The 57,671-nt window shown below is 45.4% G+C and carries 48 protein-coding genes, 7 tRNA genes, 2 pseudogenes and 1 riboswitch (1 of these 58 running past the window's edge); of the genes and pseudogenes, 14 read left to right on the top strand and 43 right to left on the bottom strand.

Annotated elements, in window-relative coordinates; translation table 11 throughout:
- The 12 genes from WMO75_RS06660 to WMO75_RS06605 all read right to left on the bottom strand — a co-directional run.
- On the bottom strand, positions 1–769 hold the 5' end (the start) of the coding sequence (locus WMO75_RS06660) for a glycosyltransferase family protein (protein WP_349077803.1). It extends 1,295 nt beyond the left edge of the window; 769 of the gene's 2,064 nt are visible here — the first part of the coding sequence; it begins with the start codon at positions 767–769; the stop codon falls past the left edge of the window.
- Between the two features lie 60 nt (positions 770–829).
- Positions 830–3,022, bottom strand: coding sequence for a DNA internalization-related competence protein ComEC/Rec2 (locus tag WMO75_RS06655; RefSeq protein ID WP_303223834.1), 2,193 nt, complete (start codon positions 3,020–3,022; stop codon positions 830–832).
- 66 nt (positions 3,023–3,088) lie between these two features.
- Positions 3,089–4,033 (bottom strand): GerMN domain-containing protein, encoded by a 945-nt coding sequence (locus WMO75_RS06650; protein ID WP_118699143.1) that lies wholly within the window; start codon positions 4,031–4,033, stop codon positions 3,089–3,091.
- Positions 4,034–4,043: 10 nt separating this feature from the next.
- Positions 4,044–5,471 carry a sensor histidine kinase gene (locus WMO75_RS06645; protein WP_022213617.1) on the bottom strand — a complete coding sequence of 476 codons (1,428 nt, stop codon included), beginning with the start codon at positions 5,469–5,471 and terminating at the stop codon, positions 4,044–4,046.
- 3 nt (positions 5,472–5,474) lie between these two features.
- Complete coding sequence (locus tag WMO75_RS06640; RefSeq protein WP_022213616.1) at positions 5,475–6,164, bottom strand: response regulator transcription factor; 690 nt, start codon at positions 6,162–6,164, stop codon at positions 5,475–5,477.
- A gap of 10 nt (positions 6,165–6,174) precedes the next feature.
- Positions 6,175–6,798: a helix-hairpin-helix domain-containing protein gene (locus tag WMO75_RS06635; RefSeq protein WP_227222800.1), complete on the bottom strand. Its 624-nt coding sequence runs from the start codon at positions 6,796–6,798 to the stop codon at positions 6,175–6,177.
- A 153-nt stretch (positions 6,799–6,951) separates the two neighbouring features.
- Positions 6,952–7,386 (bottom strand): DMT family transporter, encoded by a 435-nt coding sequence (locus WMO75_RS06630; RefSeq protein WP_022213614.1) that lies wholly within the window; start codon positions 7,384–7,386, stop codon positions 6,952–6,954.
- 125 nt (positions 7,387–7,511) lie between these two features.
- Positions 7,512–7,661 carry a hypothetical protein gene (locus tag WMO75_RS06625; RefSeq protein WP_022213613.1) on the bottom strand — a complete coding sequence of 50 codons (150 nt, stop codon included), beginning with the start codon at positions 7,659–7,661 and terminating at the stop codon, positions 7,512–7,514.
- A 10-nt stretch (positions 7,662–7,671) separates the two neighbouring features.
- Complete coding sequence (locus WMO75_RS06620) at positions 7,672–7,869, bottom strand: FeoB-associated Cys-rich membrane protein (protein WP_022213612.1); 198 nt, start codon at positions 7,867–7,869, stop codon at positions 7,672–7,674.
- A 98-nt stretch (positions 7,870–7,967) separates the two neighbouring features.
- Positions 7,968–10,148 (bottom strand): ferrous iron transport protein B, encoded by a 2,181-nt coding sequence (feoB, locus tag WMO75_RS06615; protein ID WP_022213611.1) that lies wholly within the window; start codon positions 10,146–10,148, stop codon positions 7,968–7,970.
- Between the two features lie 104 nt (positions 10,149–10,252).
- Positions 10,253–10,471 carry a FeoA family protein gene (locus tag WMO75_RS06610; protein ID WP_022213610.1) on the bottom strand — a complete coding sequence of 73 codons (219 nt, stop codon included), beginning with the start codon at positions 10,469–10,471 and terminating at the stop codon, positions 10,253–10,255.
- A 213-nt stretch (positions 10,472–10,684) separates the two neighbouring features.
- Positions 10,685–10,894: a FeoA family protein gene (locus WMO75_RS06605; RefSeq protein ID WP_118252927.1), complete on the bottom strand. Its 210-nt coding sequence runs from the start codon at positions 10,892–10,894 to the stop codon at positions 10,685–10,687.
- A gap of 457 nt (positions 10,895–11,351) precedes the next feature.
- Between WMO75_RS06605 and WMO75_RS06600 the strand changes: the two genes are divergently transcribed.
- Positions 11,352–11,726 carry a metal-dependent transcriptional regulator gene (locus tag WMO75_RS06600; RefSeq protein WP_022213608.1) on the top strand — a complete coding sequence of 125 codons (375 nt, stop codon included), beginning with the start codon at positions 11,352–11,354 and terminating at the stop codon, positions 11,724–11,726.
- A gap of 58 nt (positions 11,727–11,784) precedes the next feature.
- Here WMO75_RS06600 and WMO75_RS06595 read toward each other — a convergent pair whose 3' ends face one another.
- Genes WMO75_RS06595 through argC form a run of 4 tightly spaced genes read right to left on the bottom strand, consistent with a single transcriptional unit; the run spans position 11,785 to position 16,198 of the window.
- The gene (locus WMO75_RS06595; RefSeq protein WP_118252903.1) at positions 11,785–12,981 is read right to left on the bottom strand and encodes an aspartate aminotransferase family protein; all 1,197 of its coding nucleotides are present in this window, start codon (positions 12,979–12,981) and stop codon (positions 11,785–11,787) included.
- Positions 12,968–13,864 carry an acetylglutamate kinase gene (gene argB / locus WMO75_RS06590; RefSeq protein ID WP_118252904.1) on the bottom strand — a complete coding sequence of 299 codons (897 nt, stop codon included), beginning with the start codon at positions 13,862–13,864 and terminating at the stop codon, positions 12,968–12,970. Before argB ends, WMO75_RS06595 begins: the two co-directional genes overlap by 14 nt.
- 29 nt (positions 13,865–13,893) lie before the next feature.
- Positions 13,894–15,117: a bifunctional glutamate N-acetyltransferase/amino-acid acetyltransferase ArgJ gene (argJ, locus tag WMO75_RS06585; protein WP_022213605.1), complete on the bottom strand. Its 1,224-nt coding sequence runs from the start codon at positions 15,115–15,117 to the stop codon at positions 13,894–13,896.
- 40 nt (positions 15,118–15,157) lie between these two features.
- Positions 15,158–16,198 (bottom strand): N-acetyl-gamma-glutamyl-phosphate reductase, encoded by a 1,041-nt coding sequence (gene argC, locus WMO75_RS06580; protein ID WP_022213604.1) that lies wholly within the window; start codon positions 16,196–16,198, stop codon positions 15,158–15,160.
- Positions 16,199–16,734: 536 nt separating this feature from the next.
- On the opposite strand from argC, the gene WMO75_RS06575 reads away from it, so the two are divergent.
- From WMO75_RS06575 to WMO75_RS06560, 4 genes are all read left to right on the top strand, one after another.
- Positions 16,735–17,967, top strand: coding sequence for an argininosuccinate synthase (locus WMO75_RS06575; protein ID WP_022213603.1), 1,233 nt, complete (start codon positions 16,735–16,737; stop codon positions 17,965–17,967).
- A gap of 143 nt (positions 17,968–18,110) precedes the next feature.
- Positions 18,111–18,206: riboswitch (purine riboswitch) on the top strand.
- A gap of 79 nt (positions 18,207–18,285) precedes the next feature.
- Positions 18,286–19,566: an amidohydrolase family protein gene (locus tag WMO75_RS06570; RefSeq protein WP_302701041.1), complete on the top strand. Its 1,281-nt coding sequence runs from the start codon at positions 18,286–18,288 to the stop codon at positions 19,564–19,566.
- Between the two features lie 36 nt (positions 19,567–19,602).
- Positions 19,603–20,979, top strand: coding sequence for an NCS2 family permease (locus WMO75_RS06565; protein ID WP_022213601.1), 1,377 nt, complete (start codon positions 19,603–19,605; stop codon positions 20,977–20,979).
- A gap of 283 nt (positions 20,980–21,262) precedes the next feature.
- A complete protein-coding gene (locus tag WMO75_RS06560) occupies positions 21,263–22,165 on the top strand; it encodes a DMT family transporter (protein ID WP_118252906.1) in 903 nt (300 codons plus the stop codon).
- Between the two features lie 101 nt (positions 22,166–22,266).
- Here WMO75_RS06560 and WMO75_RS06555 read toward each other — a convergent pair whose 3' ends face one another.
- Both WMO75_RS06555 and WMO75_RS06550 read right to left on the bottom strand, forming a co-directional pair.
- The gene (locus WMO75_RS06555) at positions 22,267–22,641 is read right to left on the bottom strand and encodes a metal-dependent transcriptional regulator (RefSeq protein ID WP_022213599.1); all 375 of its coding nucleotides are present in this window, start codon (positions 22,639–22,641) and stop codon (positions 22,267–22,269) included.
- Between the two features lie 180 nt (positions 22,642–22,821).
- Entirely contained in the window at positions 22,822–23,556 is a 735-nt protein-coding gene (locus WMO75_RS06550; RefSeq protein WP_118699140.1) for an RNA polymerase sigma factor RpoD, read from the bottom strand.
- Positions 23,557–23,864: 308 nt separating this feature from the next.
- On the opposite strand from WMO75_RS06550, the gene WMO75_RS06545 reads away from it, so the two are divergent.
- The 7 genes from WMO75_RS06545 to WMO75_RS06515 all read left to right on the top strand — a co-directional run bounded on the left by WMO75_RS06545 (position 23,865) and on the right by WMO75_RS06515 (position 24,537).
- Positions 23,865–23,939 (top strand) — tRNA-Pro (locus WMO75_RS06545).
- Positions 23,940–23,972: 33 nt separating this feature from the next.
- Positions 23,973–24,043: transfer RNA gene (locus tag WMO75_RS06540), tRNA-Gly, on the top strand.
- A 24-nt stretch (positions 24,044–24,067) separates the two neighbouring features.
- Positions 24,068–24,141: transfer RNA gene (locus WMO75_RS06535), tRNA-Arg, on the top strand.
- A gap of 5 nt (positions 24,142–24,146) precedes the next feature.
- Positions 24,147–24,220, top strand: a tRNA-His gene (locus WMO75_RS06530).
- A gap of 10 nt (positions 24,221–24,230) precedes the next feature.
- Positions 24,231–24,302: transfer RNA gene (locus WMO75_RS06525), tRNA-Gln, on the top strand.
- An 11-nt stretch (positions 24,303–24,313) separates the two neighbouring features.
- Positions 24,314–24,386 (top strand) — tRNA-Lys (locus WMO75_RS06520).
- Positions 24,387–24,455: 69 nt separating this feature from the next.
- Positions 24,456–24,537, top strand: a tRNA-Leu gene (locus WMO75_RS06515).
- A 293-nt stretch (positions 24,538–24,830) separates the two neighbouring features.
- On the opposite strand, the gene WMO75_RS06510 is transcribed toward WMO75_RS06515, so the two are convergent.
- The 8 genes and pseudogenes from WMO75_RS06510 to WMO75_RS06475 all read right to left on the bottom strand — a co-directional run bounded on the left by WMO75_RS06510 (position 24,831) and on the right by WMO75_RS06475 (position 29,936).
- The gene (locus WMO75_RS06510; protein ID WP_118252908.1) at positions 24,831–25,310 is read right to left on the bottom strand and encodes a metallophosphoesterase family protein; all 480 of its coding nucleotides are present in this window, start codon (positions 25,308–25,310) and stop codon (positions 24,831–24,833) included.
- Positions 25,307–25,891, bottom strand: coding sequence for an XTP/dITP diphosphatase (locus WMO75_RS06505; RefSeq protein WP_118252909.1), 585 nt, complete (start codon positions 25,889–25,891; stop codon positions 25,307–25,309). Before WMO75_RS06505 ends, WMO75_RS06510 begins: the two co-directional genes overlap by 4 nt.
- On the bottom strand, positions 25,888–27,042 hold the full coding sequence (locus WMO75_RS06500) for a THUMP domain-containing class I SAM-dependent RNA methyltransferase (protein ID WP_118252910.1): 1,155 nt from the start codon (positions 27,040–27,042) through the stop codon (positions 25,888–25,890). Before WMO75_RS06500 ends, WMO75_RS06505 begins: the two co-directional genes overlap by 4 nt.
- The gene (yfcE, locus tag WMO75_RS06495) at positions 27,039–27,584 is read right to left on the bottom strand and encodes a phosphodiesterase (RefSeq protein ID WP_118252911.1); all 546 of its coding nucleotides are present in this window, start codon (positions 27,582–27,584) and stop codon (positions 27,039–27,041) included. The genes WMO75_RS06500 and yfcE overlap by 4 nt, the downstream gene beginning before the upstream one ends.
- Before the next feature lie 162 nt (positions 27,585–27,746).
- Positions 27,747–28,850 (bottom strand): IS200/IS605 family element RNA-guided endonuclease TnpB, encoded by a 1,104-nt coding sequence (tnpB, locus tag WMO75_RS06490; protein ID WP_022213669.1) that lies wholly within the window; start codon positions 28,848–28,850, stop codon positions 27,747–27,749.
- 18 nt (positions 28,851–28,868) lie between these two features.
- Positions 28,869–29,158: pseudogene (tnpA, locus tag WMO75_RS20100) on the bottom strand (IS200/IS605 family transposase); the annotation flags it as partial.
- A gap of 108 nt (positions 29,159–29,266) precedes the next feature.
- Positions 29,267–29,578 carry a rhodanese-like domain-containing protein gene (locus WMO75_RS06480; RefSeq protein WP_022213667.1) on the bottom strand — a complete coding sequence of 104 codons (312 nt, stop codon included), beginning with the start codon at positions 29,576–29,578 and terminating at the stop codon, positions 29,267–29,269.
- Positions 29,579–29,747: 169 nt separating this feature from the next.
- Positions 29,748–29,936 (bottom strand): hypothetical protein, encoded by a 189-nt coding sequence (locus tag WMO75_RS06475; protein ID WP_118252912.1) that lies wholly within the window; start codon positions 29,934–29,936, stop codon positions 29,748–29,750.
- Between the two features lie 416 nt (positions 29,937–30,352).
- On the opposite strand from WMO75_RS06475, the gene WMO75_RS06470 reads away from it, so the two are divergent.
- On the top strand, positions 30,353–32,761 hold the full coding sequence (locus tag WMO75_RS06470) for a CDP-glycerol glycerophosphotransferase family protein (RefSeq protein WP_118699139.1): 2,409 nt from the start codon (positions 30,353–30,355) through the stop codon (positions 32,759–32,761).
- 42 nt (positions 32,762–32,803) lie between these two features.
- A complete protein-coding gene (locus tag WMO75_RS06465; RefSeq protein WP_022213664.1) occupies positions 32,804–34,936 on the top strand; it encodes a glycogen debranching protein in 2,133 nt (710 codons plus the stop codon).
- An 82-nt stretch (positions 34,937–35,018) separates the two neighbouring features.
- Here the strand turns inward: WMO75_RS06465 and WMO75_RS06460 are convergent, their stop codons facing one another.
- The 17 genes and pseudogenes from WMO75_RS06460 to WMO75_RS06380 all read right to left on the bottom strand — a co-directional run bounded on the left by WMO75_RS06460 (position 35,019) and on the right by WMO75_RS06380 (position 57,420).
- On the bottom strand, positions 35,019–35,714 hold the full coding sequence (locus WMO75_RS06460; RefSeq protein WP_022213663.1) for an L-ribulose-5-phosphate 4-epimerase: 696 nt from the start codon (positions 35,712–35,714) through the stop codon (positions 35,019–35,021).
- Positions 35,715–35,781: 67 nt separating this feature from the next.
- The gene (locus WMO75_RS06455; RefSeq protein ID WP_118699138.1) at positions 35,782–37,380 is read right to left on the bottom strand and encodes a xylulokinase; all 1,599 of its coding nucleotides are present in this window, start codon (positions 37,378–37,380) and stop codon (positions 35,782–35,784) included.
- Positions 37,381–37,419: 39 nt separating this feature from the next.
- On the bottom strand, positions 37,420–38,919 hold the full coding sequence (gene araA, locus WMO75_RS06450; RefSeq protein ID WP_227222843.1) for an L-arabinose isomerase: 1,500 nt from the start codon (positions 38,917–38,919) through the stop codon (positions 37,420–37,422).
- Between the two features lie 48 nt (positions 38,920–38,967).
- The gene (locus tag WMO75_RS06445) at positions 38,968–39,978 is read right to left on the bottom strand and encodes an ABC transporter permease subunit (protein WP_022213660.1); all 1,011 of its coding nucleotides are present in this window, start codon (positions 39,976–39,978) and stop codon (positions 38,968–38,970) included.
- Positions 39,978–41,036, bottom strand: a complete 1,059-nt coding sequence (locus WMO75_RS06440) for an ABC transporter permease (RefSeq protein WP_022213659.1) — start codon at positions 41,034–41,036, stop codon at positions 39,978–39,980. The genes WMO75_RS06445 and WMO75_RS06440 overlap by 1 nt, the downstream gene beginning before the upstream one ends.
- Positions 41,033–42,556 carry a sugar ABC transporter ATP-binding protein gene (locus tag WMO75_RS06435; RefSeq protein WP_022213658.1) on the bottom strand — a complete coding sequence of 508 codons (1,524 nt, stop codon included), beginning with the start codon at positions 42,554–42,556 and terminating at the stop codon, positions 41,033–41,035. Before WMO75_RS06435 ends, WMO75_RS06440 begins: the two co-directional genes overlap by 4 nt.
- Positions 42,557–42,712: 156 nt before the next feature.
- On the bottom strand, positions 42,713–43,756 hold the full coding sequence (locus WMO75_RS06430; protein ID WP_022213657.1) for an ABC transporter substrate-binding protein: 1,044 nt from the start codon (positions 43,754–43,756) through the stop codon (positions 42,713–42,715).
- 149 nt (positions 43,757–43,905) lie between these two features.
- A complete protein-coding gene (locus WMO75_RS06425) occupies positions 43,906–45,333 on the bottom strand; it encodes a sensor histidine kinase (protein WP_118699136.1) in 1,428 nt (475 codons plus the stop codon).
- Entirely contained in the window at positions 45,330–46,973 is a 1,644-nt protein-coding gene (locus tag WMO75_RS06420; protein WP_227222842.1) for a response regulator, read from the bottom strand. Before WMO75_RS06420 ends, WMO75_RS06425 begins: the two co-directional genes overlap by 4 nt.
- Before the next feature lie 164 nt (positions 46,974–47,137).
- Positions 47,138–47,572, bottom strand: coding sequence for a DUF1700 domain-containing protein (locus tag WMO75_RS06415; protein WP_227222841.1), 435 nt, complete (start codon positions 47,570–47,572; stop codon positions 47,138–47,140).
- A gap of 97 nt (positions 47,573–47,669) precedes the next feature.
- Positions 47,670–48,629, bottom strand: a complete 960-nt coding sequence (locus tag WMO75_RS06410) for an ABC transporter permease (RefSeq protein ID WP_022213653.1) — start codon at positions 48,627–48,629, stop codon at positions 47,670–47,672.
- A 12-nt stretch (positions 48,630–48,641) separates the two neighbouring features.
- Complete coding sequence (locus WMO75_RS06405) at positions 48,642–50,138, bottom strand: sugar ABC transporter ATP-binding protein (RefSeq protein WP_118252920.1); 1,497 nt, start codon at positions 50,136–50,138, stop codon at positions 48,642–48,644.
- 10 nt (positions 50,139–50,148) lie between these two features.
- Positions 50,149–51,087, bottom strand: a complete 939-nt coding sequence (locus WMO75_RS06400) for an ABC transporter permease (RefSeq protein ID WP_022213651.1) — start codon at positions 51,085–51,087, stop codon at positions 50,149–50,151.
- Between the two features lie 152 nt (positions 51,088–51,239).
- A complete protein-coding gene (locus WMO75_RS06395) occupies positions 51,240–52,382 on the bottom strand; it encodes a sugar ABC transporter substrate-binding protein (RefSeq protein ID WP_022213650.1) in 1,143 nt (380 codons plus the stop codon).
- Positions 52,383–52,528: 146 nt separating this feature from the next.
- Positions 52,529–54,133 carry a response regulator transcription factor gene (locus WMO75_RS06390; protein WP_243111628.1) on the bottom strand — a complete coding sequence of 535 codons (1,605 nt, stop codon included), beginning with the start codon at positions 54,131–54,133 and terminating at the stop codon, positions 52,529–52,531.
- Positions 54,123–55,961 carry a cache domain-containing sensor histidine kinase gene (locus WMO75_RS06385; protein WP_118252922.1) on the bottom strand — a complete coding sequence of 613 codons (1,839 nt, stop codon included), beginning with the start codon at positions 55,959–55,961 and terminating at the stop codon, positions 54,123–54,125. The genes WMO75_RS06390 and WMO75_RS06385 overlap by 11 nt, the downstream gene beginning before the upstream one ends.
- 208 nt (positions 55,962–56,169) lie before the next feature.
- Positions 56,170–57,420 (bottom strand): annotated as a pseudogene (locus tag WMO75_RS06380) (D-alanyl-D-alanine carboxypeptidase).
- Positions 57,421–57,671: the final 251 nt, after the last annotated feature.

Genomic DNA, 57,671 nt, shown 5'->3' with positions numbered 1-57,671 from the left:
TTATCCGGATTCTCATTCCGACCGCAGTAAAAATCCCCGTACATGCCGCATAGATTATCTGACTTCGTAAATTCACCGCTTTCCACGTCTTCCATCCGAAATAAATTCCCGCACTCAGAAACGGAAGCAGGCATACAGTTGTATAATGCCACGGAATCCATATATAAATAATCGGATCAAAAAGACTCAGAACCGCCACAAGAAATCCCCGATGGATATCCTCAGTTTCACATGCCAGTTTCCACATGAACAGCAGCGCAAGATCAATGCTTACTAGTCCCAGAAGATGAGAAGGCCAGTATAAACCGGATACTCCCAGTTTTCCCGCAGCTTTGAGAACCCAGTACAGCAAAATCGTAACCGGATGATTATGTGGATAACGCTGAAAATACGAATCATAAAAATCCGGTGAAATATGTCCATCCGTCTGCATATACCAGGCTTCATCCAGAACCAGAAGGTTATCATACCCTACCCAGTAACGCACATAATACAGATACAGGAACTGTAATACCAGAATCAGGAGGAAAACAATGGCAGTTGCCTTCATAAGTGTATGTTTTTTCCATGAGCGGCACCAGTCTGCCAATTTCACAAACAACAGCAGCAGAAATATACTTCCTGCCAGGATCAGTGGAAACACCGTTCTGTTTTTCAGTATGTTTTTTGCCTGGGGAATGGTACACAATGCATGAAAAAACACCCACCCAAGACACCCCAAAAGCAGGAATGATGTCAGATACAAAACCGTCTTTCGCATACGCTCCATGTCTTCCACCTCCTTCTGATTTATTTTCCTGTTTATCATACTACAAAACAGCTGTAGATTCTACGCTGTTTTTTCGTTACAAAAAGTTTTCATACGTATAGAATGCCCATCTGTATAAACCGTGATCGCCCCGTTTTTCATCGTATATTCCGTCCGGATCCCGTTCTCTTCAAGACGTGCCGTCGTTTCCGGTGACGGATGCCCATACGTATTGGATTCCGAGCAGGAGATCACCGCAAGTTCCGGCTTTATCTTATCCAGAAATTCCTGGCAGGTAGAATACCGTGACCCATGATGCCCTACTTTAAGAAAATTCACATCATCAAGTTTCGGAAGCAGCTTTTTCTCCGTCTCCGCTCCGATATCACCAGTAAAAAGCCCCCGGAATTTCCCGTACCGTAGTTCCATCACAATCCCTTCTTCATTTACATCCGTCCCCTTCGCACTTGTCTCTGGCGACAGGATTTCCAGAGAGCCATCCCCAAACCGCAGTTTCTGCCCCTGATGAAGCCTCAGCACAGAAATCCCGCACCTCTTCGCCTGCTCCTCCAGTTCATAATAGACCTCCTCCGGTGCCTTCCAGTCCGGGAGGAGCAGATTTTTTATACGCAGTGTTGTGAGATGTTTTTCCTTCAACGTCAGCAGTTCCTGTACGCCACTGATATGATCAAGGTCTGTATGTGAGATCAGCATGGCATCCACCACCGAAATCCCCTGATTTTTCAGATATGGAAGGATCTGATACGACGCAACCTTTTTCTTACTGCTGCTTCCACCATCCACCATGACCGTTTTGCCGCCCGGAAGCTGTATCACGATCCCGTCCCCCTGTCCGATATCCAGACAGGTGATCGAAATCAGATTTTTCTGTCGGAATCCCAGAATAAAAATGCTCACACAGACAACAGCAACACAAATTCCTCTCGACAGGACTCTCCACACACGGTACGCTCCTTTTTCCTTCAGGAACAAAGCGATCTGTATCCCGCCAAACAGAAGGACATAATACACCACGCACTGCCATATCTCCGGCGCGCCGCCGATCCATGTACAAAACGGAACGGCCCCTGCCAGCACGCAAAGTTTCTCGTAAAGCATCAGCAGGATTTTTCCCGGAATCAGACAGATCCCGGCAGCGGAAATACTCATAAATCCAACAGCCACACAACACAACCCGCAGATCAGCACCACACTTACCGTAGGAAGCACGGCCAGATTCAAAACGATTCCCAGAACTGATACCTCACCATACATCCGAAGAAGCACCGGCAGCGTTGTAAGCTGCACGGCAAAGGATGACAGAAGTGTTTTGACCCACGCACGCTCACTGCCCACCAGACGGTTCAGGGCAGGTGCCACGATCCCCAGACCTGTCACTGCCCCGAATGAAAGCAGGAAGCTGCTGCTGTACAGGTACGCCGGTGTATCGAGCAGCAAAAGTATCGCAGACACAGCCAGTGCAGTCAGAAAATCATAGCTTCTCCCCAGAATCCGCGCTCCGACTGCCAGCACAAACATGCAGACAGCGCGCATTGCGGACACACTGCTTCCTGTCAGCATCCCATACTGAAGGATCACACTCAGTGAAAGAAATCCTGCCCATCCATTGCCAAATGAAAGCTTCTTGAGTAACGAAAACAGTCCCATTCCGAGTACGCTGATGTGTAGTCCGGAAATAGCCAGGATATGCACCATCCCCGCCATCTGATACCGCAGCCTCACCTCCTCATCCAGACCGCTTTTTTCTCCCAGCAGCATCGCCTGGTAGATTCCCGCATCCTCTCCCGCTGTTTCCAGCAGGATTTCGCCGATTCGCCCCCGAAGTTCTGTCAGGAACTGTCCATACTTTGAATAATTCCTGCCTTTTTTCTGTATAATTCCATTTTTCAGGAAATAATAAATTCCCTGGCAGGCATAGTACTGCTGCGAATCAAATTCGCCTGGATTTCTGGGTGCAGAAACCCGCTCCAGCTCACCACCGACCTGGATAACCATACCTGTTTTCAAATTTTCTTTTGCATTTTTCTCCAAAAACACTCTTATATTTCTGATGGGAATTCGCTCTGACTGACAGAGCAGAAAGACTTGTTTAAGATAGACAGAAAGAGAATATTCCGTGTCCTGGCACCGCTGTACTTCCCCGCAGATCACAGCCGATGGATGTGACTCTATATATTCCCGGACCTCACGCGGCAGCGGATTCCCTCTTATAACAGGAATCCCTGCCAGGTCCAGAATACACAGACACAACATCAGGAACACGCACGCACAACACACTGGTCTTTTACGCATTCCCTGTCCTTTCTGTATAGAAATGCCTTATGATTCCTCGTCCTCATCCGGAATTACAAGGTCTTTGTTTTTTTCATAAAATTTGTAGAGCGGCAGATTCTTCTGGAAGTTTCCTCCACTGTTTCCTTCAATGGAAATCTGTACCTTATCCGCCTCACAGGAATCCACAATGGAATTCACCACCGAATAAACAGAAATATTTTCTGCCACATCCAATGCTGCATCCTGGAACTCACTGTTCAGGTCAAGATAACAGATTCTGTCTGCCGTAATCACATTGATCGCCATAGTATTCTCTGGAATCGTTGCATAATGTCCGTCCTCCAGAGGTCCCTTGGCAAGCTGTTCCAGAACAACACGCTCTTTTGGGAGCGTCCTTCTGTAATAAACATTTCTTGTTTCTTTCAGAAGTCTCTTACCGCTCTTGTCTGCAAAATACAAGGTAAACGTATCGTATCGATAGTTGTCCTCATTTTTCTTTGATACTTCCACAAATGTACTGTCCGTCATATCCCCGATCTCCTGGTTTCTGGAGTCTTTAAGCGGCTGACCTGCCACTGTAAAACGGATCTTCGCAATATCCGGTATCTGCAGAAATGTCTGGACAATTCCATCTCTGGTAAGAACTTCCCTTACTTTGCTCATTTCTGAATATTCTTTGCTGAAATCTATGATCAGCAGATTATCCTGCAGATCATAAGAACTTACAGAAACATTTTCCGGAAGAAGACTGATTCCGTCTTCCGGTACTTCTCCGTTCCCTAATTTCTGTAACAGAGCTTTTACCATGTATTCTTTTGTTTCTTCTTTTGGCTCATAGGGTTCACTCTTAAGCGCAGTCTCATTTGTATTGAGATAATAAAAATTATATTTACTGTCTTCTTTCTTTGACTGTATGGTTTCTATGCTGCATCCTGCAAACAAGGTACAGACCATCAGCGCCAGAAGAAGCACTTTTGATATTCTCTTCATCCGGCACCTCCTACGGAATATATGACAGTGGGACACGAACGGAAAAAGTAGTTCCTTCCCCTTCTTTGCTGAATACCTTGATCACTCCATGATGCATGCCGATCGTACTTCTCGTGATCGCAAGGCCAAGTCCTGTTCCTCCGATCTCTCTGGAATGAGACTTATCCACCCTGTAAAATCTCTCAAAGATACGGCTCAGAGAATCCTCCGGAATACCCATTCCGGAATCGGCAACTGTCACATAGAAGAACTTGTGATCCGCATCCAGCGACACTCTTACCCATCCGTCGTCTACATTGTACTTGATCGCATTTTCTACCAGGTTACTGATCGCAGATGTAAATTTCAGCTCGTCCACATCTGCCTCCACCGGGCGGAAACTGTCAAGAATCAGATCGATGTTTCTCTTGTCCGCGATCGGACGCAGGCGCTTCAGGATATCCTCCAGCAGCTGGTTGATCGACATATGCTGGATCTGAAGATCTGCGTTTTTCTTATCCATCTTGACCAGCGTCAGAAGGTCAGTGATGATCCTGTTCTCACGGTCGATCTCCGCTGTGATGTCACGCATAAACTCCTGATACAGATCCTCCGGGACACCCTGCTGTCCTACCAGAGAATCTGCGAGGACTTTCATGGAAGTCATCGGAGTCTTGAGTTCATGAGAGACATTTGATACAAACTCCGATCGTGACTCATCCAGAACTTTCATTCTGGCAAGCATCTTGTTAAAGGCATCTGTGATAAGTTCTGTCTCTGTATAGTCCGGCACACTGATCTCGTCCTGCTGATAGCCATCTGTCAGGTCTTCAATTGCCTTGGTAACTCTCGCAAGCGGTTTTACCAGGACAGTCGACAGGATATACGCCAGAAACAGCGATAATACAATAATAATACAGATGATCAGGATTCCTTTCTGCTCCAGATCTCCTGCTATGGCAGCGATCTCACTTCCGGAAATATTCACCAGCATGGCTCCCTGAACCTGAGACACATCTGCACTTTTGACCGGAACTACCAGTTCGATCATCTGTCCGATCTTTTTAAACTCGTCAGAATCACCATTCTTAAAACAGCGTATCACCTTGGACGAAACAAGAGTTCTACCCTCTTCCACATGATAGGTATCTCTGACTATCTTGAAATCTCTGTCAACCACAAGGATTCTGCCGCCATAGACATTAGACAATAACTCCAGCTTGCTGTTGACAGCCTCGGAGCTGGAGTCATTGAGATAATTTTCCTTGATGATCTGGTCGCAGAGAATCGCGCATTCTGTGCGTACTGCACTCACACTTACTTCCACTGCCTGATTTTCGTAATAGTGTATCATCAGTTGTGTCACGATAATTCCCGGCACGATTCCCAGAATAATAAGGATAATAAAGATACGAAAACGCAGACTTTTAAAAAATTTTGTCTTTTTTTTCGTTACCATGGGTTATGCCTGGAAATAGTATCCTACGCCCCATTTGGTGTGTACATACTTCGGCTCACTGGGATTCGCCTCAATTTTTTCACGAAGACGGCGGATATGTACATCGACAGTACGGACATCACCCGGATATTCATATCCCCATACGATATTCAGAAGATTCTCACGGCTGTAAACCTTGTTCGGGTTGAATACCAGAAGTTCCAGCACATCAAATTCCTTCGCTGTCAGATTGATCTCTCTGTCTGCAATAAATACACGACGGCTCTCGCAGTCCAGCTTAAGGTCACCTGCCTGGATTGTCTTTGCTTTTTCTTTCTCTTCATGTTCAGAACGGGCACGACGCATAATGGCTTTGATACGTGCCTTGACCTCAAGGATGTTGAACGGTTTGGTGATATAATCATCTGCACCGTAGTCCAGTCCCAGGATCTTGTCCATGTCTTCGCCTTTGGCAGTAAGCATAACGATCGGCACATTGGAAAATTCCCGGATCTGCTGGCATACTTCCAGCCCGTCCATCTTCGGCAGCATCAGGTCCAGAAGGATAATGTCGTATTTATTCTCCTTCGCCTTCTCCACCGCTTCTTCTCCATCGTAAGCACAGTCCACTTCCATTCCGTCCTGTTCCAGATTAAAGCGGATTCCTTTTACGATCAGTTTTTCGTCATCTACTACTAAAACTTTTCTGCTCATTCCATTCTCCTTATTTTACTGCAATCTTATCCTTTATCATTGAAAAGGTACTTTCTTTGATTCCGGGGACCTGCATGATCTCCTCGATGCTGGAAAAACCTCCGTGTTCCTCCCTGTATGCAAGGATCGCCTGTGCCTTGGAATCTCCAATGCCTGACAGTGTCTTGAGCGTCTCGGCATCTGCTGTATTCAGATTGACAATTCCATCTTCTGTACCCATGCTTTCTCCCGTTCCTGTAGTCTCAGGTACCGCCGGAACAAAACTGCCCTCCTCTGCTTCCTGAACAGTCGGTACATAAACCTGCTGTCCGTCACTGAGTGGCTGTGCCTGATTGACAGAAATTCCGGAAGCCTCTTCCGTCATTCCTCCCGCTGCCTCGATCGCCTGAAAAACACGGCTGTCCGGATCCATCTCATAGACTCCCGGCTGATTCACAGCGCCACAGACATCCACAAAAATTTCCTGCGGTTCAGGTGTCACTGACGGAATTTCGTCAGTCATCTCTCTTTCCTCCTGCTCTGTTTCTTCTACAGTATCAGAAGTATCTTCCTGGCTTTCAAGCAATATCTCATCACTTCTCGCGCCACATCCCGCACAGAAAATCCCTGTAAAAAGCGCGATCGACAAAAGCACTGTACAGTATTTTCTTATTGATTTTGTGATAATACCGGTTCACTCCCTTCTATATTAAGGCAGTCTCCCCCCGGTATATACTTGACCATGTCTTATTTTACCCAATTCCCCTGTGTTTTACAATAGGAAACTTCTATTCTTCCAGGATTACCCTTATTTCTGCCATTTAAAGATCACGATCCCGGCGATCGCGATCAGCATTCCCAGGACTTTTCTCCACTCAAAAGGCTCTTTATCCACGCCAAAAAGCCCCATCAGTTCGATCAGATATGCAACGATCAGCTGCGAGATCACGATCAGCATGGCTGCTTTTGCAGGACCGAGTGCGCCCATGCTCTGGATCACGGTGATCGTGATAAATGCTCCGATCACGCCTCCAAGAAGTGTGTATTTATTCTCCACCTGCCATAACGCAGAAACGCTCTGCCGCCCTGTAAAAAGCCACGCGGCAACGCAGACTGCAAAAGCCGAGAGCTGCACCCAGCCCGTCGATACCCACAGGCTGCTCTGTTTCGTCACTTCCGTATTAAAAACTCCCTGAATACTCATCAATGCACCTGAGATCAGTGCTGCAAGAAATCCCCACATAGTAATATCCCTCCGCAATATGCAATGCAATAAAAAGAGACTGGTTTATCAATTCCAGTCTCTTTATCCTGTTTAATATCAGCATATACGGATCTCGGTATTTTTATACACTTTAATATCTGCTGTTATTTTTCACTGTTTCTGAACTCTTCGTCCTTTTTCTGTGCTCTTTTTTTCTTGATCCACTGAAATCCCTGATAGAGCAGCATTCCTACAATGTAGATAACAATGACTGCACCGAACATATACATCGTGGATCCTGTTGAATTTCCCATACAGCACCTCCTATTTCAGACGTTTTTTAGAAGACTGCGCAGTACTTTTGTTGAAAGCAGCCCCGCTGCATCCGCCGCAGCTTCCACAGTTGCCGCTGCATCCACTGCAGCCCATGTGTTTACCTTCTTTAGCATTTTTTACATTTTTGTAGATTATGTATGCACAATATCCAAGGATCAAAGCCATGATAATAATATTTGCCAGCATTTCACTCATCCTCTCTTTAAATACTGCCAGTCATATAAAGTGAAAACAGAGGCCGGACACATCAACTGCATCCAGCCCCTTTATTATTTCATAATTTCTTATGCCTGTACAGAACGTTTGGAATAAACTTTCTGATCTTTGTATGGATCTGGTCTGAACAGCAGGAACAGCATTGCGATAAGTACTACGAATCCTACTACAGTACCGATACCAAATGCTCCACCAGTTACGAAAGAACCGATCTGATAGAAGCAGAGGCAAACGATGTAAGCGAATACGTTCTGGAAGAGAATTGCGAACCAGAACCATTTCTTGTCGTTCATTTCTTTTGCCATTGTTGCGATAGCTGCAAGGCAAGGAGAATCAAGAAGGTTGAACATCAGGAAGGAGAAAGCTGCGATTCCTGTCGGGAACCAGCTTGCAACACCTGCTGCAACGTTTACTGCATCTTCTGTATCACCAGCTACGTTAGCCAGGACACCCATTGTAGATACGATAGCTTCTTTTGCTGTGAAACCGGAGATAGAAGCTGCTACCGGCTGCCACTCGCCAAATCCAAGTGGTGCGAAGATCGGAGCGATCACACCGCCGATTGCTGCCATAAGGCTGTCTGCGCTGTCTTCTACCATACCGAATCCACCATCTGTGAATCCAAATCCACCAAGGAACCACATTACTACACAAGCAAGGAACAGGATTGTACCAGCTTTGATGATGAAGCCTTTCAGTCTTTCCCATACGTGAAGGAGAACTGTCTTAGCCTGCGGAATATGATACTGCGGAAGCTCCATTACGAACGGAGCCGGTTTACCGGAGAACGGTTTTGTTTTCTTAAGAATGATCGCTGCTACAAGTACAGCTACGATTCCGATAAAGTACATCAGAGGAGCGATAAAGGAGCTCTCTGCATATCCTGCGGTCTCACCAGCAATTACACCACCCATAAGAGCGATAACCGGAAGTTTTGCACCACAAGGAATAAATGTTGCTGTCATGATAGTAAGACGTCTGTCATTATCCTGCTCGATGGTCTTGGAAGCCATGATTCCAGGGATACCGCATCCAGAAGAAATAAGGAGCGGAATGAAGCTCTTACCGGAAAGTCCGAAGTGACGGAATACACGGTCCATAACAAATGCGATACGTACCATGTAACCACAGTCTTCAAGGATGGACAGGAACAGGAACAGGATTGCCATCTGAGGAACGAATCCAAGTACTGCACCAAGACCACCGATGATACCGTCAACTACAAGTCCCATTACCATATCGCCAGCGCCGATGCTGCCGAGGATATTGCTTGCGAAGTCCTGAATAGCTACTACGAATACATCATTTGTCCAGTCTGTTACGAATGTACCAACTGTTGTTACAGATACATAATATACTAACCACATGATCGCGATGAAGATCGGGATACCAAGGATACGGTTGGTAACGATACGGTCGATCTTATCGGATACGGTAAGTTTGTCTTTACCTTTCTTAACAGTTGTGTTTACGATCTTCTGGATGAAAGTATATCTCTCATCTGTTACGATACTTTCCATATCATCGTCATGTTTCTTTTCGATCGCCTGACGTTTGCTGTCTACAGTAGACTGTGCAGAAGCGGAAAGTTTGATGGATTCCTTTACTTTCTCATCGTTTTCAAGGAATTTGATCGCATACCATCTCTTCTTGTCTTCTGTGATAGATTCCGGAAGGACATCCTTCACATCAGCGATAGCTGCTTCCATTTCTTTGGAGAAGACTTCTTTTGGAAGATCAGCGCTGCTCTTCTTTGCTGTTTTGATTGCTTCGTCGATCAGTTTGTCAAGACCTTCGCCCTTCAGTGCGGATGTCTCAACGATCGGGCAGTCAAGCAGCATGGAAAGACGCTTAACATCGATCTTGATTCCTCTTTTTTCAAGAAGGTCTGCCATGTTCAGCGCGATGACAACCGGAACACCGGTCTCAACAAGCTGAGTGGTCAGATACAGGTTACGCTCGATGTTTGTTGCATCGACAAGATCGATGATAACATCTGGGTTCTCTTTCAGGACATAGTCACGGCTGACTACTTCTTCCAGAGTGTATGGTGACATGGAATAGATACCAGGAAGGTCAGTTACGATAACATCCTCGCCTTTTCCTCTTTTGCCTTTTAATTTACCTTCTTTTTTCTCTACAGTAACTCCCGGCCAGTTTCCTACATACTGGTTAGCGCCCGTTAATGCGTTGAACATTGTTGTTTTACCACAGTTCGGGTTGCCGGCAAGTGCAATCTTAATTGCCATTTTTTCTTACCTCCTTAATCCCTCTTTGTTGCAGCCATAAGGCCGCTCAACAAAACTTTAATTCTTATGTACAGAACATGATTCATTGCTGGGAACAGCAATCCTTATTTTACCTGTACGCACTGAGCATCGTTCTTTCTTACGGATAACTCATAGCCTCTTACAGTGATCTCAACAGGATCTCCAAGCGGAGCGACTTTTCTGATGTAGATTTCGCTTCCTTTGGTGATTCCCATATCCATAATGCGTCGTTTGTAAGCGCCGTCTCCCTCAATCTTAGTTACAACAACGGTACTTCCGACTTTTGCCTCACCTAAAGTCATTGTTCTGTCTCCTTTCCTCTTGTTGATTTATTATATATACTTGACGCCCCTGACGAAGTGCTCCATTGCTTCGCAATTCCACACTTCTGCAGACATTCGGAATCCGCTGATTTTCTTCGAAAATCGCTACTTCCTCATGTTTGGCGGGTTTCAAATTCATCCGCTAATGTATGCAAGCATACAACGTAGCTGCAATTTTAAACCCTGGGGCTGTCAGATCATAATATGCTTTGCCATATCTGAGTTGACTGCTACACGGGCATCTTTGACGTTAACGATTACATTGCCGCCGATCGCAGACACTACTGAAATCTCTGTACCTGTTACAAATCCAAGGTTTGCGAGAAATCTTCTTGTTTCTTCATTTCCACCGATCTTGAGAATTGTATTTACTTCGCCGATTCCGGCCATTGTAAGTGGCATCATGGTATCTACTCTTCTTTCTCTAATGATAATTTTTTTCGTTTAAAAAGACCGCAGTCACAGACCACTTCCTTTTTCTACTAAGTTAGTATATTCTAACGTTGGTAAGCTGTCAAGTACTTTTTTTCGTTCTATATAACCTGCATTCGTTAATCATAACCATAATTTGCATCATAAAACTTTTATTTGTCGCAAGTGACTCTTGTTTGTTATATACAATATTCGTTCGTTTTGCATAACTATTGTGCAAATTTGTATAAAAAAATTCCTGCCTTTCCGGGCAGGAGTCTCTGTTTGTGCCAAAATATGCAATTATAAAAAACATTGGATTTTTGCGGTTTTCTCTGCATTCATCTTGTTCCGGACGCAAAAATATGATATGATATCAATAATACAAAGCAATACGAGATTATGCAAACAAACGCATGATTTCTTTCAGCAGAATTGGGGTGTAAGAATGCATACAAACGAATCCGCCGAAAACTATCTGGAAACGATTCTTATCTTAAGCAAATCCCATCCGGTCGTTCGCTCCGTAGATGTTGCCTCTGAACTTGGATTCAAGAAATCCAGCGTCAGCGTTGCCATGAAGAAGCTTCGTGAGACCGATCAGATCACCGTATCACCTGAGGGATACCTTTACCTGACCGAATCAGGACGTGCAACCGCAGAGAAAATTTACGAGCGTCATCTCTTTCTTTCTGAGTGGCTTGAGAAACTGGGTGTTGACCCGGTTGTTGCAGCAAGTGATGCCTGCAAGATCGAGCACGTGATCAGTACCGAGAGCTTTGCCGCGATCAAGAAACACATTGATCTTAACAGTATGGAATAATATATTTCTATCAGATATCAGATTTGTACAGTAGTTTCAAAAGGCAGGAGCCTGGCAGTTACGCCAGGCTCTTTTCTAATTTCTCGATCATTTCATCGATATTTTCTTTTGTGATAACAAGCGGAGGTACAAGACGGAGTACGTCGCTTCCTGCTGAGATCACAAGAAGCCCGTTCTCAAGTGCCTTTGTCACAACACTTCCCACAGTCGCTCCTTCGATCACCAGTCCCTGCATGAAACCTTTTCCACGACGTGCTGCGACGATCGGGTATTTTTCCACAAGTGTGTCGAGTTTTTCCTCTAAATATGGGGTTAATTCCTGTACATGTGCCAGGATACCGGCCTGCTCAAAGATATCAAACACCTTGCTGACAGCTGCACATACAAACGGGTTTCCACCATAAGTTGTGCCATGATCTCCCGGTACGAGAGATGCTGCTGCAGCTTTTTCCCCGAGGACAAATGCCCCGACCGGGACACCGCAGCCAAGTGCTTTGGCACAGGTCATCACATCCGGTTTGACACCGTAGGACTGCCATGCGAAGTAATATCCGGTACGTCCCATACCGCACTGGATCTCGTCAAAGATCAGGATAATATCATTTTCGTCACAGAGTGCGCGAAGTCCCTCAAGGAATTCCTTCTGTGCCGGATAGATGCCGCCCTCTCCCTGTACGACCTCTGTGATGATCGCGCAGGTCTTGTCTGTGATCTGTGCTTTGACGCTCTCAAGATCATTGAAATCCGCAAATTTAACACCGCCGATCAGTGGTTCGAACGGCTCTCTGTAATGCTCTGTTCCTGTGACAGAAAGAGCTCCCATGCTTCTTCCGTGGAAAGAATGGTTCATTGCGATGATCTCATATTTCTGTGCTTCTTTGCCATATTTGGTATAGGCGTATTTACGTGCAGCTTTGAGTGCACCCTCGATTGCCTCTGTTCCACTGTTTGTGAAGAACGCTTTGGCAAGTCCGCTGGCTTTGACCAGTTTTTCTCCTGCTTCGCTCATCGGCTCATTGTAATAAAGATTGGAAATATGAGTCAGCTTGTCGATCTGTGCTTTTAAAGCCTCGTCATATCCCGGATAATGATATCCCAGTGCATTTACTGCGATCCCGGCAGCAAAGTCGAGATATTTTTTGCCCTCTGTATCATAGAGATAGCATCCTTCCCCATGGTCAAACATGACCGGGAAACGATTATATGTATGCAGAATACTTTCTTCTGCATGATTCATCTGTTCATTCATGCTCATTGTAATATTTCTCCCCGTCTTCTCTTAAAATAGCAGTACCGATACCTTTGTTTGTAAAAATCTCCAGAAGGAGGCTGTGCGGAATACGTCCGTCCAGGATATGTACTCTGTTTACGCCTTCCTCGATCGCATCGATGCAGTTCTGCAGTTTCGGAATCATTCCACCGCCTACATAACCGTCGCTGATCAGTTTTTCTGCTTCGTGTACATGTAACTCGGAGATCAGAGAACTCGGATCATCTTTGTCCTTGTATACACCCTCAATATCAGAAAGGAATACAAGTTTTTCTGCATGGACAGCCTCTGCGATCGCACATGCTGCATCATCTGCATTAATATTATAAGAATCAAAGTTTGTGTCAAATCCGATCGGAAATACGATCGGAAGGAAGTCTTTTTCGAGAAGATCCTGCAGAACCTTCGGATTGACTTTCTCGATATCGCCTACATATCCGATATCTTCGCCCTTGGAAAGTTTCTTGTGGCACTGGAGAAGTCCACCGTCCTTGCCGCTGATACCAACAGCCTGTACACCGAGGGATTCCACCAGTGTAACCAGTTCTTTGTTGACTTTTGCGAGAACCATCTCTGCGATCTCCATAGTGTCTTTGTCTGTTACGCGGAGACCGTTTACAAAACGTGGTTCCATGCCGACTTTGTTGACCCAGCGGCTGATTTCCTTACCGCCTCCGTGAACGATGATCGGTTTGAAACCGATCAGTTTCAGAAGTACAACGTCCTTGATGACATTTGCTTTGAGTTCTTCGTCCAGCATGGCACTTCCGCCGTACTTTACTACTACGATCTTACGATTAAAACGCTGTATATAAGGAAGAGCCTCGATAAGAGTTTCTGCCTTGTCCAGATATTTCTGATTTACCATTTTTTCATTTCTCCTCGATTTTAAATTTTTTATGAACGATAATCCGCATTGATCTTGACATAATCATAGGTAAGGTCACATCCCCATGCGGTTGCGGTGCAGTCGCCCATCTTGATGTCTGCGATCGCAGTTACCGCTTCTTCGGAAAGGATCTTTGTCGCTTCTTCTTCGCTGTAATCTACAGCCACACCGTTTTCGATGATCTGGATCTTACCTGCCTTGCTCTCAAAGTAGAGGTCTACTTTTTCCGGATCAAACTGTGCACCTGAGTAGCCCATCGCACAGAGGATCCTTCCCCAGTTTGCATCATGTCCGTAGATCGCTGCTTTTGTAAGGGAGGAAGTAACAACGGATTTACTCAAAGTCACTGCCTGTTCCTTGCTCTCTGCACCGATGATCTTTACTTCAAACAGTGCAGTCGCACCCTCACCGTCGCCTGCAATCTTCTTGGCAAGTGTGGTGTTGATGTAATTCAGTGCCTCGCAGAATTTCTGATAGTCTTCGTTTTTCTCATTGATCTCCGGGTTCTCTGCCATTCCGTTTGCCAGCAGGAGAACAGTATCGTTTGTGGAGGTATCGCCGTCAACAGATACCATATTATAAGTATCTTTGACATCCTGGCTCAGAGCTTCCTGGAGAAGCTGCTTGGAAATGCATACGTCTGTTGTGACAAAACCAAGCATCGTGCACATGTTCGGATGGATCATTCCGGATCCCTTGCACATGCCGCCGATTGTAACTGTCTTGCCGCCGATCTCGATTTCTACGGCAACTTCTTTCTCTACGGTATCCGTTGTCATGATTGCTTTGGCTGCTTCGTTTCCGGCTTCCAGAGTTCCCTTGAGCTTCGGAGCCATTGCCTTGACACCGTCGGAAAGTTTCTCGATCGGAAGCTGCATGCCGATAACGCCCGTAGATGCGACCAGTACGCTGTTTTCATCTACGTTCAGAGTCTCTGCTGCTGCTTTTGCTGTTGCCCGGCAGTAGCTGAATCCCTCTTCTCCTGTACACGCATTGGCGATACCGCTGTTGCAGACGATCACCTGTGCACTTGGATGTTTATAAACGATCTCCTGGTCCCATTTGACCGGAGCTGCCTTTACGATATTTGTGGTAAAAGTTCCTGCTGCCACGCATGGTTTCTCGCTGTAGACCATTGCCATGTCAGTTCTTCCCTGATATTTGATCCCTGCTGCTGTGGATGCCGCCTGGAATCCTTTTGCCGCTGTAACTCCACCTGTAATAACCTTCATAATCTATACTCCTCCTTGGTACAAAAATCTCCGTTTTTATTTACGGAAGCATTGGAATCTGATGAAGTCCTTCTGCCTCGTCGAATCCGAACATCAGGTTCATGTTCTGTACAGCCTGTCCTGCTGCACCTTTTACAAGGTTGTCGATCGCGCCCATCATGATAACACGTTTGGTCCTCGGGTCGATCTTGAAGTTGACATCTACATAGTTGCTGCCTTCGACGCATTTAGTCTGCGGGCATACGTCTTTGTCAAGGACACGGATGAATGTTTCATCTGCATAATATTTATCGTAAGCTGCTCTTACTTCTTCATAGGAAACTTCTTTCTTGAGAGAAGCGTATGCAGTTACCAGGATTCCTCTGTTCATCGGGATCAGGTGAGGTGTGAAGTTGATCATCACTTCCTGTCCGCATGCATAACCAAGCTGGTCCTCGATCTCCGGTGTATGGCGGTGAGTTGCTACGCCGTATGCTTTGATATTCTCATTTACTTCGCAGTAAAGGTTCGGAACTTTTGCTCCTCTTCCTGCTCCTGAAGTGCCGGATTTTGCATCGATGATGATAGTGTTCGGATCGATCAGGCCTTCTTTGAGAAGCGGGTAGATGGATAAAGTGGAACAGGTCGGATAGCATCCCGGGTTCGCGATCAGTCTTGCTTTCTTGATGTCCTCACGGTTGATCTCGCACAGTCCGTAAACTGCCTCGTCGATAAACTGCGGTGATTTGTGCTCGATGCCGTACCATTTCTCATATTTCTTTACATCTTTGATACGGAAATCTGCACTCAGGTCGATGACCTTTGCTTTGGAAAGGATCTCTTCATTAACAAGAGATGCACAAAGCCCCTGCGGTGTTGCGGTAAAGATCACATCTACTTCGTCTGCAAGTGCAGCCATATTGTCGTCCATACACTTCGCATCTACCAGTTTAAAAAAGTTCTGGTATACATCTGCATATTTCTGATCGATATAGCTTCTTGAGCCGTACCATGCAACTTCTACTTCTTTATGTCCAAGGAGCAGTCTTGCCAGTTCATTTCCTGCATAACCGGTTGCTCCGATGATTCCTGCTTTGATCATTTCTCATTCCTCCTAGAATCACAAATTAGCAGTTACATAATGTGCAACTGCTTAAAACTGTTGTAATTATACCATTACTGCTCATATATTCGCAGTAATTGGTCAAAATCCATTCCAAATTGCCTGCGGCAATGGGATTTTGCCCCGTATGTCTCAGGATTTTGCCATATCTGGCAAAACACTTCGCGGGACATTCTCCGTATAAACTGTATTGATTATACATCTATACTGCATAATATGCAATACAAAATTTTACCATTTTCGCATCCGCGTTCCGCGATTTTATGTATTTTTATATGTTATTTCCTATTTAATGATGCATTTTTATGCAAAAATTTCTTTTATTTTTTTGCATATTGGTATTGCATATTTATAAAAATTGTTGTATATTAACTCTTGTCGAAACACGACAGGGCTTAAGATTCACTGCTTTATCATACAATCACACTAAAGCGCAGGAATCTTTACCTTTTATAATATCAAATATTCATGTATCTGCCAAGTGCAGGACATTAAATTTTCAGGAGGAATACATTATGAAAGAAAAAGTTGTACTTGCATACTCAGGTGGTCTTGATACCACAGCACTGATCCCGTGGCTGAAAGAAACATTTGATTACGAAGTTGTCTGCTGCTGTGTAAACTGCGGACAGGGAAACGAACTGGATGGTCTGGATGAGAGAGCGAAACTTTCCGGAGCTTCCAAATTATACATCGAAGACATCGTTGATGATTTCAGCGACAACTACATCATGCCATGCGTACAGGCAGGCGCTGTATACGAACACAAATATCTGCTCGGAACTTCCATGGCCCGTCCGGCGATCGCCAAGAAACTCGTTGAGATCGCACGTAAAGAAAACGCTGTTGCTATCTGCCACGGTGCTACCGGTAAAGGTAACGACCAGATCCGTTTCGAACTTGGTATCAAAGCACTTGCTCCGGACATCAAGATCATCGCTCCTTGGAGAATGACAGATGTATGGACCATGCAGTCCCGTGATGATGAGCTCGCATTCTGCCAGGCTCATGGAATCAACCTTCCATTCGATGCAAGCCACAGCTACAGCCGTGACCGTAACTTATGGCATATCAGCCATGAAGGACTTGAACTCGAAGATCCTTCCCAGGCTCCGAACTATGACGACATGCTCGTTTTAAGTGTAACTCCTGAAAAAGCACCAGATAAAGAAACAGAAGTAACCATGACATTTGAGGAAGGTGTTCCGAAGACTCTCAACGGCAAAGCAATGAAAGTTTCCGAGATCATCACAGAGCTCAACCGTCTTGGCGGCGAGAACGGTATCGGTATCGTTGATATCGTAGAAAACCGTGTTGTTGGTATGAAATCCCGTGGTGTATATGAGACTCCTGGCGGAACTATCCTGATGGCAGCTCATGAGCAGCTCGAGGAACTGATCCTTGACCGTGACACCATGGAAGCCAAGAAAAAGATCGGCAGCCAGTTCGCTCAGGTCGTATACGAAGGAAAATGGTTCACACCACTCCGCGAGGCACTCCAGGCATTCGTAGAGTCCACTCAGAAATATGTAACCGGTGAAGTTAAATTCAAACTTTACAAAGGAAACATCATCAAAGCTGGTACAACTTCTCCATACAGCCTGTACAACGAATCTCTTGCATCCTTCACAACAGGTGACATGTATGACCACCACGATGCAGACGGATTCATTACTCTGTTCGGTCTTCCGCTCAAAGTTCGTGCAATGAAATTACTGGAAGTTGAGAAGAACAAAAACAACAAATAATCATAGCTTTTATTTTCCGGCGGTCTGTTTTCAGACTGCCGGATTTTTTATACCAAATTTTATGCAATTTTTTTGTACAATATTATACATAGAAGTTTTCATTTTATATTTGACAGAAAACACTTCCTATTTTATAATAATTTCATAAACAATAGTGTAAAACTTATATAGGTCCATAATTGGTTGGACGTCTCTACCAACTACCGTAATAGTTGCCTATAAGTGTTACTGTTTACTTTGTTTACAGTAACTTTTCGGGCAAAATATCCGGTATTTTTTTTGCCCGGAAGGTTCCAGACCAAAAAGGAGGTAGCTTATATGAAACCAACCACTTTTGCCATCAGAGGAACGGTATGTTTCAGCACAGACTCACAGAACCTGACCTGCCTTGAGAATGCATTTATCGTCTGTCAGGACGGACGTACTGTCGGTGTTTTCCCGGAGCTTCCGGCTCAGTTTGAAGGAATTCCTGTTGAAGATGTGGGCGATCAGCTTATCATTCCGGGAATGAACGATCTCCACCTTCACGCTCCGCAGTATGCATTTCACGGCATGTATATGGATCTGGAACTGCTGGAATGGCTGAATCAGGTTACTTTCCCGGAGGAAGCCCGCTATGCAGATCTCAGTTACGCCGAGAAAGCCTATTCTATCTTTGCAGAGGATCTGCGCCAGAGTGCCACGACACGTGCTTCCATCTTTGCAACCCTGCATGTAGAGGCAACCGAACTTCTGATGGATCTCATGGAAAAAACAGGTCTCAAAACCTATATCGGAAAGGTCAATATGGACCGCAATGGAACCGCTGACCTTCAGGAAAAAAGCGCTGTTGTTTCTGCGGGAGATACTGTCCGCTGGCTCACTGACACTGCCGGAAAATATGAGAACGTCAAGCCGATTCTCACACCACGTTTCACCCCTTCCTGCACAGATGAGCTTATGAATGCGCTGGCAGAACTCCAGAGAACTTACCGTCTTCCGGTACAGTCCCATCTTTCCGAGAACCAGAGTGAAATTGCCTGGGTACACGAACTGTGCCCTAATACTTCTTTTTATGGAGAGGCATACGATCAGTTTGGTCTTTTTGGCAGTCCTGACTGCCCTGCGATCATGGCACACTGTGTCTACAGTTCAGATGCTGAGATCGCCCTTATGAAAAAGCGGGGAGTTTTTGTCGCCCACTGTCCTCAGTCCAACACGAATCTTTCTTCCGGCATCGCCCCTGTACGGCGTTATCTCGAAGAAGATCTTCACATCGGACTTGGCACGGATATTGCGGGTGGTCATTCCCTGTCCATGCTCCGCGCGATCGCTGATGCCATTCAGGTATCCAAGCTTCGATGGAGGCTTGTGGATGATTCCCTGAAGCCGCTTTCCCTGGAAGAAGCTTTCTATATGGCAACCATGGGCGGTGGAGCTTTCTTTGGAAAGGTCGGAACTTTTTTGGAAGACTATGAGTTTGATGCTCTGATCCTGGATGATCGGGGTCTCCGTCATCCTCAGCCACTGACGGCACGTGAAAGACTTGAGAGACTGATCTATCTTTCGGATGACAGATGCATCACCGGAAAATATGTTTCCGGAAACAAAATCTTTTAGTGCACAGGCTGTGCACCATACGAAGGGGGTACTTATATGAATCTCGACAAACTTTTCCACCTCAAAGAAAACCACACAGACGTCAAAACTGAGGTCATGGCAGGAATCACAACCTTTATGACAATGGCCTATATCCTGGCTGTCAACCCGAATATCCTGTCTGCATCCGGCATGGACCGCGGATCTGTCTTTACAGCAACCGCACTGTCCGCATTTATCGCAAGCTGTCTGATGGCACTTCTGTCCAACTATCCATTCGTTCTTGCTCCTGGAATGGGTCTGAACGCATACTTTACCTACACCGTAGTCCTTGGTATGGGATATTCCTGGCAGCAGGCACTTGCAGCAGTATTTGCAGAGGGTATCATCTTTATCCTGCTTTCCCTCACCAATGTTCGTGAAGCGATCTTCAACTCCATTCCGATGAACCTGAAACACGCCGTATCTGTAGGTATCGGCCTCTTTATCGCATTTATCGGACTCCAGAACGCCAAGATCGTTGTTGGAAATGACTCTACACTGGTAAGCATCTTTTCCTTCAAATCCTCTGTTGCAGAAGGAACTTTTTCCTCACAGGGCATCACTGTTCTCCTTGCGCTGATCGGTATCCTGGTTACAGCCATCCTTCTTGCCAAGGATGTTAAAGGCAGCATCCTCTGGGGCATCCTGATCACCTGGGTTCTCGGGATCATCTGTCAGCTTACACATCTGTATGTACCGAATGCTGACCTCGGATATTACAGCCTGCTTCCTGATTTTTCAAGCGGAATCTCTGTGCCAAGCATGGCTCCGACCTTTATGAAGATGGATTTTTCCATTGTATTTTCACTGGATTTCGTAGTCATCATGTTTGCATTCCTGTTTGTAGATATGTTTGATACTCTTGGAACCCTGATCGGTGTGGCTTCCAAAGCTGACATGCTCGATAAGGACGGCAAGCTTCCGAATATCAAAGGTGCCCTGCTCTCTGACGCTGTCGGAACAACTGTAGGTGCTATGTGCGGTACTTCCACTGTTACCACCTTTGTCGAAAGTGCCTCCGGTGTTGCAGAAGGCGGACGTACAGGACTCACCTCCATAGTAGCAGGTATCCTGTTTGCACTTTCTCTTCTGCTTTCCCCGATCTTCCTGGCAATTCCTTCCTTTGCGACAGCACCGGCTCTGATCGTCGTAGGTTACCTGATGCTGACCTCTGTCACCAAGATTGATTTCAGTGACATGACAGAAGCGATCCCGTGCTTTATCGCGATCATCGCAATGCCATTCATGTACAGTATTTCCGAAGGTATCTCCATGGGAGTTATCTCCTACGTAGTGATCAACCTGATCACCGGCAAAGCCAAAGAAAAGAAGATCAGTGCATTGATGTACGTTCTCGCCGTATTATTTGTACTGAAATATATCTTCATCTAAATAGTTATAATTATTCATAAGGGCTCTGCACATGCGGAGCTCTTATTTTTTTATTTTCACTCTTTATCAATGCATAGTTATGCAGTATACTAGTGATATCAGGGTTTCAAACGGATATGACTTTCATGCTTGCATGAAAGGGCATATCCATTTGAAACCCGCCAAATATGAGGAAGTAGTGATTTACGCAGTAAATCTACGGATTCCGAATATTTGCAGAATCGCGGAAGATGCAGAGCATCGGAGTGATTCGTAAGTATCTTACACTACGAGGAGAAATATTATGAAAAAAGAATCTGTTCCGGTCAGGAATTCGCTTTTGCTTTTGCTGACCGCCACCATCTGGGGTGTGGCTTTTGTCGCACAGAGCGTCAGCATGGACTATATTGGAGGCTTTACCTTCAATGCCGTTCGAAATATCATCGGTGCGATCGCACTGCTGCCTGTCATCTGGGGACTTGGTAAGACCAGATCTGCCAGTGAGCAGACACCTTCTGACCGCAAAACTCTGATCACCGGCGGTATCTGCTGCGGTATCCTGCTCTGCCTTGCAAGCAACTTCCAGCAATTCGGTATCAAATACACCACCGTCGGCAAAGCCGGATTCATCACCGCCTGCTACATCATCATCGTTCCGGTCATCGGTATCTTCCTTAAGAAAAAATGCAGCCCGTTTATCTGGATCGCCGTAATCCTTTCCTTATGCGGTCTGTACCTTCTCTGCCTGACACCGGGCGAGGGATTTGCCATTGGCAAGGGAGAGCTGCTCGTGCTGATCTGTGCAGTACTTTTTTCCCTGCATATCCTGGTGATCGACCATTTCTCACCTCTGGTAGACGGCGTAAAAATGTCCTGCATCCAGTTCCTGGTCTGCGGTATCCTCTCCGGGCTCCCTGCCTTGCTCTTTGAAAGTCCGGATCTCGCAGGCATCCTTGCAGCCAAAGTTCCGATCCTCTATGCCGGAGTTATGTCCTGCGGAGTTGCCTACACCCTGCAGATCGTCGGTCAGAAAGGCATGAACCCGACCGTAGCCTCCCTGATCCTCAGCCTGGAATCCTGCATTTCCGTGCTCGCCGGCTGGCTGATCCTTGGACAAAACTTAAGCGGCCGTGAGATTTTTGGCTGTGTGCTGATGTTCGGTGCGATCATCCTTGCACAGCTCCCGCAGAAAAATCCTGCCGCATAAATAATCTCAACGTTATTTCCACGCAACAAAAAAGGTCATCACTTTCAGAAAACTCTGATCGTGATGACCTTCTGTATTTCGTTATTGTATTTCATATACTGTCAGATCTCGCCCTTGGCTGTCAGATGCTCCTTGATCTTCTCGAAGCTCTCGTCGCTGACATCATGCTCCATCTTGCAGGCATCTGCCCTTGCAACCTCCGGTGAAACACCAAGTCCCTCAAGCATCTTGGTCAAAACAGTATGTCTCTCATAAATCCTGTGTGCGATCTCTGAACCCTTGTCCATCAATGTGACCGTGCCATAACGGTCCATTGCGATATAACCGTCTTCTCTTAATAATTTCATTGCATGGCTTACGCTCGGTTTGGAAACTCCCAGCATAGATGCAATGTCAACAGAGCGCACCCCGCCGCCTTTTTTGGATAAAACCAGAATCGCTTCCAGATAATCCTCCGCTGATTCTCTAATCTGCATAAAAATACCTCCCGTATGTTGTTTATAGTATCATAAAAATCGACATATTTCAACAGTTATGGGCGTTATCGCGGCGATTGTTTTTCTCAACTAACTGTGAGCATCTAGTGTACTGTATCATTGACATTTCGCGTTATTTAACTGAAAGTCAATGAGACAGCACACTAGGGGAAAACTTTTTTATTTATCGTCACCGGTCAGGCGGAGGACATCGCGGATCTCATCTACTTTCATGTCAAGAATGATCGCAAGCTCATCAATGCTGAAAGCATTCTTATCATCTTCATCGTCATTCAGTTCGCGGACTGCACTTTCAAGCTTCTCTACACGGGCTACCAGGCTGTCGTCTGCGAATTTTCTCTGGGTCTGTTCTTCCAGAACTGCGATGATCCCTTTACGGACTTCATTCATGAGCCATTTTTCATCTCTGACTTCGTTTCCGGCGCTTCCAAGCGCCTGGATCAGTGCCAGATTTGCCTCCTGGATCAGATCTGCAAGAAAAATCTCCTCTGCATTCATGTCTGCTGCCATCTTCGCTGTTTCTTTCATATAATAAGAAGTAAGGGACTGCAGCGCATCCTGATCTCCGTTTGCAAGTGCGGCAAAAGCCTGGGCAGTATCTATGGAAAGTTCCGGAAGTTCTTCAAGATAATTCCTGAGGTAAGTTTCTTCTTCCGGGGTCAGCGGGATTTTCTTTCGTTCTGGCTCTTTGGTTTCCTCTGTGGCACTGTCTTCCATTCCTTCGATCTGGATTCCCTGGGAGGTTAAATATTTGAGTACTCCAAGGAGCTGTGTCTTGTCGAGTTCCATTCCTGCGAAGGTATCGCGGATCTGGATCGCGGTAAGGGAATTGCCATTTGCTTTGGCGATGGTCTGTATTTCTTTTAATTTGTTCTGAAATTCCTGTACGTTCATTTTAGGTCTCCTTCTATAAAATTAAGTATGGATTGTGTAAAAACATGGTTGATGTTTTGTTTTTTCTGAAATTATTTTTTGTTGTATCATTGTATCATATTTTATCATTTTCTTGTGATTTTTCCAACCAGAAGCGTATTTAACGTAATTTTTTTGCCCGGAAACCCGCATAAAATAAGGCTTTGCGGCATTTTTAAAATTTTTTTCAATTTTTTTCAAAAAAGTTGTTGACATTTGGATATGCCTAATATATAATATGTCTTGCGTTGAGCGACATAGCAAAAACGCAAACAACTAAATACCGTTAACGGGGTGTGGCTCAGCTTGGCTAGAGCGCCTGGTTTGGGACCAGGAGGCCGCAGGTTCGAATCCTGTCACCCCGATGCTGTAAACAACTTTTACCGTTTCAGCGAATTGCGGGTGTAGTTCAATGGTAGAACACCAGCCTTCCAAGCTGGATACGTGGGTTCGATTCCCATCACCCGCTTCTCTGTAAGCGAAGCAGAGAAATGTGTCTGTAGCTCAGCTGGATAGAGCAACGGCCTTCTAAGCCGTGGGTCGGGGGTTCGAATCCCTTCAGGCACGCTGTGGTGGGTATAGCGCAGTTGGTTAGCGCGCCAGATTGTGGCTCTGGAGGCCCAGGGTTCGAATCCCTGTATCCACCCTTTCGCCTTTGGGCTATCGCCAAGCGGTAAGGCACAGCACTTTGACTGCTGCATTCGCTGGTTCGAATCCAGCTAGCCCAGTCTTATATTATGGGATATTAGCTCAGTTGGTAGAGCACTTGACTTTTAATCAAGTTGTCCGGGGTTCGAATCCCCGATGTCTCACTTGAAACACTATCGTTTAGATAGTGTTTTTTATTATTTTATTAGGAAGTTTGGATGCTATCCTATCCTGCGGATATGGCGGAATTGGCAGACGCGCCAGATTTAGGTTCTGGTGTTGAACGACGTGCAGGTTCAAGTCCTGTTATCCGCATTTTTTATAAGGCTTGGAAGCCTTATGATCCAGTTTCCCACTGCGTGGGGATATTTCGCAAAGGGACTTCGCCAGTCCCTCTGCACACCCTGGGCTTTTTTGGAAGCATGAGCCTTGGGGTTTCAGATTTGTAATGTGTAGAAGAAAGACCGGATTCCTGGTTGCCGTGTGGGCAAGGGGAATCTGGTCTTTTTTCAGATTGTTGGTGGCGAAAGCCCATAAATAAGAGGTGCGTTGCGGTCTTATTTATGGGCTTTCTTTTGTACAGTTTTGTTTAGCTTATTAAATAATTGTTATAGGTGTTTTAGTTCGGCGGTTAGGTGACCGGTTTGGTCTAGGTTTACGATGGCGTAGCTTGGCCGCCGGCCTCTTTGGCGGGGGTAGGTCAGGCTTCCGGGATTTAGGGCTAGGACACCGTCTATGGTTTCCAAAAGGGGTTTGTGGGTGTGGCCGAAGAAGACGGCGTTACAGCCGCGGTCTTTGGCTTCGTCGATGACACCTGTGATATCCATGGAAACGCCGTAGTAGTGGCCGTGGGTGACGAAGATCCGGTTGTTGCCTGCTTCTACTATTTCTTCTCTTGGAAGGTCTGAGAAGAAGTCGTTGTTTCCTGAAACGATATGGCAGGGGCACTCGGTGAGGGCTTCTATGAAGATTTCTCTGCCTTCTACGTCACCGCAGTGGATCAGCATGTCGAAGGGAGCTTCCTGCATGACTGCCTGTTCGAAGTTTTCGTCTCTGCCGTGGGTGTCGCTGACTACGAGGATTTTCATCGGAGTGCGTCCTTGATGGCGCGCAGAGCCTTCCCTCTGTGGCTGATCTTGTTTTTTTCTTCCATGGAGAGTTCTGCTGAGGTGCAGCCGTACTCCGGGAGATAAAAGATCGGGTCGTAGCCGAAGCCGTTGGCTCCGCTTTCTTCGTAGCCGATCCTGCCCTCCATTGCCTCTCTTACGGTCTTGACGCTTCCATCAGGAAAAGCCGCTGCGATCGCACAGACGAATCTGGCGGTTCTTTTTTCATCCGGGACTCCTTCGAGGCGTTCGATCAGTTTGGCGTTCTTGATATGATAGGAGGTATCCTCTCCCATATATCGCGCAGAATAGATTCCCGGCTCTTTGTTGAGATAGTCGATCTCCAGACCAGAATCGTCTGCAAGAACGATCTCTCCTGTCAGGTCGCGGATCGCTTTTGCCTTGATCTGGGCGTTTTCTTCGAATGTTTTTCCATCTTCTACGATGTCGGCGTGAATTCCGGCATCTTTTAAGGAAAGAAGTTCGATGTCAAGATCTCCGAGGATCTCACGTATCTCTTTCATCTTGCCTTCATTTCCTGTTGCAAAAATCACTTTTTTCATGAATCTTTTCTCCTCTTCGGCGGCTTCGGACCAAGGAACTGATAGTAGTAAGTCTTCAGCATACCATTATAGATCTTACGGTTTTTGTCCGCTTTTTTGCCAATATCGTTTTCTGTATGATCGTAGGATGTGATCAGGTACATGGACCACTTGTCCAGACGGCTGAAACTCTCTCCGATCTCTCTGTAAAGTGCCGGAAGGGCTTCTTTTTCTTCCAGACGCTCGCCATATGGCGGGTTCGTGATGATAAATCCATACGGCTTCGGATGGCTCAGATCCCTGACTGCTCTCTGCTGGAAATGGATCAGCTTGTCCACTCCTGCCATCTTTGCATTGGAACGTGCTGCCTTGAGGGCTTCCGGATCGATATCGTAACCCTGGATGTCTGTCTCAATATCGAGATTTACACGGTCCTGCGCTTCTTCCAGAGCATCATACCAGCATTTACGTGGAACCAGATGCTTCCAGTCTTCTGCAAGGAAAGAACGGTTCATTCCCGGTGCCATGTCTGCTGCCATCATCGCAGCCTCGATCGGGAAAGTTCCACTTCCGCAGAAAGGATCGACAAGGATCCTGTCTTTGTTCCACGGAGTCAACATGATCAGCGCGGAAGCCAGTGTCTCTGTGATCGGCGCCTTGACGGTCATCTGACGGTATCCTCGTTTGTGCAGGGAGACGCCGGAAGTGTCGATCCCAATTGTTGCCACATCCTTCATAAAAGCAACACGAATCGGGAAACTTGCTCCATCTTCCGGGAACCAGGAGATCCCATAGACGCTCTTGAGTCGTTCTACGATCGCCTTTTTCATGATCGACTGGATATCAGACGGGCTGAACAGAGCACTTTTTACGGAGTTTGCCTTTGCCACCCAGAATTTACCATCCTTCGGGATATATTCTTCCCACGGGATCGCCTTGGTCTTCTCAAACAGTTCGTCAAAAGTCACTGCCTTGAACTCTCCTGTCTTGAGAAGGATACGCTCTGTGGTGCGGAGGAACATGTTTGCCTGTGCGATGCCCTCTGCATCTGCCAGAAAAGTAACTTTTCCGTCTTCTACTTTGCTGATCTCATATCCCAGATCCAGGATCTCACGTTTCAGAACCGCTTCCATACCAAAGTGACAGGGTGCGATCAGTTCCATATATTTCATGCAAGCCTCATTTCCTTGATGATATTTCCATCAAAATCTTTAATTGTGAATACTTTGTCTTCCAGTACTGCGTAGGTCGGCGGATTTCCTTCCTTCGGAATGGAAACAGAACCCGGATTCAGAAGGATGTAGCCCTCTCTCTGCTCTGCCTTGAGCACATGTGTATGTCCGTGGATCAGGATGTCCCCTTCACGGAACGGCGGAAGGTTGTTTTCGTTATAGACATGTCCATGTGTGGCATAAAAAGTCAGCCCGTCGATCGCCAGAATGCAGTAATCTGCCATCACCGGGAAATTCAGTACCATCTGGTCTACTTCTGCCTCACAGTTGCCTCGAACTGCATAGATCTCATTTTTCATTTCGTTGAGCATTGCGATCACTTCCTTCGGAGCATATTCCTTCGGAAGATCGTTTCTTGGTCCGTGATAGAGCAGGTCGCCCAGCAGAACCAGACGCTCTGCGCCCTCTTCTCTGTATGCTTCCAGCATTTTACGGCAGTAAAAGGCGGAACCATGTACATCTGATGCAAACATATATTTCATAGCAAGTTTCTCCTATCAGTTTTTTTCCAGTATATCATTCTTTTATTCTACTGTGAATTACCCATTGTCTAAAGCCAATGGGCTTCCTGCTTCATCGTCCTCGTAACCTACTAACTCCACAGGCGTTAATTCGGGCAATTCCTGCCCTATTATTTGATTTTCTTATGCTGTTTTTCTTAATCCCTCTGCCAATATATTCTTTGCAGCATTAATATCTCTGTCATGCTTCGTCCCGCAAACAGGACATATCCATTCCCTTACTGACAGATCTTTCGTCTCTGTATTTTGATATCCACATGCAGAGCACAACTGGCTGCTTGCATAAAATGTATCTGTTTTTACATATTCCCTTCCATTCCACTTTGCCTTATATTCTAACTGCCTTGTCAGCTCATACCACGATACATCACTTATAGATTTTGCCAGATGATGATTTTTTACCATATTTTTTATCTGTAGATCTTCTGAAACTATCACTTGGTTTTCGCTGATGAGCTCATGTGAGATCTTGTGCAGATAATCTTTTCTGGTATTTGTTATCTTCTCATGGCATAACGCTATCTTTTTCCTGATCTTATAGTAATTTTGGCTTCTCTTTTCTTTATGTGCTAACTGCCTTTGCAATTTTATCAGTTTCTTCTCATGTTTCCTGATAATTTGGGGATTTATGTATTTCTTTCCAGCAGAAGTAATACATAAATCTTTAATTCCCAAGTCTAAACCTATACTATGACTGGTATGCTGCAGTTCCTCATGTTCCGTTTCCACCAATAATGATACATAGTACTTTCCACTTGGTACCTGAGATACGGCTGCTGACTTTATCTGCCCGCTAAAGTTTCTATGCAGCTTTGCTTTTACTTCCTTTAGTTTAGGCAGTTTTACTTTATTTCTCTCAAAATCTGCTGCTATATTGCCATTTGTAAAATTTGTTGTGTATGATCTGTGACTGTCATGTTTGCTCTTAAACTTCGGATAACCTGCATGTTCTTTGAAAAATTTCTGATATGCAGAATCCATATTATAAATGGCATTCGTCAGTGCAAATTTATCTACTTCCTTCAGCCATTCATTTTCTTTCTTTAATTCTCTGTTACAGTAATTATTGCAGTCTGTTTTGCTGACAGACTTTTTCTCTTTTTCGTACATTTCTTTCCGATATGCCAATGTACGGTTATAGACAAAACGGCAGCAGCCAAATGTTTTTGCTATCTGTACTCTCTGCTCCATATTAGGATATATTCTATATTTATATGCTTTTAACATTTACTGCCACCTTCTTTCTCATCCCTGACCATCGATATATTTTTTAGCATTTCTTCTGATACATTTCCTACACTACATACAAAATACCCATCTGTCCAAAATGTATGTTCTTTCCAAAAATGTTTGCGCAGATAATCCGGATATCTCTTCCAAATATAATATGTTGTATAACTTTTCATCAGATCCACAATCTTCCTGACAGACATTGTCGGTTATGTTTCTATCATATAATGGATATGATCTTTATCCGTTTCCATATATTTGATAATAACTTTGTGCCTTTGGCATATCTCAAGTATATAACATTTTTTTACTTTTGGCTACCTTAACCCACCGTCTAAAGCCAGGGGGATTGCGGTAGCCTTATTTCAAAAAATCCTCTGGCTAAGCTCTTTCCATAGTCAGAGGATTCCTGTTTATCCGGAAAACGTGCGATTTCTTCCCCTGTATGCCCCAAATCCTCCTATAACGGATCTTGTTCTGTATCCCCGCCGCACATAATCACGTGCCGCAGCCATACTTGCCCCGCCCCTGTCGCAGTAAAAGATAAGAAGTTTTTCTTTCGGAAGCGGCGGACTTTCGCTTAATTCTTCATAAGGAATGTTTACCGCTCCTCTGATATGGCTCTTTCGGTAACTCTCCGGTTCCCGGAGATCTATGATCAGTGTGTCCGGACGGTCCACATAATAATCCAGCATTTTTGCAGAAATGGTTTCGATAGGAAACATATGATTCTTCCTTTTTTATTTATATTATATGTAGGATCCTGCTTTCCGGAACCTCCCGCTGTCCATCCCTGGCACCACATAACGCAGAACAGGCTCCGCCTATCTGGCGAAGCCTGCTCTTTATTTTTTACATAAGAAGAAGGGAGAAAATTTGCCTGAAGTTTTCGCTTTAGTATCTGTCGGAATAGTCATCCTGTTCTTTATTATATGCGTTAGATGTCTTATTGCGGGACGCATTTTTTGAAGAATTTCTGGAAGCATTTTTGCTGCTGTCCTGGCTGCCCATCGCATTTTTTGAAGTTGCTTTGTCAGTGCTGTAGTTGCTTGTTTTGTTCTCATTTTCATAATTTTTTGCCATTTGAAAATTCCTCCTGTAGTTCATGTTACTGTGAACAGTAACAATCTTTATTTCTTATTACATCAGGTAGTATGTCTTCCTGAGGCAAAAATTATGCAGGTTTTGCAGCAAAATTTATTATATAAAAGGAAATCCCCGGTAGGGGAGCTACCAGGGATTTCCAGGGGAGTATAAATAATTAAATAAGGGGTTATGTAAAAAAAATTTTTGAAGGGTAAATTCTTTTTACAAGTACGATTATAATATAATCCAGCCAAAAAAGCAATAACTTTCGTGAAATCTGCCCTGTTATTCGCCCCGAGGAAGGCTTTTTATATTAATCCCTGTTCATGTTTATTTATTCGTGATAAAATATAAAAACACTGTATATAAACAGTCCATTGATAACTATAAATTTTTTTACAGGGTAAAATATTATGGCAGATTCAAACAATTCATTCAAAAATAAAGTGATACGCAAGCTCAAAAGCGGTACCTGGTATCCTTTTTATAATACCTTTTATGAAAAGGTGCCGATCGACCGCCGTGAGATCCTCCTTGCTTCCAGAAGCGGGATTTCCCTGGAAAGCAATATTCTTGCGATCTTTACAGAACTTTCCCGTCCGGAATACCGCAAATTCCGAAAAGTCCTGGCAGTTCAGAAGAGCTCCCGTGAACAGATTGAGAAAAAACTCGCTCATTATCACATTTCCGTGGATAAGATTGTTCATATGAGCACCCCGGACTACTATTACCATCTGGCAAAGGCCGGCTACCTCATCAACGACACCACCTTCCCGGGACGTTATATCAAGAAAAAAGGCCAGGTTTATCTCAACGTCTGGCACGGTACCCCGCTCAAACGCATGGGACAGGACAACGAGGAAGAACGCTATGACATGGGAAATATCATGCGAAATCTCCTGATGTCCGACTATCTCGTTTTTCCTAATTTATATATGGAAGAAAAAATGTCCGGAGCTTTTAACCTCAAAGAACTTTATCGGGGAACGATTCTCCGCGAGGGCTATCCGCGAAATTCTATTTTCTTCGACCAGGAACACGGCAGGCTCCTCAAGGAAGTCCTGGGCTACCAGGGATGTCAGCTCAGCGTCTATATGCCGACCTTCCGCGGACGTACCGATGATGTAGAAGGCGATACCTACGTAGAGCAGGTACGCAGTTATCTTGAGGTAATTGATAAGGGCATGCAGGACGATCAGATTCTTCTTCTCAAGCTGCATCCACTTGTGCAGAAAGGGCTCGATCTCGACAATTACAGGCACATCCGCCCGTTCCCGTCAGAACTTGACACCTACGATGTACTGAATGCCTGCGACGTACTGATCACAGATTATTCCAGCGTCATGTACGACTTTGCAAATACTGGTCGTAAGATCATCCTCTTTGCCTATGACCTTGAGGATTATATGGGACACCGTGGCATGTACGAAGACATCCGCTCCTACCCGTTCCCGATCGCAGTAACACCGGAGGAAGTCCTGTCTGAACTTCAGGAACCGGGCGGCGGTGCTGACAGAGAATTTCTTGACAAATACTGTACCTTTGACCGACAGAAAGCGACACGCAATATCTGCCGCCACGTACTTCTCGGCAAATATCTGTGTCAGGAACACAAAATGCCGGTCACAACGAAGAAAAAAGTCCTTCTCTACGCCGGCAGCCTCAAGCCAAACGGGATCACGACCGCATACTTCAGCATGCTCCGCCATCTCGATACGGATGCCTGCGACTATTATATTTCCTACCGTTCCCCGTCCCTCAAGGAGCATCCGGAACGGCTTAATGGAATGCCGGAGGGATACCATTACTACCCTCTCGCCACAGAAATGAACCTCGATGTCCTCACCGCTGTGGCACAGATCCTGTATCTGAAATGGGGGATCACTTCTTTTGGCATCCGGAAACGGCTTGAGAAAGCATACCGCCGGGAATGGCAGAAACATTTCGGAAACGCAGCCTTTGACCAGGTCGTTCACTATGACGGCTACGAGAATTACATGATCGCACTCTTTGAACAGGCTCCCTGCACCAGAACGATCTGGGTGCATAACGACATGGAACGTGAGATCCAGGCCAAGGGAAATCCAAGCCTGCCACTTCTTCGTCATGCTTATGCAGCATATGACCATGTTGTTCCGGTCGGCGAGGATATCCGTCCTGCCGTAGAGCGCATCGGTGGACGCACAGACAATGTACAGGTGATCGCCAACTACATGGATGTCGAAAATATCCGTTCCAGAGCAGAACTTCCACTGACCTTTGACCCGGAAACCCAGTCCAATGTCTCTCTTAGGAAACTCCAGAAAATCCTGGACTGCTCCGGTACGAAATTTATCAACATTGGAAGATACGCCCCGGAGAAAGGTCAGGAACGCCTGATCCGTGCCTTTGACACCTTCTGGCACAGCCATCCAAAGACATGGCTTATCATCATTGGCGGAATGGGTGACCTGTACGAAAGCCTTCGCCGTCTTGCCAGAAGCCTGGAATCCGGACGGCACATCGTACTTCTTAAATCCATGAGTAATCCGATGCCGGTGCTGAAACGCTGCGACTTTTTTATTCTCTCCTCTTTCTATGAGGGACAGGTTCTGGTCGTCCCGGAGGCAGATGTGCTCGGACTTCCTGTCGCAGCCTGTGATGTCAATGGAGCCAGATCTTTCCTCAAAGAATACGGCGGCACACTTCTGCCTGACAGTGAAGAAGGTGTGCTTCAGGGCATGGAAATGTATGCTTCCGGCAAGATTCATCCACTTCATGTCGACTACGAGACAAGAAATCAGCAGATCATCCAGAAATGTGAGAAACTTTTCCAGGAGTAAGCTGCTGATCCACTTTTATACTACAGGAACGGAGAAAACATCATGAAATCTTATCACCATAAATTTGTATCCGACCACCCGCTTGAATCAACACCTATGGCTGAAATCGACGGTTTTCCGGTACGGCCGGGTATTTTTGACCTGAATGGAGCTACCCCGCTTCAGAACGGTGTGAACTTTACCATTCACACCTGCGGAGGAACTTCCTGCGAACTCCTTCTCTTCCATCGTGCACAGGAGGAGCCTTTTGCCGTCCTTCCTTTCCCTGAGGCTTACAAGATCGGCGATGTCTATTCCATGATCGTCTATGGACTGAACATCGACGAATTTGAGTATGCTTACCGCGTAGACGGACCATACTGTCCGGAAAAAGGACTCTTATTCAACAAAAACAATGTTCTCCTCGACCCTTACGCCAAAGCTGTTGCCGGTCAGAGGACCTGGGGGATCCGCTGGGACCATACCTACCATGCACGAGTGGTCAAGGACACCTTCGACTGGGGCGATGTTCCGCAGTCCAAGAAGGAGCTCTGCGACCTTATCATTTACGAACTGCATGTAAGAAACTTCACACACCATCCTTCTTCCGGGGTTCAGCATCGAGGCACTTTTGCCGGACTGATGGAAAAGATCCCCTATCTCAAGGAACTCGGTATCAATGCGGTCGAGCTGATGCCGATCTTTGAGTTCGATGAGACCATGAACGCAAGGACAGTCGACGGAACACAGCTACTCGAATGCTGGGGCTACAATACCGTGAGCTTTTTTGCTCCGAACAGCAGCTACTCTTCTGCCAACGAGCACAACAGAGAAGGTACAGAACTCAAGACACTGATCCGTGAACTTCATGCAAACGGGATCGAAGTCATCCTCGACGTTGTATTCAATCATACCGCAGAGGGCAATGAGAAAGGACCTTCCTTCAGTTTCAAGGGATTCGACAATAACATTTACTATATGCTGACTCCGGACGGAAATTACTACAATTTCAGCGGCTGTGGAAACACTCTGAACTGCAACCATCCTGTCGTTCAGCAGCTGATCCTGGAATGCCTGCGTTACTGGACCATCAATTACCGTGTTGACGGCTTCCGCTTCGACCTCGCCAGCATCCTTGGACGAAATGAAGACGGTTCTCCGATGAACAACCCGCCGCTTCTGCGTACCCTCGCAGATGACCCGATCTTAAGCAATGTCAAGCTGATCGCGGAAGCATGGGATGCCGGCGGTCTTTACCAGGTTGGAAGTTTCCCGGCGAGCGGACGATGGGCAGAGTGGAACGGACGATACCGTGATTCTCTGCGAAGCTTCCTCAAGGGCGACTGCTGGCAGGCGTGGGATGCAGCCTGGAGTATTTCCGGCTCCGGTGACCTTTATGGCGGTTTCTATGGAAATAACAAGAGCAATTATGCAGGTTATAATTCCTGCGTCAACTTCCTCACCTGCCATGACGGATTTACGCTTTATGATCTTTATGCTTACAACGATAAGCACAATGAAGCAAATGGATGGGACAATGCAGACGGTGCAAACGACAACCGAAGCTGGAACTGTGGTGCCGAAGGTGAAACTGATGATCCGGAAGTTCTCGCACTTCGCTACCGCATGATCCGCAATGCCTGTGCCGTCCTGATGTGCAGCCGCGGAACACCGATGTTCCTCTCCGGCGATGAATTTGGAAATACCAAATACGGAAACAACAACAGCTACTGTCAGGACAGCAGGATCTCCTGGCTCGACTGGCGCATGCTTGACAAAAACCGCGATCTCTTTGAATTCTTCAAATTTATGATTGCATTCCGCAAGCAGCACACAGTTATCCACAAGAAGCTCCCGGATTCCGTCTGTGGCATGGACCCTATCCACACTCACAACATCAACGCAGACGAAGTGGATATCCCGAGAGATGCCCGCACCTTCTGCGTAAGCTTCACCGGCTATGACAAAGAAAAAGGCAGGGACGACCTCGTTTACGTGGCAGTCAACACCTACTGGGAGGATGTAACGATCACCCTTCCAAGTCTCAAAGGACACGGTGCATGGCACTTAAGCGTCAACACTTACGGCGACGAAAACGGCCGTTACTGCTACCCGGACGGCGAAGACCCGCGCATCGACCACAGCTTCATCATGCGCCCGAGAACGGTTGCGGTATTTACCGGAAAGGATTTTTAAGTTTCTGTTTGTGCACATAACAGATACAAAAACGAGCTGGCATTCTACACGACATGCCAGCTCGTTCGCTTTATCTGGTTATTTATTTCTTAATCTGTCCATAATAAGCATTTGCACCATGTTTGCGGTAATAATGCTTATCCTGTAATTCCTGTGGTGCCGGTTTTACCTGTGGGTTGATCTGTTCGCAGCGGCATGCCATCTTGGCTACTTCTTCAAGAACAACTGCGTTGTGGACTGCTTCATGGGCATCCTTGCCCCAGGTGAATGGTCCGTGGTTCTTGCAGAGGACTGCAGGTACTGCTTCGTAGTCGCTGTTTTTGAAATATTCTGCAATCAGGACGCCGGTGTTTTTCTCATAAGCTTCATCAATCTCTTCTTTTGTCAGGTTGCGTACACATGGAACTTCACCGTAGATGTAGTCTGCATGAGTGGTTCCGTAGCATGGAATGGATCTTCCTGCCTGCGCCCAGCTTGTTGCCCACGGAGAATGGGTATGTACGATTCCTCCGATATTCGGGAATTCATTATAGAGAACGACATGTGTTGCTGTATCGGAAGATGGATTATATTCACCCTCTACTTTGTTTCCCTGAAGGTCTACAACTACCATATCTTCCGGTCTGAGCTTATCATAATCTACCCCGCTCGGTTTGATGACAAACAATCCCTTTTCACGGTCAATGCCGCTGACATTTCCCCAGGTGAATGTGACCAGTCCGTATTTCGGAAGATCCATATTGGCTTTGTATACTTCTTCTTTTAATTTCTCAAGCATTATTTTCTCTCCTTTGCACAAAACGTAAGCCGTTGTTTCCAGCAGCTTACGTTTTATCTTTTTATTCTTACCAGATCTTGGACTCTACTGCTGCCCGTTCGATCGGCAGGCCTTTGAGATATCTGTCCATAAACTTATTGAATCCTTCTACACCTTCCGGTTTCGGATCGAGGGTGCTTCCTTCATTTCCGGCAAATACACGGTTGTCCAGGAATTCATCCAGAGTCTCTCCGTCTTTCTTATCAACAAGATAAGCAGCCAGAAGTGCGATTCCCCATGCACCGCCCTCACCTGCGGTTGACATAACAGATACCGGTGCATTCACTGCGTCCGCAAGGATCTGCTGTCCGACGCCTTTGGTCTTGAACAGTCCGCCGTGTCCTAAGAGTCTGTCGATCTTGACATGCTCCTGGTCGATCAGGATGTTTAAGCCCACGCGCATTGCTCCAAGGCAGGTGTAAAGATTGGTCCTCATAAAGTTTGCAAGTGTGAATTTACTTTCAGGAGAACGAACGAATAACGGACGTCCTTCTTCGAATCCTGTCATATGCTCTCCGGAGAAATAGCAGTAGGACAGAAGTCCGCCGCAGTCCGGATCACCTTCCAGTGCTTTGTTGTAAAGGGTTCCGAACAGTTTGTTCATATCCACTTCCATTCCCATTGCTTCTGCAAATTCCTTAAATACATTTACCCATGCATTCAGGTCAGAAGTACAGTTGTTGGAATGTGCCATGGCAACAGCATCACCGGCCGGTGTAGTTACCATATCGATCTCTTTGTATGGTTTGGAAAGTGCCTTTTCCAGAACGATCATTGCAAACACGGAAGTACCTGCGGATACGTTTCCTGTGCGCTGTTTTACGCTGTTGGTAGCTACCATACCGGTTCCTGCGTCACCTTCCGGCGGGCACATCGGGATTCCGGCTTTGAGCCTGCCTGACGGATCAAGGAACTTCGCACCCTCTTCTGTCAGGGTTCCGGCATCCTGTCCTGCGACCAGGACTTCCGGCATGATGTCACGGAGTTTCCACTGGAATCCGTAAGGCTCTACCAGTTTGTCAAATTTCTCAACCATTTCCTGGTTGTAATCTTTTGTCTCAGAATCAACAGGGAACATTCCTGCTGCATCACCGATACCAAGAACACGTTTTCCTGTCAGCATACGGTGTACATAAGCTTCCAGTGTGCACATGTAGTCGATATCCTTCACATGCTCTTCTCCGTTCAGGATCGCCTGATACAGATGTGCGATGCTCCATCTCTGCGGGATATTGTACTGGAAAAGCTCCAGAAGTTTCTCAGAAGCTTCTCCTGTGATATTGTTTCTCCAGGTACGGAACGGAACCAGAAGCTTTCCACCCTTATCAAATGGCATATATCCATGCATCATGGCACTGATTCCAAGTGCACCGACACTTGTCAGCTCTACTCCATATTTCTCCTGAACATCCTTTACCAGATCGCTGTAGCTTCCCTGCAGACCGTTTCTGATATCATCCAGAGAGTAGGTCCATACTCCATTTTCATAACGGTTCTCCCACTCATAGCTTCCGGATGCAATCGGATTATATTTGTCATCTACCAGAACCGCTTTGATCCTGGTAGATCCGAACTCTATTCCAAGTGCTGTTTTGTTATTTAAAATAGCTGTCTTTGCTTCACTCATTATAAAATTCCTCCCGAATGTTGTACTCGTCACATCCGCTTATTTTCTGAATGCAAGTTCATTCCATCTCAGCTCATTCCTGAAGTTGCGGATGGTTGTGTCTTTGTCAATGTAGACAGCTTCGATTCCCATTGCTGCTGCCCAGTCACCCATCTGTTCAGCAGTCAGGTCATAAGAAAATGCAGTATGATGAGCGCCGCCTGCGAGGATCCATGCCTCTGCTCCTGTTGCCAGATCCGGCTGTGGAGTCCAGAATGCGCTTCCTACCGGAAGTTTCGGCATCGGTTTCTCTGTCTTCTTGCACTCAACATCATTGATGATCAGACGGAATCTGTCGCCAAGATCCACCAGAGAAGTTGCGATCGCCGGGCCTGTCTTGGATGTAAATACAAGTCTTGCCGGGTCTTCTCTGTCACCCATGGAAAGCGGGCATACCTTGATGCCGATCTTGCCATCAGCGATGGTCGGGCAGACTTCCAGCATATGTGACTGAAGAATGCCTTCCTTACCTGGAACAAGATTGTATGTATAATCTTCCATGAAAGAAGTTCCCTTCGCATCCTTCACGTCTGCAGTCATGATCTTCATCAGACGTACCATTGCTGCTGTCTTCCAGTCACCTTCTGCGCCGAATCCATATCCCTTCTCCATAAGGCGCTGCATTGCCAGTCCCGGAAGCTGCTGTAAGCCGCCAAGATCACCGAAATGAGTAACAACTGCCTGGTAATTCTTTTCTTCCAGAAATCTCTCAAATCCGATCTCAATTGCTGCCTGTACTGCTACATGACGTTTGAATTCTTCCGGGTCTCTGCCCTCAAGAAGAATATCATATTTATTATAATATTCTTCAACCAAAACATCAATATCGCCTTTGGAAACATCCTTCACATAATCGCATACTTCATTGACCGGATAAGCGTCAACTTCCCATCCGAATTTGATCTGTGCCTCTACTTTATCGCCCTCGGTAACAGCTACGTTTCTCATGTTATCAGCGACACGGCATACACGGATATGGCTGCTCTCCATGATTCCGACTGCGGTACGCATCCAGGATGCCAGTCTCTCCTGTACTTTCTTGTCAGCCCAGTGTCCGACGATGACTTTTCTCTCGATTCCCATACGGGTAACGATATGTCCATACTCTCTTCCACCATGAGCAGACTGGTTCTCATTCATGAAATCCATGTCGATCGTGTCATATGGGATTTCTTCATTAAACTGTGTGTGCAGATGGCACAGCGGTTTTCTGTATTCTTTCAGACCAAGGATCCAGGATTTTGCCGGTGAGAAGGTATGCATCCATGTGATAACACCAGCGCATTCGTCGTCGTCATTTGCCTCGTTGAATGTTTTACGGATCAGTTCGTTTGTGATCAGTGTCGGTTTCCATACCAATTCGAATGGAAGAACGCCGGATTTGTTCAGTTCTTCTACGATGATCCTGGAGTGCTCTGCTACTTTTCTTAAGCACTCATCTCCGTAAAGATCCTGTGAACCTGTGCAAAACCAGAATTTGTAATTTTTACCTGTGATCATGCTTCAAAAACCTCCATATATTTTTTCTTATATCTTATTATTAACCTGTTATTTTTTCTTCTTAGCAGATGCCAGTACAGACTGGATCACGATGAAGAAGCAGAGCAGTGCGGAAAGTACGATTCGTACCCACCAGCTTGATAAAGTACCCTGTGCAGTGATCAGACTGGAGATCGTTCCTTTGATCAGTACACCAAACATGGAACCGATCGGAGTTCCAACACCACCGGAAAGAAGTGTTCCACCGATAACGGCTGAGGAGATCGCATCCATCTCAAGACCTTTTGCCTGCTCTACGAAGCCTGCACAGCTGTTGAGGCAGAAAAGGAATCCGCCAAGTCCTGCAAGAAAGCCATCCAGTACATAAGCACGGAACATTGTTTTCTTGACATCAAGTCCCATCATCAGGGCACTCTGTCTGTTTCCACCGATCGCATACAGTTTACGTCCGAATTTGAAATATTTCAGAAGCACTGCGATAATGAGAACTACGATGATTGCGATCACTACTGTCGGCGGGATGTACGCCGGGATAAATTTACCTTTTTTGTTTGTAGAACCAAATGGCATGTAGAAACGGTAGTTTGCCCATTTCAGGAATACTTCGTTTTTGATGGAGATCATGTCTGTACTGATGATCGCTGTCATACCACGTCCGAAGAACATGCCGGCAAGTGTTACGATAAATGGCTGGATTCCCATGTAAGTTACCAGAAATCCCTGTACGATACCAAAAGCAAGGCCGATCAGAAGTGCAGCAAGGACTGCTACATATGCACTCACGCCTTTGTTTTCCATAAGGTCTGCCATTACCATGCAGACAAGAGCTGTTACAGAACCAACGGAGATATCAATACCACCGGTGATCATAACGATCGTCAGACCACAGGAAATAACGAGAAGACCTGCATTGGATACAAAAAGATTCAGAAACATCTGTGGTTTTGCAAAACCTTTATCTGCAAAAATCACCATACCTGCTGCATACATTACAAAGAACAGGACGATCGTGATCAGCAGCAGAAATCCGGTACTTGTCATTTTCTTTTTCTGTTTCATTATTTCTGACCTCCCTCTGCTGCAACGGAAACTTTTTTGCTTCTGTGGCTTTCTACAAATTTCTTGAATACATCACTCTGTAAGGTAACGATGATGATAACGACGATTGCTTTGTAAACAGGAAGCTGATCGGCTTTTACATTCATTGCATACAGAGTTGTTGTCAGTGCCTGAATGGTATAAGCTCCGATCACGGAACCGATCAGGCTGAATTTACCACCACCGAGGAAGTTGCCGCCAAGTGCAACTGCAAGGATGGCATCCATCTCAAGGTTCAGACCGATGTTATTTGCATCTGCGGAATAGATACGGCTGGATGCTACCAGTCCGGCGATTCCGGCAAGGACACCACAGATCACATAGGTCAGGAACTTGATCATGGTAGAATTAAGGCCTACCAGTCGTGCTGCTTTTCCATTGATACCTACACTCTCAATATAAAGTCCAAGAGCTGTTTTCTTAAGGATAATTGCTACGATCACTACTGTTACGATCGCAAAGAGTACCGGAGTCGGAACCGGTGATTTACCGATATATCCACCTGCCATCTGGAAAGATTCCACACGGATGTAGGTGATCTGACCATTTGTGACAAGCTGTGCAATACCACGGCCTGCTGTATAAAGGATCAGGGTTGCAACCATCGGCTGAATGTTAAGCTTCGCTACCAGAAGTCCATTGAACGCACCGCACAGTGCTGATGCAAGAAGTGCTGCGATAACTGCAAGAACAAGTGAATTCTGATATGCTGTTACAGAAGATGCACCGCCGGATAAGATCTGGCAGCAAACTGCTGCAGCAACTGCCATGACTGCACCGACACTGATATCCTGTCCACCGGATGCCGCTGTGACAAGTGTCATGCCGACTGCAAGGATTACCAGCTCAGATGCACGGTTGATAACGTCGATAACATATCCATAAAGGACACCATTTCGAATTGTGATATTAAAGAAGTCCGGAGTCTTGATCACATTGATCAGAAGAACTGCGATCAGACACACGATAGGAAGAAAAAGTCTCGCGCTTGTGATCTTTTTTAATTTGCTGTTACTCATTTCTCGTCACCTCCTGCAATCGCTTTCATGATGTTAGCCTGTGAAAGCTCGCTCTCTTCCAGTTCTCCAACTTTTTCGCCATCTCGAAGGACTGCCATTCTTGAACAGGTACGGAGCATTTCTTCTACTTCTGAGGAAATGAAAGTTACTGCCATTCCCTGGTCTGCCAGATCCAGAACGATCTTCTGGATCTCTGTCTTGGTACCGATATCAATGCCTCGTGTCGGCTCATCCAGGATCAGGTATTCCGGATTTGTCAGAAGCCAGCGGCCAAGGATAACTTTCTGCTGATTACCACCGGAAAGACTCTTGATAGGAGTCTCGCGGCTCGCTGTTTTGATCTGGAGCATTTCGATGTATTTGTCTGCTGCTTCTTCCATTTCTTTACGGCTTAACGGATGGAACATACCTTTCTTCGCCTGAAGTGCGATGATGATATTTTCTCTTACAGAAAGATCTGCGATGATTCCTTCTGCCTTACGGTCTTCTGGAAGATATGCCATACCAAGTTTCATGGCATCCAGAGGACTGCCTATCTTTGCTTCTTTTCCATTTACTTTGAGTGTACCGCTATCGGCTTTGTCCGCACCGTAGATGGAACGAACCAGTTCGGAACGTCCAGAACCAAGAAGTCCGGTAAGTCCGATAACCTCACCTTTGTTGATCTTGAGATCAAACGGCTTGATCGTTCCTTTATGTCCAAGTCCGCTCGCCTCGATTACCGGTGTATCTGAGAAGGCTTTCTTATCTTTGTGATCGCCCTTGATATCTGCCAGGTCATCAAAATCTTTACCCATCATCTTCGCAACCAGCATAACTCGTGGAAGATCCTTTGTTTCATATTCGCCTACCAGTTCACCGTTTCGAAGGACTGTGATCCTGTCACAGACTGCATATACCTGCTCCAGGAAATGGGTTACAAAGATAATTCCTACTCCCTCGCCACGAAGTCTCCGCATCAGCACAAACAGTTTCTCAACTTCTTCATCATCCAGAGAGGAAGTCGGCTCGTCCAGAATCAGAACCTTACATTTCATATCAACCGCACGTGCGATCGCGATCATCTGCTGAATCGCCACCGAACACTCGTCCAGCATCTGAGTTGGCGGAACATTGATGTTCAGGCTTTCCAGAAGCTTCGCAGAACGTGCATTCATTTCTTTCCAGTTGATCATTCCCAGCTTATTGCGAGGCTCACGGCCAATAAACAGATTTTCTGCCACCGTCAGGTTCGGACAGAGGTTTACTTCCTGATACACGGTACTGATGCCATTGGCCTGTGCCTCCTGTGGAGAGTGATTGATAATCTCTTTATTTTCACCATTCATATGAATGGAACCGCTTTCGAATTCATGTACACCGGTCAGAACTTTGATCAGTGTTGATTTTCCGGCTCCGTTTTCTCCCATCAGTGCATGGATCTCACCTTTTCGAAGTGTAAAATCCACATGGGAAAGAGCACGGACACCGGTGAAATTTTTACTTATGTCACGCATTTCCAAAACAATATTCTGTTCCATTTTCTTTCCTCCATTCCCTTATTTTTCCTTGATTTTCCCTGTTTTTGAGCGCAAAAGGGGCGTGGCCCATAAAATCCATCTCATCTGGATCCTGTTCCACGCCCCGGGCTCATTTCTTATAATCCGTTTCAGTTGGAAATTTCAGTTTACTGATAATTAATATGCACGTCCGTCGATGATTTCCTGAGTGATCGGAGTAATGTCATAATCTGTTCCATCGATAGTAACCTTTGTTACGGTATCGTCTGCTGCGAATGCAACTTCATCTACATATGCCTGTTTGTCAACATCTTCGCCAGCTTCCAGTTTCTGGATGATCTCTTCTACACGTGGTCCGTGGAGCGGGTTACACTCTGTATCACATGTGATCTCTCCGGAAAGTGTCTGGGTAAGACCTGCGTTTGTAGTATCGAAGGACATTACAAGAATCTGACCTTCTTCGCCGCCTACTTCGTATCCAGCTGCTTTGATCGCATCGATAGCACCGAATGCTTCGTTATCGTTCTCGCAATATACAACGTCGATATCATCACCGCTCTGTTTCAGGATAGATTCCATAACTTCCTGTCCTTTAGCCTGTGTAAACTCACCAGACTGCTGAGCAAGTGTTGTCCAGTTGTCATGAGCTTCTACAGCTTCGTCAAATCCTTCGGTACGTCCGATCTGAGCAGATGCTCCGATGGTTCCCTGGATATCAACAAGGTTGATCTCTTCGTCGCCACGACCTTTGGCTTCCAGATATGCATCCAGCCATGCCATTGCTTTCTGACCTTCCAGTTTGAAGTTTGATCCTACCCATGCGGTGTAGAGGCTGTCGTCAGATACATCTACCATACGGTCAACGATGATAACCGGGATTCCTGCGTCTTTTGCTTCCTGAAGTACTGTGTCCCAACCTGTCTCAGTTACAGGTGCAAGTACGATATAGTCAACTTCCTGCTGGATAAAGTTACGGATCGCTGTCAGCTGATTTTCCTGTTTCTGCTGCGCATCGTCAAAGATCAGCTCATATCCGTTCTCTTCTGAGAAAGTGGATTTCATGGACTCTGTGTTTGCAGTACGCCAGTCAGATTCTGCACCTACCTGTGAAAAACCAACTGTGATCGTGTCGCCGCCATCATCCGCTGCCATAACGTTCACTGCAGAAAGTCCTGCTAACATAGATACTGCTAAGAGTGCGGTCACCATTTTTTTCTTCATTTTGTAATCCTCCCTTTACATTTGTTTTTCGCGTTTTTTAAGATGGTTTTATTATAGCAATTTCAGAAAAAAACTCCATGGATTATTTTCGGAAAAAAGGGTACTCTTTTATTCGTTTTTATACAACGATATCCCGGAAGTTGATTTTTTTACGATTTTGGTTGAATATTTTTTCCAAGGCGTATTTCTACAGTAGTTCCCTTGCCTTCTTCGGAGAAAATCTTCATTCCATAACCCGGTCCGTAGTACAGTGCGATTCGTTCCGCAACCGCCGCAAGACCAAATCCGGCACGTTCCCCGGTCCGGATCGCCTCCTGTACTTCATGAAGGCGCTCCGGTGTCATTCCCTGACCGTTGTCGCTGACCGTAAGGACAAGTGCATCCTCTTCTTCCCTTCCTTCGATCAGGATTTTGCCTTTGCCGCGGCGGTTCTTGATCCCGTGATAAAGTGCATTCTCAGCCAGCGGCTGGATGGAAAGCTTCGGAACCGGGATCCCGCTGAGTTCTTTTGGTATATTGATCTCAAATTCCAGGATATCCCGGTAGCGGTACTGCTGGATCTCCAGATAACTCAATGTATGACGTTCTTCTTCCGAGAGCGGGATGATATCGTTTCCTTTGGAAAGTGAAGTACGGAAAAAAATAGAAAGGCTGGAGATCATCTCCACCGCATCGTCTGTCATCCCGCCCTCGATCAGCCAGACGATCGTGTCCAGGGTATTGTACAGAAAGTGCGGATTTACCTGTGCCTGGATCAGCTGTAATTCTGTCAGGTGCTGCATTTCTTTTTCCTGACGGACATTTTCCAGAAGAGCACTGATCTTTCGTGCCATCTTGTTGATGCCCTCATCCAGTTCTTCGATCTCCTCTATTTCAGCCTCGATCGGGATCATGTCGAATTTGCCTCTGCCGACTTTTTTGACCTTATCAAGCATAATATTTACCGGCTGGATGATCCCATCTGTCAGACGGAAGGAACGCCGCATAAGAATCCCAAGTGTCGCGATCAGAAGCACCGCCATCCCGGAGATCAGGAGCTTCACTCTATGTGTCAGGCTTTTTTCTACTTGTACAAGATACATGGATTCATTATAGATATAATTCTGCATCTCCTGCATGATCAGACCTGTGATGATACGGATGTTACTGTCCATGAATTCCATCCGCTTGTCATATTCCTTGATCTCTACAAGCTGGAGCATTCTCTGCCTGAGATTCTCCAGGTACGAATCAAGGCTGTTCAGGGATTTAACCCCATTATTATTATAAGTATTCCTTCGCAGTTTCTGCATGATCTCCTGCGCATCTTCCACCTGCTCAAGAACATCCTCCAGATTGCTGCTCTCCTTGGAACCGATCGCGATATAGTACATTTCCAGATCCAGATCATCCTTAAAACGGAGATTGAATTCACTGCTGACCGCCAGGTTCTCCGAAAGCTTATTGTACTGTCCTGTATACTGCCAGAAAATAAAAAGCAGAATGATCATCAGACACGCCATTGGGATCATAGTACTGAAAAGGACTTTTCGCATACGTTCTTCCAGTTCCATCCGCTTCTTTGTACCTGACCTCATGCCTTATCCTCCCGCGCTTTACGGTAGTCGCTTGGTGTCATTCCCTGTGTCTTTTTGAACAGGTAGCTGAAATAGTGTGCATCTTTGTAACCAATCTCACCCGCGATCTCACTGGATCGCATACTCGTGCACCGCAGGTATTCCTTGGCTTTGTTCATGCGCAGATTCGTGAGATATTCGATGAATGTCTGACCCATGTTCTGGCTGAACAGGGCACTGAAATGGTTCGCGCTGACATTTGCAGCGTTTGCCGCTTTATTCAGGGACATATCCTCTTCCATGTAGTGACTGTCGATAAAATCAACCGCTGTCTTCAGAATGCTGCGGTTTTTGTTTCCGGAATTCTGATCGCGGAGCGCAATCGCCTGGGAGATTATTTTTTCCGCATAGGCAATCGCATTCTCCAGGCTTTTACTGCTTTCTGAAAGCACATCCTCTGTATCTTCCTGCTCCAGAGTTCTGGTGTCACATCCGATCTCCTTGAGGAAAGACATAACAGAAAAGCGAACATTCAACGTCACATAGTTACGAAAAACAAGTGACTCCAGCGGTTCCTGCCCGATCGCATAAAAATAATCCTTTACAAAGTTCTCTGTTTCTTCCAGAAGTCCGTTGCTCAGGAATTTCTGAAGGATCGCCGGATTCAGTGCATTGACATCTACTTTCTGGAGATAGGTGCTGTCATCCTCTGTTACATTCTTTTTCTCCATGGATGCCATCTCATCATAGTACAGGATATTTTCATCATACAGATATCTCTGTGAAAAAGCTCTCGATGCGCTGTAATAGCTTTTCTGGATCTGGCTTAAGCGCTCTACCGGCTCGCCGGCCGCAACAAACCACTGTCTTTTTTGTTCTTTGCGATCAAGGATCCTCTGGATCTCGCTCACACAGCTTCTGGTATTTTCTCCGATAGTCTCTTTCTGTCCTTTTATCAGGACACCATAGGAAAAAATATTGCAGCGGAACAGCATTGCCGAAGTATTTTCGGAGAAAAATTCCTCCAGCAGTTTTAGCGATTCTGCCTCCCACTCGGAATAACCTTCTCTCTGTCCGGAAAAATCTTCCTCGCAGTTCATCGTAAAGATCAGAACATTGTAGGCTTCTGCCACAATGTCCAGCCCCAGTTTCTCAGACCTTCGATAGATCTCCATCATATCCATAGAACCACTTACAAGTGCCTCAAAGAAATCCCGGCTGCTGTTCTTCTCATATGCCTGCATTTCTCTGTGGAACTTCTCGTAGTATTCTTTCTGCGTCTTTTCATGCTCATAACGGCTTCGGATCTCGGTAAGCCGTTCAATCAGTGCATTCTTTGTGATCGGTTTGAGCAGATAATCCTCCACTCCGATGTTGATCGCCTGTTTCGCATAATTGAAATCATCATAGCCGCTCAGGATCACAACCTTGAGTCCCGGGATTTCTTTCTTTGCCACTTTTGCCAGTGTCAGCCCGTCCATGAACGGCATCTTGATGTCCGTGATCAGAAGATCCGGCTTCTGTCGGAGCAGAAGCGGCAGTGCCATCTCTCCATCCGCAGCCTCGCCAACAAGTTCAAACCCCAGATTCTCCCATGGGATCATCCTCTTGATCGTTTCCCGAACGATCACCTCATCTTCTGCCAGAAAAATCTTTAACATCTCTCCACCCCTTTTTTATGTCTCGTATTGTCAAGTAAATCTTTTGATATATACTATACCAGTTGTGCTATTTTCAGACAAGTTGGATTTTTACCCAAAAAACAGGCAGTAAAACGGAAATTTTATTTTTTCTCCATTTTACTGCCTATCTGTAAATTTGTAAGTTATTGTCTGGGGCGAAAACGCACCAGATAAATAATGATTCCTGCGATCGCCATGATCGGAATAAGGATTCCAAGCAATACAAACAGGATGACCAGAACGATCGCTGCGATCAGGATCGCGAGCAGCTTGCCATACCAGGTCGAAAAGTCCAGTTTGAATGACTTCTGTTTCACACGCTCACTGCCGGATTTCTGTTCATAAGCAGAACCTGCGTCCGAATACGGTGCATTCGCCCCCGTCTCTGTATCCAGAAGCGTCCTTGCGATCAGTCTGGGATCTCCCAGTTCTCTCATCACCTCAGACTCACTGTTGCCTGACTGCATCCTCTCTTCAATATAATTGCGATAATACTGGATATGTGTATTGATCTGTCCCTCCGGCATCTGTCCGGAAAGCTGACTACGTAAAATATCAAGAAATTCATTTTTGTCCATAGCATTTCTCCATATACATCGGTAGATATTGTGACCATTTTACCACACATATACTGTCAGGCAAAGATATTGAAGTATTAAATTTTCATAAAACCGCTTATTTAACGATCATACCAGTCTTTCTGTCACTGAACAGTGCAACTTCGATCAGGAAGATCACACCAAGGATCAGCTGCTGAAGCTGTGTCGGCATCATCAGCATGACCAGACCACTGGAAAGAACTTTGTAAGTCATAACACCAAGTATGATATTGTAGAATTTTACTTTTGCACCACCATTGACAGGCATTCCACCAAGTACCAGAGCGATCATGATCTGTGTCTCAAGCTGGTTTCCTGCTGTGGATGTTACAGATCCAACCTTGATCGCATTTACAAATGCTGCCAGGCCTGTGATGCATCCTGCTGCCATGAAAATAAGAATCTTGGTGCGTTCTACGCGGATACCTGCATATCTCGCTGCAGTCTCTCCTGCACCGATCGCTTTGAGTCTGTATCCAAGACCTGTGTATGTAAAGATAAGATATGCAGCTACAAAGATGATAACTGTGAAGGTCAGCATAAATGGCAGTGTATTGTATTTGGAAATATCACTTACTGCATAAACCGGAGAATTTGTTGTTGCATAAGCGCAGACTCCACGGAACAGATACATGGTACAGATCGTAACGATAAAACTTGTGATCTTTCTCTTTACATTAAAGTATCCATTGATCAGTCCGATCAGACCGCCGGTTACAATTCCACCAAGTGCTGCCAGGACCATGTTGTAATGAGACAGCCAGCATACTACGATGGAAGCCACACCAAGCATGGAGCCCTGTGAAAAGTCAAGACCACCCATGGTCATGACCATAAATACACCGATTGATGAGATCAGAAGCATATAAGACTGGCTGAGGAGCAGTGAAAGGTTTTTCGGCTGAAACAGTCTTCCGTCAGTCAAAACTGCAAATAATACACAGATAATAACAAATCCCGCGATAGGAAGGATCGTACGCACAATGGGACGTTCCAGAAATGGTACTTGTTCAGATGATTTTTTTGTTGTATCCATTTTTTTACCCCCTTAAATCATATTGTCAATCAGATCTGTATCTTTCAGATCCGGAGAGCGGAAAAATTCACCATTGATCTTACCGTCTTTCATGATAAGGATACGGTCAGCCATACCAAGAAGCTCCATGATCTCCTCTGAGATCATTATGATGGATTTTCCATTTTTTCTCATATCGTTCATCATGGCATAGATATCTGCTTTTACCTTGACATCAATACCACGGGTAGGGGAATCAAGGATGATCAGATCTGAATCCTTGCCGACCCAGCGTGCAAGAACAACCTTCTGTTTATTACCACCGGAAAGTGCGGAAACAAACTGGTCAACTCCCGTCATTTTGGTACTCATCTGTTTTGCATATTTATTGGCAAACTCTTTCATTGCCTTACCGCGGAGAAGCCCGTTTGTCTTGAGGTCTTCCAGGGATGGCAGACAGATATTGTTTCCGATCGTATCGTTAATGACAAGGGATTCATTATCTCTGTCCTTGGATGCATAGGCAATGCTGTGTTTGATCGCATCCGGAATAGAATTGATCGGAGTACCGTCTCCCAAAGTTACAGTTCCCTGACGGAAATAAGATGCACCAAAAAGTGCTTTTCCTACTTCGTGCATACCGCATTCAGAAAGTCCGCCGATTCCAAGGATCTCTCCCTTGTGAAGTTCCAGGTTCAGATCTTCGATCTGGCCTTTGACAGTAACATTCTTTGCGGAAAGAACAACTTCTTTTGAAATTTCTTCGCCATAATCGGTACGGTAATAGTTATCACCGATCTCACGTCCAACCATAAGGGCCTTCAGTCTGTCCGGTGTCGCTTCCTGTTTGCTGATGGAACCGATCTTTACACCGTCGCGGAGAACACTGATGTTATCAGACTGCTCGATGACTTCTTCCAGATCATGAGAAATAAAGATCACGCAGTTTCCTGTATCACGAACTCTGTGCATTACTTTGAACAGTTCCTCACGGCCTTTCTGTCCAAGTGCTGTCGTTGTCTCATCAACTACCAGAACCTTCGGATTGAAATAAGTTGCCTTTACGATCTCAACCAGCTTTCTGTCCTCGAAGTTATAATCGTCGATAACTTTGGTCGCATCAATGTAGTTGAAGCCATAGCTGTCCAGATATTCCTGTGCCTGTTTGTTCATGGCTGCTGTGTTCTTGATGCCGTGTCTTGTAAATTTATCTTCGTTTCCAAGAAAAATGTTTTCTGCTACTGTCAGACCGGAAAGTGTTCCGATCTCCTGTACGATGATCGCAACTCCCTGATGATTTGCCTCTACCTGGTTTGTAGCTGTGATCTCCTTGCCTTCCAGGATAAATTTACCGGAATCCTTCTGATAGATACCTGTCAGACAGGAAGTAAGTGTGGATTTACCGGAACCATTTTCACCGATCAGTGCATGGATCTCGCCTTTTTCGAAGGTAAAGGAAACGTTGTCCAGGGCATGTGTGATGCCAAAATGTTTATCAATATTTTCTGCTCTTAATAATATCTCACCCATAATCGTCCTCCTATTTCACTACAAGACCTTTGACCGGCTTGGTCGTCAGTGCAACGATCAGAAGCAGGGCAGCTCCGGTAACCACATTCTGGATCGTAGTCGGAGCACCAAGTGCAACAAATCCATTGAACATAAGCTGAATGATCATCTCACCAATTACAATTGCCACTACCGGGTGACCATATTTCTTAAATGCCAGTCCGAAGAAAGTTCCCATCAGAGGAGTAAAGTTACGGCTCATAGAAGAAAGGTTGGAAGCAGATGTCATGGAAGTACCAAAGCTGATCGTCAGGATTGCCTGAAGTCCGAAGAAAAATCCGGCAAGTGTAAATGCCACGATCTTATATTTGGAAACATTTACACCCATGTTCTTTGCAACAACTTCGTTGCTTCCGATCGCATAGGTATAAGTACCGATCTTGGTATATTTCAGAATAAATGCACAGAGACAATATGCGATCAGCGCAAGGATCAGGTTTACCGGATAATCACCAAAAGCTCTGTATTCTGTTGCGAGGATTACATTCTTTCCATTCGTCGCATAAACGCTCAGTGCTTCATAGATCAGTGAAAGCGCACAGGTAACGATCAGGGAAGAAATATGTAATTTGATATAGACGATTCCGTTGATCAGACCGATGATCGTACCGCAGATCAGAGGCGCGATGACAAGACCGGCATAGCCGAATTTCACGCTTGCGTTGCATGCAATAATAGAGGAAAGTACGATATTTGCACCAACACTCATATCAAAAGGTCCCATAACGCAGATAAAATAAAGACCGCAGCCGCCTACTGCATAGATCAGGGCTGATTTCATATAAGTTGCCAGTTTGTCCGGGGAACCGAAGGTAGTTGGAGCAAGTACCTTGAACACTGCCCAGAAAACTACAAGCATAAGTACCAGAATGCCAATTCCATAATACTGGCTTTGTTTGAGTTTTTTCATAACCATTCTCCTATTCATTTCTTCGCCCGCCAAAAGCAGGAGGCCAACACTCCTTACGGTTGGTCTTTTGCTTTTGGCGGGCGCATATTACTGCTTCTTTTTAAATTGCTGCCTCCCGGGAAGAAGGCAGCAGATTTTTGGAGTCGTGTCATTTAGTTGCTGTGACGGGAAATAACATCGTCGATGGAAAGTGATGTTGCTGCTTTGTTCAGATCATCAAAGCTGTATCCAGCCATCTCAACGATTTCTTCGTCTGTGTACGGATCATCGTCAACGAAGTATTTCTGATAGTTTTCATAGTCGTCTGGAGAAGATACATACAGGTATGGGAATTCGATCTCATATCCGAAGGAACCTTCGTCTTTTGTATAGTTGCCTTTTACTGCGTTGTAAGTCATAAGGAATGCGAATAACGGGTCACAGAAATGTCCGCCTGATTCTGCAAACATTCCGCCAGATTCGAGCTGTTCTTTCAGGTCATCAAGGAAGTCTGTGGAAACAACATCGATCTTGCCTGTAAGTCCTTCGTTTGCCAGAGCACCGATGGAACCAACCAGTGGGTCACCGCCGCCGCCTGCAACGATCAGGGCATCCATATCAGGATTGGAGTTGTACAGGGAAAGAGCTGCTGCTGCACCTTCTTCAGAAGAAGTATTTGCATATACAGGCTCTGTCATAGTTGCCTGATCATCCGGATTTGCTTCGTTCCATTCATCAACTGCTTTCTTGTATCCTGTCCATCTCTGCTGGAATGTAGCATCACCAACGGTCCATGCTTCCAGTCCGATGTTTCTGTCGCCGTTTTCAAGAAGCAGGTTTACAAGTGTATATCCATTTGTAACCTCATCTTCGTGTACTGCACCGAGATAGTATGGGGAATTGCATGCTGTCTGGTATACTTCCGGGCTGTTTTCTTCGGAAATGATACGGAAGAACTGTGTCAGATAAACCTGGTTTGCTTCGCATGTCTGGATTGCAGAAGTCATTTCTGAATCAGCGGAGTTACAGATCACGATACCGTCGCATCCTGCTGCACAGAGCTGTTCAACAGAAGCTGTAACCTGCTCTGATACATGTCCCTGGTCTACATACATTACATTTACATCCAGTGCTGCAGCTGCTTTGTCGATGATCTTTTTGCACTGGCTTCCAAGTACGTCTGTGGAACTCCAGATAGAAACACCGATCGTAATGTCATCTCCTGCTGCGTAAGTTGTCACTGCACTTGCTGGTACAGAAGCGACCATTGCTGCTGTTGCTGCGATAGCAACCAACTTTTTCATTCTTTTTTTCATCTTGTAAAAACCCTCCTTAAAATTTTTGAGCCAGAGTATGTTTTTCGTTCCGTTTCCGTATCTGGCTTCGTTGTGATTTTATTAAAACATACTCTGGCTTTGTTCAGTTAGGACATATTTGGATTTTTTTGTTGCACATTTTTGACCTATTTGTACATATTATTGCGGTACTCTCTCGGACTTACTCCTACTTTTTTGCGGAAAACACGGCTGAAATAGTTGTAATCATCATAACCGACCAGGAAAGAGATCGTCTCCAGTTTCTTCTCTTCATCCTCCATGAGACGGATTGCCTGTTCCATCCGGACTCTGGTAAGACAGGCAATGATGGTCTCTCCGTAAGTCTGGCTGAACATCCTGGAAAGATAGCTCGCATCCATATGATACGCTGCGGCAAGTGCCGTCAATGTGATATTCTCATGGTAAGAAGTCAGTATATACTGACGGATCTGCTCCACCTGACTTCCCGCAGAATCCGTGCTGTTTTTGTCCGGATTGTTTTCCCACAGGCTGTCCAGCAGGATCCTGATCGATGCCATAACAGAAGGTGCATCCAGACATTTCATATAATAATCAATGTCATCCATCGCTTCTTCTGCCTGCGCGGTGAGCTCCGGATGCTGTTCCTGTACGTAACGGTAAAGAATTCCCGTGATCCTCCTTACATACTGTTTGACATCAAGGAAGGACCATTCTCCATTGTCACAGTGTTTAAAATCACAGGTTCGAAAGATCAGTTTTGCCGTATCACTCTTCTGTCCCGTATTCAAAAGATGGTACACTTCTTCTTCAATTCGATGGGACACCGTTTTTCCTACGGACTGACTGCCTTCCTCCTGCGAACATGCCAGAATACAATGACTGTGTGTAAAAGGCCGTGTCACCAGAACGGCAACCATATCTCTGTACATACTTCCAATGTCGTCCAGAGATCCTGTCTGTTCATGAAGGATCACAGAAACAGGGCCATACTCATCCAGAGGAAATTCTTCAAGGATGTTTTCTGCCAGGATCCTGAGTGAGTTGATTCTATAGGAAGTAAAGATAAGAAATTCACTCATTTTATTGCAGTTGTTAAAAATAATGGCCTCGGCATTGCAGCCGGTCAGATTTCTGAGCCTTGTCTTGATGCTTAACGACATCTGCAGATTATCGTATTCAAACTTCTCTGCGATCTCCGCAATATTATAAAATTTCACCAGCAGGGCTGCCACACCGGAAAATTCTTTTGTCGAAGAAACGTGCGGCTGTGCTGTGAACTGTCCGTACAACTTTCCTGACAGCAGTGCAGAATATTCACTGTCCTCCAGAAAAGAGGAGATTTTGTGTTCCTGGATCTGGTTTGTTTCTTTGTGTTTTCGCGCCATCTCTCTTTCTTCCAGGATTCCAAGAGCTTTGGTGAGGATCTTTACAAGTTCCTCTTTTCCTACCGGTTTGAGAATATAGTCCAGTCCCCCTGAGACAAAAACACCTTTTACTTTGTCAAAATCATCGTATCCGCTCACTGCGATCGTAATGATCTCCGGATGTTCTGTCTGAAGCTTCTGCAGAAGTTCCAGACCGCTTAAGAACGGCATATTGATGTCTGTCAGGATAATATCCGGTTTTTCTTCTTCAATACGTTCCAGTACTTCTTCGCCGTCACAGGCAGGATCCAGAAATTCAATAGAATAGTCCTCCCATGAGATCAGACTTCGGAGATTTTCCCTGCTCCAGTACTCATCATCCGCTGCCAGTACTTTATATTTCATCTTTTTCACAATGGGCACCTCCTGTTATATTTTCCCCATTCTCTTCCTCACTGGAAACGATCGGAACTGTGATCGTGACCGTTGTCCCCTCTCCGGCCTGACTTTCGATCCACAGCCCATATTCCGGTCCAAATAACTGTTTCAATCGTGCATTTACATTCAGGATTCCGATGGAAACGCCTGCCTCCACACGTTTCCGGTCATTTTTCTCAAGAAGTATATTCATGGCCTCCGCATCCATTCCTGTACCATTATCTGAGATTGTGACCACAAGATTTTCTCCGATATGCTCGGAGCGGATCAGAAGCTTCTTGTCTTTTCGCCTGGTATTTCTGAGTCCGTGTGTAAGCGCATTCTCCACCACCGGCTGAAGGCAGATCCTTGGAAGTCTGTCCTTCAGTGTTGCATTGTCGATCTGGTATTCATATGCCACCGAAGATCCATTCCGCACGTCCATGACATAAAGATAATTGCGGACATGGTCCATCTCATTCTGAATGGTAGAAAGTTCATCCGTCATGTTCAGGCTGTAGCGGAAAATCGCCGACAGGGAATGACAGATCCCGCTTACGAGAGGACAGTTCTGTGCATTCGCAATCCCACTCATGGTATTTAATGTGTTATACAGAAAGTGCGGATTGATCTGTGCCTGGAACATTTTGAACTCTGTCCTCTCCACCAGCATCTTATTCTGAAGTTCTTCTTCTGCCATCGCCTGGATACGATCCAGCATTTCGTTAAATTCTGTTCCAAGTACTGTCAGTTCTTCTGACCATCCGACCGGACTTACACGCAGAGATGACTCTCCGTTTTTGATACGGACAATGGTATTTCTCATTTCTTCTACCGGTTTGGTCATCCATCTGGACAACATAAATACAAGCAGAACGATCGCGCCGATCATGCCTGCCATAATGATCAGAAGTGTCCGTATCAGCGACTTCTGTGTTGCTGTCAAAAGAGACTGTGATACCAGGACAAATGCTTCCAGATTATAGTCTTCCTGTGAAACCTGTATCAGATAATTCCCATCATATTCCTGTTCAAGCTGATCTGAGTTGTAATAATTTTCGACCACTTTTGCAAGCTGTTTCTGGATTCTTTTCTGTGATACAGAAGCCTGTCCTGTTTTGGCTATCACCTGGTCTCCTACAGGCTGAAGCCACAGACAGACCTGTTCTACATCGACATACTTGGACATGATCGACGTAAATGCAGAACTGTTGATATCACATACCAGATATCCGATATTTTCTCTTTCCTCATCATAATTGTGAAGTTTCAGCACCAGGCGGACCACATTTCGTTTTGCAATGGGATTGTAATAGCCGGAGATCATAAAGTCTGTCCGTTTATCATGCACATAATCATAGAGCCTTTCTGTATTGGAATCATATTCCGTCTGATACAGATCTCTTGGAAAAGAAGACGCATTATATCGGTAGGCGCTGACAACTTTGTCCTGTGTATCGTACAGATACAGGGCAAGAAGCTGATCTTCTTTCGTAAAACGCTTTCTGGCAAAATACCAGCTCCTCCAGTAATAATCCTTGAGGCTGGTTCCTTCTTCTGCCGCTGACCGAAGATCACTGATCAGATCCTGCTCACTGTAGATCGTCAGCATTTCGGTACGTACATTATGAACAAAAGACGCGATGTCTGTCTGCATCTTGTTGAGCGAGATCTCATGATCCGAAATACTCTCCGCCCTGATCTGCCGCCTGAGTGTCTGATGAAACAAAAAAGTCTGCAAAAGAAGTGCAAATACCACACTCGTAATACAGAAGACAAGCAGTGCATTACGCATGGTAAATTTTTTATGATCCATATATGTTTCCTTTTCATACAAAATTAGGTGTGATTTTTCTGAAATTCTTCTATTGTTAATAATTATAAGCATGGCGTTTTTTCAGGTAAATACAGATTCTTATGAATAAAGTTTGTTTTTTTATTTTTGCCCGAAAACAAAATCGGACTTCCAACCAATATCTTTTGTCTGATACTGACTGAAAGTCCGATCCTGTGTTTTTTATTTTTCAGTGTTTATATGCGTAATTCAGAAGTATCCTGGAATCTCTCCAGCGTGCGTTGGAGTTTGGTCCGCCCAGGACAACTGAAATATATGTATTCCCCTTCTGAGACTGGCACAGACCCACGAAACAATGTCCGGCTTTATTGGTATATCCTGTTTTCATGCCGATCACACCCGGCATGTTTCCAAGAAGGGCATTTGTAGTACTTACGGTAAAACGGCGATTTGTATTAAGACTCTTGAAGGAGTAACTTTTGGTGCTGATGATTTTTCTGAATGCAGGTTTCTTAATCGCGTAACGCGCAATTTTAGCAAGGTCAGACGCAGTTGTATAATGAGTGTAACCGGCATCAAGACCATTTGGTGTTGCAAAATGCGTGTCAGTACAGCCAAGCTACGCCGCTTTCTTATTCATAAGACTGACAAATTTACTTTGTGAACCACTGATATGCTCTGCGATTGCTGCCGCGGTATCGTTATGAGAAGGAACCATAAGAGAATAAAGAAGATCCCTCATATAAAATGTTTCGCCTGTTCTGGCGTATAATTTCGTTGGTTCCAGTGCTGTTGCTCTGGCAGAAAATTTCACAGTTTCGTTCATTTTACTGTTATCAAGAGCAAGGATGCAGGTCATGATCTTGGTGGTACTGGCATTTGCATGCCGGAGGTTTTCGTTCTTTGCGTACAAAACTTTTCCTGTATCGGCATTGATAAGAAGTGCACAGTCCGATGCCAGATCATAATACAGACCTGAATGGTTCAGTGAACCATTGCTGTCAAAATAATAAGTAGTCTTGTTGATCGTTCTTTTTCCGGTGTATGCCCTGCCAGCAGAGTCAAAATAATATTTTTTCCCGGAAGGAAGCGTATACCAGCCACTGGTAACAAGAATTCCCTTCTGATTCGCATAATAATAATTCTTATTGTAGCGGAACAGGCGGCTTCTGTACATATATCCCTCTGAACGGGTTCCGAAATAATACTTCCTGCCGTTAATCGTATGCATTCCATACCAGGCTTTTCCTGAACTGTCAAAGTAATAGTTCTTTCCTTTGATCCTCAGATATTTGTTTCTGGCGTAATTTCTCTGGCCATAACGATAATACAGATTATTATTCTTGCTGACAATCTCTCCAGACGAGACCGCCTGCAGCCGTGGAAACGAAGATGCTGCTGATACTGCTGTACTTCCACCAAACAGAGATACAAACAAGACAGCCAGAATTAAAAGCAGTAGATTCTGTTTCTTTTTCATTTGATCCTCTCCTTAATAAATAAATCTGCCAAAATTCTAGCACGAAAATACATTTTTTTCCAGCTTGAATTTTGGCAGATGTTATTTTATCCTGAATTATTCACGGCTTTGTCGTGAAAGTGGCTGAAAGCCACATAGTTACTGTATTTTAATTGCACATTGCTTTTCACTTATTAAGTGAATGAAAAAAGAGCATCCATTTGTGGTAAAATTAAGGTGTTCAAAGTCTTAACAATCCCAAACAAAGGAGC

Source organism: Blautia intestinihominis, assembly GCF_040096655.1.
GTDB lineage: Bacteria > Bacillota > Clostridia > Lachnospirales > Lachnospiraceae > Blautia_A > Blautia_A intestinihominis.
This window is presented reverse-complemented; position numbering and strand designations above follow the sequence as displayed.

What these genes read in the sequence shown, in the direction of transcription:
- WMO75_RS06655 (WP_303223834.1), bottom strand. Translation starts at nt 3,022, where the DNA reads ATGTTGTGTCTGTGTATTCTGGACCTGGCAGGGATTCCTGTTATAAGA.
- WMO75_RS06480 (WP_022213667.1), bottom strand. Translation starts at nt 29,578, where the DNA reads ATGTTTCCTATCGAAACCATTTCTGCAAAAATGCTGGATTATTATGTG.
- WMO75_RS06445 (WP_022213660.1), bottom strand. Translation starts at nt 39,978, where the DNA reads ATGAAACAGAAAAAGAAAATGACAAGTACCGGATTTCTGCTGCTGATC.
- araA (WP_227222843.1), bottom strand. Translation starts at nt 38,919, where the DNA reads ATGATCACAGGTAAAAATTACAAATTCTGGTTTTGCACAGGTTCACAG.
- WMO75_RS06595 (WP_118252903.1), bottom strand. Translation starts at nt 12,981, where the DNA reads ATGAGCATGAATGAACAGATGAATCATGCAGAAGAAAGTATTCTGCAT.
- WMO75_RS06550 (WP_118699140.1), bottom strand. Translation starts at nt 23,556, where the DNA reads ATGAACGTACAGGAATTTCAGAACAAATTAAAAGAAATACAGACCATC.
- WMO75_RS06630 (WP_022213614.1), bottom strand. Translation starts at nt 7,386, where the DNA reads ATGTGGGGATTTCTTGCAGCACTGATCTCAGGTGCATTGATGAGTATT.
- WMO75_RS06440 (WP_022213659.1), bottom strand. Translation starts at nt 41,036, where the DNA reads ATGAGTAACAGCAAATTAAAAAAGATCACAAGCGCGAGACTTTTTCTT.
- WMO75_RS06420 (WP_227222842.1), bottom strand. Translation starts at nt 46,973, where the DNA reads ATGTTAAAGATTTTTCTGGCAGAAGATGAGGTGATCGTTCGGGAAACG.
- WMO75_RS06455 (WP_118699138.1), bottom strand. Translation starts at nt 37,380, where the DNA reads ATGAGTGAAGCAAAGACAGCTATTTTAAATAACAAAACAGCACTTGGA.
- WMO75_RS06500 (WP_118252910.1), bottom strand. Translation starts at nt 27,042, where the DNA reads ATGAAATATATGGAACTGATCGCACCCTGTCACTTTGGTATGGAAGCG.
- WMO75_RS06470 (WP_118699139.1), top strand. Translation starts at nt 30,353, where the DNA reads ATGGCAGATTCAAACAATTCATTCAAAAATAAAGTGATACGCAAGCTC.
- WMO75_RS06430 (WP_022213657.1), bottom strand. Translation starts at nt 43,756, where the DNA reads ATGAAGAAAAAAATGGTGACCGCACTCTTAGCAGTATCTATGTTAGCA.
- tnpB (WP_022213669.1), bottom strand. Translation starts at nt 28,850, where the DNA reads ATGTTAAAAGCATATAAATATAGAATATATCCTAATATGGAGCAGAGA.
- WMO75_RS06410 (WP_022213653.1), bottom strand. Translation starts at nt 48,629, where the DNA reads ATGGATACAACAAAAAAATCATCTGAACAAGTACCATTTCTGGAACGT.
- WMO75_RS06435 (WP_022213658.1), bottom strand. Translation starts at nt 42,556, where the DNA reads ATGGAACAGAATATTGTTTTGGAAATGCGTGACATAAGTAAAAATTTC.
- argB (WP_118252904.1), bottom strand. Translation starts at nt 13,864, where the DNA reads ATGGTAAATCAGAAATATCTGGACAAGGCAGAAACTCTTATCGAGGCT.
- feoB (WP_022213611.1), bottom strand. Translation starts at nt 10,148, where the DNA reads ATGGCAATTAAGATTGCACTTGCCGGCAACCCGAACTGTGGTAAAACA.
- WMO75_RS06405 (WP_118252920.1), bottom strand. Translation starts at nt 50,138, where the DNA reads ATGGGTGAGATATTATTAAGAGCAGAAAATATTGATAAACATTTTGGC.
- WMO75_RS06510 (WP_118252908.1), bottom strand. Translation starts at nt 25,310, where the DNA reads ATGAAAATCCTCGTAGTCAGCGACACCCACGGCAGAGACGAAAACTTC.
- WMO75_RS06570 (WP_302701041.1), top strand. Translation starts at nt 18,286, where the DNA reads ATGAAACCAACCACTTTTGCCATCAGAGGAACGGTATGTTTCAGCACA.
- WMO75_RS06460 (WP_022213663.1), bottom strand. Translation starts at nt 35,714, where the DNA reads ATGCTTGAGAAATTAAAAGAAGAAGTATACAAAGCCAATATGGATCTT.
- WMO75_RS06400 (WP_022213651.1), bottom strand. Translation starts at nt 51,087, where the DNA reads ATGAAAAAACTCAAACAAAGCCAGTATTATGGAATTGGCATTCTGGTA.
- WMO75_RS06465 (WP_022213664.1), top strand. Translation starts at nt 32,804, where the DNA reads ATGAAATCTTATCACCATAAATTTGTATCCGACCACCCGCTTGAATCA.
- WMO75_RS06390 (WP_243111628.1), bottom strand. Translation starts at nt 54,133, where the DNA reads ATGAAATATAAAGTACTGGCAGCGGATGATGAGTACTGGAGCAGGGAA.
- WMO75_RS06425 (WP_118699136.1), bottom strand. Translation starts at nt 45,333, where the DNA reads ATGAGGTCAGGTACAAAGAAGCGGATGGAACTGGAAGAACGTATGCGA.
- WMO75_RS06395 (WP_022213650.1), bottom strand. Translation starts at nt 52,382, where the DNA reads ATGAAAAAAAGAATGAAAAAGTTGGTTGCTATCGCAGCAACAGCAGCA.
- WMO75_RS06645 (WP_022213617.1), bottom strand. Translation starts at nt 5,471, where the DNA reads ATGGTAACGAAAAAAAAGACAAAATTTTTTAAAAGTCTGCGTTTTCGT.
- WMO75_RS06640 (WP_022213616.1), bottom strand. Translation starts at nt 6,164, where the DNA reads ATGAGCAGAAAAGTTTTAGTAGTAGATGACGAAAAACTGATCGTAAAA.
- WMO75_RS06565 (WP_022213601.1), top strand. Translation starts at nt 19,603, where the DNA reads ATGAATCTCGACAAACTTTTCCACCTCAAAGAAAACCACACAGACGTC.
- WMO75_RS06555 (WP_022213599.1), bottom strand. Translation starts at nt 22,641, where the DNA reads ATGCAGATTAGAGAATCAGCGGAGGATTATCTGGAAGCGATTCTGGTT.
- argJ (WP_022213605.1), bottom strand. Translation starts at nt 15,117, where the DNA reads ATGAAGGTTATTACAGGTGGAGTTACAGCGGCAAAAGGATTCCAGGCG.
- WMO75_RS06610 (WP_022213610.1), bottom strand. Translation starts at nt 10,471, where the DNA reads ATGACTTTAGGTGAGGCAAAAGTCGGAAGTACCGTTGTTGTAACTAAG.
- WMO75_RS06620 (WP_022213612.1), bottom strand. Translation starts at nt 7,869, where the DNA reads ATGCTGGCAAATATTATTATCATGGCTTTGATCCTTGGATATTGTGCA.
- WMO75_RS06575 (WP_022213603.1), top strand. Translation starts at nt 16,735, where the DNA reads ATGAAAGAAAAAGTTGTACTTGCATACTCAGGTGGTCTTGATACCACA.
- WMO75_RS06625 (WP_022213613.1), bottom strand. Translation starts at nt 7,661, where the DNA reads ATGGGAAATTCAACAGGATCCACGATGTATATGTTCGGTGCAGTCATT.
- WMO75_RS06505 (WP_118252909.1), bottom strand. Translation starts at nt 25,891, where the DNA reads ATGAAAAAAGTGATTTTTGCAACAGGAAATGAAGGCAAGATGAAAGAG.
- WMO75_RS06385 (WP_118252922.1), bottom strand. Translation starts at nt 55,961, where the DNA reads ATGGATCATAAAAAATTTACCATGCGTAATGCACTGCTTGTCTTCTGT.
- WMO75_RS06475 (WP_118252912.1), bottom strand. Translation starts at nt 29,936, where the DNA reads ATGGCAAAAAATTATGAAAATGAGAACAAAACAAGCAACTACAGCACT.
- WMO75_RS06605 (WP_118252927.1), bottom strand. Translation starts at nt 10,894, where the DNA reads ATGCCACTTACAATGGCCGGAATCGGCGAAGTAAATACAATTCTCAAG.
- yfcE (WP_118252911.1), bottom strand. Translation starts at nt 27,584, where the DNA reads ATGAAATATATGTTTGCATCAGATGTACATGGTTCCGCCTTTTACTGC.
- WMO75_RS06560 (WP_118252906.1), top strand. Translation starts at nt 21,263, where the DNA reads ATGAAAAAAGAATCTGTTCCGGTCAGGAATTCGCTTTTGCTTTTGCTG.
- WMO75_RS06600 (WP_022213608.1), top strand. Translation starts at nt 11,352, where the DNA reads ATGCATACAAACGAATCCGCCGAAAACTATCTGGAAACGATTCTTATC.
- WMO75_RS06650 (WP_118699143.1), bottom strand. Translation starts at nt 4,033, where the DNA reads ATGAAGAGAATATCAAAAGTGCTTCTTCTGGCGCTGATGGTCTGTACC.
- argC (WP_022213604.1), bottom strand. Translation starts at nt 16,198, where the DNA reads ATGATCAAAGCAGGAATCATCGGAGCAACCGGTTATGCAGGAAATGAA.
- WMO75_RS06415 (WP_227222841.1), bottom strand. Translation starts at nt 47,572, where the DNA reads ATGGACAAAAATGAATTTCTTGATATTTTACGTAGTCAGCTTTCCGGA.